Here is a 44,443-nt window from a genome sequence, read left to right on the forward strand (position 1 = left end):
TCCGCGGAGCGCCCGCCGAACGACGATCCGCCGAAACGTGTCGGTTTCTACATCGGCTCGCGGGATCCTGTAGGGCCCCGCCTGACCGGGTCCGATCGCCGCTGACCCGGGCCCGCGCGCTGGCGGTCCAGCTCCGCGTGTCGCTGACCAGACCCTGCGTGCCGCTGACCGCTCCCGCGTGTCGCCGCCCGGCCTCGCGTGCCGGTGGTCCGGCTCCGCACACCTTCGCAGTATACAAGAGGTGTCACGCTGAAAGACGGGCATGAACGTCGCAGACGCCATGACGCCGCGCTCGGAGCTCGTCGTCGTCGAGATACCCGGGAGCCGCAACGACGTGTTAGAGTACATCCAAGAGCACGGCTTCTCGTCCGTGCCCGTCGTGAAGGACGTCGACGGCGACGAGGTGTACCGCGGGCTCGTCACGCGCGACGACCTGATCGAACAGCCGGACGAGGACCAGCTCGCGCTGCTGATGCGCGAGGTCCCCACCGTCGGGGCCGCCGCCGACATCGTCGACGCCGCCCGGACGATGGCCGCCGAGGGCTCGCGCCGGCTCCCCGTGGTCGACGGCGACGAGCTCGTCGGTATCGTCACCGTCACCGACGTGGTGCGGGCGATCGCCCGCGGCGAGGTCGACGGCGAGACGCGCGTGGGCGAGCTCGCGACCCGGGCGGTCAACGCGACCCACACCGACACGCCGCTGCCGGTCGCCGAGCGCGAGATCGCGCTCTCGGGGGTACCGTACGCGGTCGTCCTCGACGACGACGCCGCGACCGCGGGGATGCTCACCGAGGTCGACATCCTGGAGGTCGCCCGCGTCGTCGAGGGCGAGGCGAGCACCGGCGACTCGATCGCCGACCAGGACTCCGACTGGTCGTGGGAGGGGATCAAGGCGACGGGCGCGCGCTACCTCCCGACCCGGAACGTCGAGATCCCCGCGGAGGCGGTCCGCCACTTCATGACCGAGGACCTCATCACCGTCAACGCCACGCGGACGGCCAAGGAGGTCGCTCAAGAGCTCATCAGCAACGACATCGAGCAGGTCCCGCTCGTCTCCGGCACCGATCTGGACGGGATCGTCCGAGACGTCGACCTGCTGGAGGGGTTATAATGGCCGCGGACGTGCTCGCCGAGCTCGCGAAGCGCCGGGGCTTCTTCTTCGGATCGAACGGCGCCTACGGCGGCACCGCCGGCTTCTACACGTTCGGCCCGCAGGGCGCGGCGCTCAAGCGGAACGTCGAGGACGCGTGGCGCGACCGGTTTACCATCCGCGAGGGGAACCGCGAAATCGAGGCGCCGACGGTGATGCCAGAGGCCGTGTTCGAGGCCTCCGGCCACCTGGAGGGGTTCGACGACATGCTCGTCGAGTGCCCCGAGTGCGGCGCGTCCCACCGCGCCGACCACCTCGTCGAGGACGTCACGGAGATCGAGGACGCCGAGGCGCTGCCCGGCGAAGAGGTCGCCGAGCTCATCGCCGACAACGACATCGCCTGTCCCGCCTGCGGCACCGAACTCGCCGGCCAGCCGGTCGAGGCGTTCAACCTCATGTTCGCGACCGACATCGGCCCCGGCGACGCCCAACCCGGCTACCTCCGGCCGGAGACGGCCCAGGGGATCTTCGTGGAGTTCCCGCGGCTGAAGGAGTACGCCCGCGGGAACCTCCCGTTCGGGATCACCCAGATCGGCCCGGCCTACCGCAACGAGATCTCGCCGCGCGGCGGGCTCCTCCGCCTCCGCGAGTTCACGCAGGCCGAGTTGGAGCAGTTCATCGACCCCGAGGCGGACGAGCCGCCGCTCGACCGCGTGCGCGACGTGGAGGTCCGCCTCTACCCCGCGACGGAGCAGGAGGCCGACGACGGCGACTACCTCGACACGACGGTCGGCGAGGCGGTCGACGAGGGCGTCATCGGCTCCCCGTGGGTCGGCTACTACCTCGGCGTCGCGCAGGAGTGGTACGAGCGCGTCGGCGTCGACCTCGACCGGTTCCGCTTCCGCCAGCACCTCGCCGGCGAGCGCGCCCACTACGCCGCCGACTGCTGGGACGCCGAGAGCGAGGTCGACGGCGACTGGATCGAGATCGCCGGCTTCGCGTACCGCGGCGACTACGACCTCTCGAAGCACGACGAGTACGGCGACGACTCGTTTACAGTGTTCAAACGGTACGACGAGCCGAAGACGGTCGAGCGCGCGACCGTCGACCCCGACATGTCCGTCCTCGGCCCGGAGTTCGGCGGCGACGCCGCCGCGGTCGCCGAGGCGCTCGAAGCCCTCGCGGAGCGCGACCCCGACGCGTTCGACGGCGAGACGGTCGAGGTGACGGTCGGCGAGGGCGACGACGCCGAGACGCACGCGGTCGACGTCGACGTCGCGGACTTCTCGGTCGAGGCGGTGACCGAGAGCGGCGAACACATCACGCCCCACGTCGTCGAGCCGTCGTTCGGCGTCGGCCGGACCGTCCAGACGCTGCTCGCGCACGCCTACAGCGAGGACGAGGTCGACGGCGAGGAGCGCACCTACCTCTCGCTCGAACCCGAGGTCGCGCCGCAGGACGCCGCCGTCTTCCCGCTCGTCACCAACGACGACCGCCTGACCGGGCTCGCCGACGAGGTGGCGGCCGACCTGCGGGCCGCCGGGCTCGCGGTCGCGTACGACGACTCCGGCTCGATCGGCCGCCGCTATCGCCGGCAGGACGAGGTCGGCACCCCGTTCTGCGTCACCGTCGACCGCGACGGGATCGAGGGCGACGGGCCCGACACCGTCACGCTCCGCGAGCGCGACTCCGCGGCGCAGGTCCGGATCCCGGTCGCGCACCTCGCCGACGAGCTGACGGCGCTCCGGGAGGGCGAGCCGTTCGCGTCCGTCGCCGACCGGTACGACGCGGTCGACACCGACGTCGAGACGGCGGGGAACTGAGGGCGTGCGTCTCCCGGCCGCCGCGTGGCGCGAGCGCGTGGAGTTCGAGCGGCGGCTGGTCCACGCCAGCGGCACCCTGTACCCGGTCCCGTTCTTACTTGGCTGGATCTCCTGGGAGACCACCGGGCGACTGCTGATCCTCAGCGTCGCGATCGCCGGGGCTCTCGAAGCGCTGCGGCTCGCCGACTCCGTCGGCCCGCTCGCCCCGCTGTACGACGCGCTCGTCCGCGACTACGAGGCCGACGGGATCGCTGGGTACGCGCTGTATCAGGCCGGGATGGCGGCGACCGCGCTCGTCTTCGCGCCCGTCTTCGCCGTACCCGCGATGTGGATGCTCTCCGTCGGCGACCCGATAAGCGGCGGGCTCGGCGAGAACGCGGCGACGGAGCCGAAGCGCCTCCCGGTGGTGGCGGCGATGGTGTTCGTCTGCTTCGGGATCGCCGTCCCGTACGCGATCCCCGAGTTCGGCCCCGATCCGGGCGTGATCGTCGCGCTCGCGGGGGCGATCCCCGCGGCGATCGCCGACGGGCTCCCGCCGCTCATCCGCGGCGTGGCGGTCGACGACAACCTCACCATCCCGCCGGCGGCCGCCGGCGGCATGTTCCTCGCGGCCGCGCTGATCGGGTAGGCGCATCGCCCGGAGCGCAACGGCGGCGCTGTCGCTCGCCGGGCGAAACTGAGAGAAGCGCCGAGGCGGAGATTTGAACTCCGGTGTCCGAATGGACAGTAGATTTCGAATCTACCGCCTTGGCCAGGCTAGGCTACCTCGGCTCGACTCGACGTTGGCCGGTTCCGCTGTTATGCGTTTCGATCGCGGTCGCGGCGCGGTCTCGGACCGCCGGTCCGTCACCCCACCGTTCCGCCGACAACGCTTTTCGGCCCGGCTCCCGTGCGGTGGATATGGACGTCCCCGAAGCGGCCGACGCCTGCGCCCGCGTCGTGAGCGAGGTCGGCGGCGCGGTCGTCGCCGACCGCGAGTTCCTCGACCGCGTCACCCTCGGCATCCTCGCCCGCGGCCACGTCCTCCTGGAGGACGTGCCGGGCACCGGAAAGACCCTCTCGGCGCGCTCGTTCGCGACCGCGCTCGGTCTGGAGTTCTCGCGGATCCAGTTCACCCCGGACCTCCTGCCGGCCGACGTCACCGGCACAAACGTGTTCGACGAGCGCGACGGCTCCTTCAGCTTCTCGCCGGGGCCGATCTTCGCGAACGTCGTGCTCGCCGACGAGATCAACCGCGCCCCGCCGAAGACGCAGGCCGCTCTCCTGGAAGCGATGGAGGAGGGGCAGGTGACCGTCGACGGCGAGACGCACGCCCTGCCGAGCCCCTTCTACGTGATCGCGACGCAGAACCCGGTCGAGAGCGAGGGCGCGTTCCCGCTGCCGGAGGCCCAGCTCGACCGGTTCACGATCAAGACCTCTATCGGCTACCCCGACGAGGACGGCGAGTTGGAGCTGCTCCGCCGCCGCGCCGGTCGCGTCGAGCAGTCGCCGACGGTCGAGCGCGTCCTCGATCCCGACTCCGTGGCGGCGCTGCGGGAGGTGCCGGAGTCCGTCCGCGTCGAGGACGATCTGCTCCGCTACGCGGCGGCGCTCGCGCGGGCGACCCGGGAGGACCGCCGCGTCGAGGCCGGCGTCTCCCCGCGGGGGACACAGCGCCTCTTCGAGACCGCCCGCGCGGCGGCGGTGATCGCCGGCCGTGAGTTCGTCACGCCCGACGACGTGAAGCGGGTCGCGCAGCCGACGCTCGCCCACCGGCTCGTGTTGACGCCGGACGCGGCCGTCAACGACGTCGACGAGCGCGACGTGATCGCCGACGTGCTCGACCGCGTCGCGGTGCCGACGGTGGACGCGGCCGAGGCGTAGCTCCCGCGACGACCGCCGCTATCGCCGCTACTCCGCGTTCTCGTCCCGCTCCGCCAGCAGTTCGGTCGCCGTGAGCAGCGACTCCAGCTCGATGTCGTGCTCGGCGAGCAGCGCTTCCGCGCCCTCCTCGCGGTCGACGACGACCAGCACGCGGTCCACCGTCGCGCCCGCCTCCCGCAGCGCCTCGACCGCGTCGACAGCGGACTGCCCCGTGGTGGCGATGTCCTCGATCACGACGACCTCCTCGCCGTCGCCGAGGCGCCCCTCTATCCGGTTGCCCGTGCCGTACTCCTTCGCCTGTTTGCGCGCGATGACGTACGGACGACCGAGCTCGGCGGCCGTCACCGCCACCAGCGGGACCGCGCCCAGCGCGACTCCCGCCAGCTTCGCGTCGGCGTCGGCCAGCCGGTCGGCGAACGCCTCGGCGACGAGCGTCAGCGCGTCCGGGTCGGTCTCGAAGAGGTACTTGTCGACGTAGTAGTCGCTCGTCCCGCCGTGGGACAGCTCGAACTCGCCGAACCGGACGGCGTCGGCGGCGGTGAGCGCCGCGATCAGCTCGCGTCGTCGGTCGTCGTCGGTCATACGCCGAGAAGGGCCGCGGCCGACAATAAACGGGTCGGAACGCGGAGGGGCTCGTCTCTCTCCCGCCCCGCTCACTCCGCCGCCGGCAGGACGAGCGTCACGGTCGTTCCCCCGCCGCCGAGGCCGTCGTCGAACCGGATCTCGCCGCCGTACGCCTCCACGACCCACGCGGCGATCCACAGCCCGACGCCGGTGTTGTGCTGTAGCTGGGTCACCTCGCGGACGCCGGTGATCACCTCCCGTACCGCGGTCGGCACCCCCGGCCCGTCGTCCGCGACGCTCACACGCACGACCCCGCCGTCCGGGTCGCGCTCGGCGCTCACCGCGACGCGCGGCGCGTCGCCGCCGTGTTCGACCGCGTTCTCGACGAGGTGATCGATCGCGACCGAGAGGCGGTCGTCGCCGCGCACCGCGATCCCCGCCGGCACGTCGGCGGTGATCCGCGTGTCCGGCCGATCGGCCGCGTGCCGCGCGGTGACCGCCTCGACGATCGGTCCCACGTCGACCGGCTCGGGGTCGGTCGCGTACCCCTCCTCGACGATCCCCCGGAGGGTCCCGGCCCCCTCGGCGACGTCGGTCAGCCGCTTGCCCGTGGTCTCGATCCGCCGGGCGTAGTCGCGGATCCGGTCGTCGTCGGTCCGATCGGCGATTTCGCCGGCGAAGCCGAACACGACGTTCAGCTCGTTCCGCAGGTTGTGCCTGAGGATCCGGTTGACGATCCGCACGTAGCGTTCGCGGCGCTTCCGGTCGGTGATGTCGGTGTAGATGCCGAAGGCGCGTCGGTCGCCCTCGGTCTCGTAGCTGAAGCCGCGGAAGAGGAACTCCCGCGGCCCCTCGACGGTCTGTCGTCTGATCTCCTCCGCGGCGAAGCCGTGTTCGCGGACCAGCGCGTCGAGGTCCGCCGCCTCGACGGCGCTCGCCTCGACGCTGTCTCCCAGCCGGTAGTCGTGGATGTCCAACGCCTCGATCGTCCGGCCGCGCAGCGCCGCCTCGTCCACGCCGAACTGCGCCTCGAACGCCGGGTTGGCGCCGTCGATCACCGTCTCGTCGTCTTCGAAGACGACCTCTATCACCGGGTCGGGAATCCGGTCGAACAGCCGCCGGAAGCGGTCGCGCTCGGCCGACAGCTCGGTCCGCGTCCGGAAGAGGTCGGTCGTGTCCGACAGCGATCCGACGACGCCGCCCCCGCGGTCGGACAGCGACGACAGCCGGAGTCGGCCGTGCCGCGGTCCGCGATCGCCGTCGCGCTCGACGCTCAGGTCGACCGTCCTCGTCGGCTCTCGACCGCCCGCGACCTCGGCCGGTGTGCCGGTGAGCGCGCCGACCGCGTCTACCACGCGCTCCGCGTCGTCCGGGGCGACGAGCGCGTCGAGCCGCCGACCGACGATGTCCCCGGTGCCGCCGGCGCCGACCCACTCGGCGAACGGCCCGGTGGCGTAGGTGACGGCGCCGTCGCCGTCGAGGACGCACACCATGTCGTCGACGTTCTTCAGCGCGTCCTCGTAGGTCCGGAGCCGCCGGCGCCGGTCGTTGGCGTCCATCGTGGCGACGGCGTTCGTCGCCAGCAGTTCGAGCACGCTGACGTCGCTCTCGCCGAAGGCGTCCGGCTCCCTGGACCCGACGATGAACACGCCGTGGTCCCCGAGCGGAACCGCGACGAACGACCGCATCCCGTGGTACTCGGTCCGGTCGCCGTTCGACGGGCCGCCGCCGATCGACGCGAGCCGCTCGTCGGTCGCGAGGTCGTCGCACACCCACGTCTCGCCGTCTCGGAACACCGCACCGGTGATCCCCTCGCTCGGCGGTCGCGGGTCCCGGCTGGCGGCGAACGCGTCGCCGATCCCCTCGCTCGTGGCGGCGAGGCGGAGCAGGTCCGCGTCCTCGTCGAAGAGCCGCACGCCGCTTATCTGGTAGCCGAGGATCTGGTCCGCGGCCTCGACCAGCCGCTCGGCGACCCCGTCCGCGTCGCTCTCCCGCTGGACGCGTTCGACGGTCCCGAGCAGCCGTTCGAGCGTCTGCTCGCGGCGCTTCCGCTCGGAGACGTCGGCGAAGAACACGGAGAGCCCGTTGGGCGAGGGGTAGGCGGTCACGTCGGTCCACAGGTCGAGCGGCTCGTACCGGTCCTCGAAGGAGACGACCTCCTGGGTCTCCATCGCCCGTCGGTAGTTCCGCTCGTACTTCCGCCCGAGCGCCGCCGGGAACTCCGCCCAGATGTCGGCGCCGATCAGCTCGTCGGCGTCGCGGTCGAGCAGCGTCGCGGCGGCCTCGTTCACGTAGGTGAACCGGAACTCGTCGTCGAGCGCGAAGAACCCGTCCTCGATCCGGTCGAGCGTCTCCTCGAACCGGTCGACGGCCGCCGCCCGCTCCTCGCGGACCACCTCGCGCTCGATCGCGCCGCCGAGCCACTCCGCGAGCAGTTCGACGAACAGCCGCTCCGACGCGTCGAACGGGCGGTCGCGGGGCTCGACGTCGAGGAAACAGAGCGTCCCGTACACCTCGCCGTCGACGACGACCCGACCGCCGACGTAGCTGCCGACGCCGGACCGCTCGTACGCCGGATCGCCGGCCAGCCCCGCCGCCTCCGGGTCGGTGATCGTGACCACGCCCGAGTCGCCCTCGGCCGCGCCGTCGCCTCCGGTCTCCGACCCGCCTTCGGTCGCTCCGTCGACTCCGCTCTCCTCGCCGCTTCCGGGCGCCCCGTCGCTTTCCGGTCCCGCGCCGGCACCGCCGCGAACCGTTCGCCGGCAGTAGGTCAGCTCTAGCGGGAGCGTCCCGTCGTCGTCGAGCTCGTCCGCCGCGATCGACTCCACGAGCCCGGTCGAGTCCCGGTACCGCTGGATCTCGATCCGGTCGCCCTCGACCCGCGACGAGTAGCCGATCGACAGGTCGAGGTAGTCTCGCCCGAGGTCGAGCAGGGCGTCGACCTGCTCGTCGAGGTCGGCGCACCGGTCCGAGACGATCCGCACGAACGGTTCGAGGAACTCCCGCCCGCCCGCGGTCGTCGGTTCCGGTTCGGGTCCGTCGTGTGCCGGCCCTGTCCCCGCTCCGTCGCGGTCGTCGCGTCCGCCATCGATCGCCTCCACGCGGTCGGCGAGCGTCTCGCCGTCGGCCGCGAGCCGTCGCCCGGACACGTACTCGATCCCGAGCCGGCTCGCGTCGATGGCCGCGTCCGCGTTGTCGCCCGCCGAGTAGGCGAGCACGGCCGCGTCCGGGTAGCGGTCGCGGACCGATTCGAGGCGGTCGAGCGCGGCCGCGTCGCGCTCGACCGAGATCCCCCGGCTCGCGGCCCCGTCGCCGTTCAGTTCCGGCGCGTCGCGGTCACCTCGGGTCTCGTCGTCGAACAGCCTGACGACGACCCTCGCCGGATCGACGCTCCGGTCCGGGTCCCGGTCCGCGTCGCTCGCGACCTCGCTCGCTCGGCGGACGCGCGTCTCCGCGGGGAGCTCTCCTCACGCCGTGTCCACCGGCTCGCCGAGGTGGAGCGTCGGCTCAGCAGACATCCGTTACGGGACGGCACCGCGGCGGTCGCCCGCGGCCGGCGGGTTCCTCAGCGGCCATCCACCCTGTTGGCCGCTCGTCTCGCGCGACCGAGCGGCGGCCGCTGGCGCGTCGTCGCACTGGCCCGGCCGGGGCCCGCGAAGGTCGTCGGTTCACTCATCGCGCAAGGTACGAGCGGCCTCCTGATAATCGTTCCCACCGGGTTTTCGGATCTGAGAGCGTCGTCGGGCGTTCGCCCCGGCGGCCGTTGTCCCGACACGATTTAGGCGACCCGCTCACAACGGGCGGGTAATGAGTACGCAGGCTGCGACGACGGACCGGACGGTCGTGATCGGGTTGGAGGTCCACGTCCAGCTCGAGACCGACACGAAGATCTTCTGCGGCTGTTCGACGGAGCCCGAGGACGACGAGGCGCCGAACACGCGCACCTGTCCGACCTGCCTCGGGCTACCGGGCGCGCTCCCCGTCCTCAACGAGGCCGCCGTCGAGGCCGCGGTGAAGGTCGGGAAGGCGATCGACGCCGACATCCCCGAGACGACCACGTTCCACCGGAAGAACTACTACTACCCCGATCTCCCGAAGAACTTCCAGCTCACCCAGTACGACGCGCCGATCTGCGCCGACGGCGAGCTGGAGGTCCGCGTCGACGGCGACCCGCGGACGATCGGGATCACCCGCGCGCACCTCGAAGAGGACCCCGGCAGCCTCCAGCACGCCGGCGGCTCCATCGAGTCGGCCACCCACACGCTGGTGAACTACAACCGCGCCGGCACGCCGCTGATGGAGATCGTCACGGAGCCGGACTTCCGCTCGCCGGCCGAGACGCGCGCGTTCCTCGCGAAGCTGGAGGAGGTCCTGGAGTACCTCGGCGTGTTCGACCCCGGCCGCGACGGGAGCCTGCGCGTCGACGCTAACGTCTCGCTCGTCCCCGCCGAGCACGTTGCCGACGACGGGTCGATCACGGGCGACGCGCTCGACGACGTGAACCGCGCCGAGGTGAAGAACATCTCCAGCCACAAGGGCGCGGAGCAGGCGCTCGCGTACGAGGTCACCAGACAGGAGAACGTCCTGCGTCGCGGCCGCGAGATCGAACAGGAGACGCGTCACTGGGACGAGGACCGCGGCGTCACCGTCGGCATGCGGTCGAAGGAGGCCGAGAAGGACTACCGCTACTTCCGCGAGGGCGACCTGCCCGCGCTTGAGGTGGCCGACTGGAAGGAACAGATCGCGATCCCGGAGCTCCCCGACGCCCGCCGCGAGCGCTTCCGCGAGGAGTACGGGTTAGACCGCGAGGCCGCCTCCAAGCTCACCTCCACGAAGGCGGTCGCGGACTTCTTCGAGGACGTGGCGAGCGAGTTCGACCCCGACCTCGCCGCGACGTGGGTCGCCGACAACCTGCTCGGCGAGCTCAACTACCGCGAGATGGCGATCACGGACGTGGAGGGGCGGCTCGACGAGTTCACCCGCCTGATCGAGCTCGTCGCCGCCGACGAGCTGACCGTGAAGAACGCCGAGGAGGTCGTGCTCCGTGAGATGCTCGACGAGGGCGACGACCCCGAGACGGTCATCGACCGCGAGGACCTCGGCAAGGCCGAGAGCGGCGAGGTCGAGGCCGCCGTCGCGGCCGCCGTCGACGAGAACCCCGACGCCGTGAGCGACTACCACGACGGCGACGAGGGCGCGATCAACTTCCTCGTCGGCCAGGTGATGCAGGCGACCGGCGGCAGCGCCGACCCCGGTCAGGTGAACGGGCTGCTCCGCGAAGAGTTGGACGGCTGAGCCGGCCGGACCGCTCGAATCGCTCCCGCCGGATCAACTCCCCCGCCACGCCGCAGCATTTCCCTCCGCCATGGCAATCGTCGAAACCGTCGTCGTCGGCCACGTCACCGGCTTCTGTCTCCTCCTCGCGTGGGCGATCTATCGCCGCGGCGCCGTGGACCTGATCGCCGGTTACGACGGCGACCTCCCGCCGGAGCGCGAGGCGGACCTCGCCCGCGACGCGGCCGCGGTCCTCATCGTCTCGGCGGCCGCGAGCGGCCTGATCGTCGTTAACGCGTGGACCGGCGCGGTCCCCCGCCCCGGCGCGCTGGCGACGGTCGCGATCGCCGCCGCAGTCGGGTGGTTCCTCTGGAAGTGGAGCGGCCGCGCCCCCGACGCCGGTTGAGGCGTTCGACGCGCCCCGCCGAAACCGTACGATTGACGCCCGCCCGCCCGCTACCGCGCTCATGGACGTGACCGTCGAGGTCGTCGGCGAGGGGGTCGACGAGTACAGCCTCGCCGCCGACGCGACGTACGACGACCTGATCCGCGCCGCGGGCTACCACCCGCAGGAGGCGTCGGCGCTCGTCGACGGCTCGCCGGTCCCGGGCGACCGCGTCGTCGACGCCGAGGAGGTCCGAGTGCTCCGGCTGATCAAGGGCGGCGCGACGGGCGACGCGTGACCGAAGACCGAGACCTTCCGACCGCGCCGGAGGACGTGACCGTGAAGCCGGCGACCGCGGCCGACCGGCTCGACGTCCTCCGGATCCTCGACGCCGCGATGCTGGAGACCGACGCCGCCACCGTCGACGACCGCATCGCGGCCGGAGACGTCATCGTCGCGCGCTCGACGCGCACCGGCGGAGTCGTCGGCGCGCTGGTCGCCGTGCGGCCCGATCCCGACCGGCTCCACGTCGACGCCGTCGCGGTCAGGCAGGTGCGCCGAGGAGAGGGGATCGGCTCCCGGCTCGTCGCGGCCGCGGTCGATCGGGCCGAGTCGGACCCCGCGGTCGAGACCGTCACCGCCCGGTTCGACGCCGACCTAGCCGAGTTCTACGCGGCGTTGGGGTTCGCGGTCGACGGTGCGGGCGCGGACGAGGGGCGGCGAGTCGGCCGGACCCGGGTCGACGGTGGCTGATCGGCGTTCAGTCGGCGACCCGGTACAGGTCGAACCGGACCCGCGTTCGGTCGTCGTCGTTGGCGAACTCGACCGTCCCGTGAGCCGACTCGACGATCCATCGAACGAGCCAGAGCCCCAGCCCGCTCCCGTGGGCCAGCGGCGTCTCACCCCTCTCGCGGAAACACCGGAGCTCGTGGTCGGGTATCGACCCGGGGTTCCGAACCTCGACGCGAACCCGCTCGCTCGCCGGGGTCGACACCGCGACGGAGACCGTCGGCGCCGGATCGTCCTGATGGACGATTCCGTTCCGGATCGCCTCTTCGAGGGCGATGTCGAGGTTCACGTCCGCGAGGACGACCTGATCCGAGGAGTCGGGGGTCCGGATCCGTGCGTTCGGGTGCTCCGACCGCACCTCTTCGACCGCCCGCTCGATCACCGGCCCGAGAGGGGTTGGCTCGACCTCCGAACTCCCGATGGTCTGCTGGATGTACCGGGCCTTCTCGGCCGTTTCGATGACGGCGTCCGCGTGTCTCGCGGCGGCGGCGACGAGGTCGGCCTCCGCGGCGGTCAGCGACTCGCTTCCCGTCAAGTCTTCGAGTGCCCCACGAACGACGTTGAGGTCGTTCTGGATGTTGTGGCGTAACACTCTGCTGAGCACACTGAGCCGCTGCTCGCGCCGACGAAGCTCTCGGTTGCTTTCCGCGATCCCGCGAGCCTGCTTCAGCATGATCCGGGCGTCGGCCCCCCCTTCCTCGGAGCGGTACTCCTCGGGGGAGACGTGGAACGGGTTCTCACACAGCGTGCGGTCGTAAACGATCTGCTGGTGGGTTCGAAGCGCCTTCGCGGCCGCCGCCTCGTCGAACCGACGGAGGTCGTACTGGCACAGCGCAGTCACCGCGAAGTCGGGACACGCGGCGTCGAACGCGACCTCGAAGTCGACGACCTCGTCGAACGATGTCTCGCCGTCGAACGCCCACGTGTTCTCGCCGGCGACCCACAACCCCTCGTACCCCTCGGCGGCGCTCCGCTCCGCCTCCGACCGCAGCTCGGCGACGGTTCCGTCGCGTTCGAAGCCCTCGTCGAGATACACCTCCGACGCGTCGCGGATCGCGAGGTCCCCGGCGTCGAGCTTCGCCGCCACGTCCACGCCCTCCGCGCGCAGCGCGTTCTCGATCCGCGATCGGGGGTTCGCGTCGACGAGGTACACGCACCGATGCCCGGTCTCGAGCCCGTACGAGAGGAACGCGGCCACGGTGTCGAGCTGCGTCGCCGTCGACTCGTAAAACAGCGCGAGGTGGCGGTCGAGGTCGCAGTCGGCGAACTCGGCGCGCAGGTCCGCCCGCGGCCGGGCCGTGGAGCCGGTCGACTCGCCTGCGGTGGTCATCTGAACAGCTATCGTAAAGGCCGGATGCTGAAAAACAATTGACGCCCGCAACCGATGTGTCTCCGCTCATCACGGCGAGATTCAGCGGGAGACGCCGCGGCGGATCTCGGTCAAGTCGCACTGTGCCGCCGTCGCCCGCATCCGACGTTCATTTCCCGGTCGCCCCCGTCGTTACGGGTATGAGCGCTACCTCCACCCCGATCTCGGTGGCCCCGCGTCCGCCTGCGGTGATGACGCCATGAGCGGGAAAGACGACTACTACAACCGATCCAAACAGCAGGGGTACCGCGCCCGGTCCGCCTACAAGCTGAAACAGCTCGACGAGGAGGCGGACCTGCTCGCCCCCGGCGACACCGTGGTCGACCTCGGGGCCGCGCCCGGCGGGTGGCTCCAGGTCGCCGCCGAGGAGGTCGGGGAGGGCGGCACCGTCGTCGGCGTCGACCTCCAGCGCATCGAGGACCTCGACGAGGGCGACGTCGAGACGATCCGCGGTGACATGACCGAGGAGCGCACCCGGCACTACCTGCGCGAGGCGGTCGGGGAGGCCGGCGCGGACGTCGTCGCGAGTGACATGGCGCCGAACATGACCGGCGAGTACTCCCTCGACCACGCCCGCTCGGTCCACCTCGCGCGGCAGGCGCTCGACACCGCCGACGAACTGCTCGCGACCGGCGGCGACTTCGTCGTGAAGGTGTTCCAGGGCGAGGACCTCGACGCCTTCCGCGACGACGTGAGCGAGTCGTTCCAGTACGTCCGGACCGTCTCGCCGCCCGCCTCGCGGGACGCCTCCTCGGAGGTGTACCTCGTCGCGAAGGGGTACACCACCTCGCCGGTCGCCGAGGGCGAGCGGATCGAGGTGACCGTCGAGGAGGAGGGCGACGAGGGGGACGGCATCGCCTACGTCGACGGCTACACCCTGTTCGTCGACGCCGACGTCGGCGAGACGCTCGCGGTCGAGGTCACCGACGTCAAGCCGCGGTTCGGCTTCGCGGAGCCCGTCGACGACGCGGAGCCGTCGGCCTGAGCAGGCATCGCCGGTCGCGCTCGCTCCCGCCCGCCCCTCCCGTCCGCGCGGTCGCTATCAGTCGGAATAATCTGACTCTCGATCTTATGTACCCCGGCCGGAGAGTGACGACAAATGAACAGTGACGACGCACGCACAGGCTCCGATCGCGGCACGTCCGATCGCGGTGCCGCCGACGGAGACCGCTCGACGACAGACCCCGACGCGACCACCGACGGCGGCGTCTCGTCGGAGGCGGCGCACCCGTCGGGAACGTCCGACGGCGACGTGCCGGCCGAGGCGTTCCGGGAGGTCGCGGAGCGTCTCGCCGACGGCGACCTCGGGGCCCGGTTCCCGGCCGCGGAGACCGACGGCGAGGCGGCGGCGCTCGCGGCGACGCTCAACGAGTTCGTCGAGGGGGTCGCGGAGACGGTGTCCGACGCCGACGGCTTCGGCGACGAGGTCGCTGGCGCGACCGAGCACGTCCGGTCGAACGTCGACCGGGCGAAAGACCAGAGCGAAGAGGTGTACGCCGCGGTCGACGAGATCGAGTCGGCCGCGACCCGCCAGCGCGACGACATCGCGGCCGCGACGAGCGAGCTCCAGACCGTCTCGGCCGCCACCGAGGAGGTCGCCGCCTCCGCGGACCAGGTGGCCGAGACCGCGGCCGACGTCGCCGAGCGGGCCGACGAGGGGACCGACGCCGCGACGGCCGCGATCGAGGACCTCCGCGTCGTCGACGAGCGGACCGAGGAGGCCCTCGAACGGGTCGAAACGCTGGAGTCGGAGGTCGCGGCGATCGAGGACGTCACCGACCTGATCCAGGACATCGCCGACGAGACGAACATCCTCGCGCTCAACGCCTCGATCGAGGCCGCCCGCGCCGGCGAGGCCGGGGCCGGCTTCGAGGTGGTCGCCGAGGAGGTCAAGGGCCTCGCGGAGGAGGCGCGAGAGGCGACCGGCGAGATCGAGTCGTCGATACGGTCGGTTCGCGCGGAGACGGACGCGACCGTCGACGAGATGGCCGAGATGCGCGAGCGCGCCGACGAGGGGATCCGCACGGCCGAGGCGGCGCTGGAGGCGTTCACCGACCTCGCCGACGACGTCTCGGAGACGACGAGCGGCGTCGCGGAGATCCGCGACGCGACCGACGACCAGGCGACCTCGATCGAGGCGGTGGTCGACGCCGTCGAGTCGGTCGGCGACCTCGCCGAGGAGACGGCCGCGGACGCGGGCGACGCCACCGCGGTCGCGCACGCGCAGAAGACGTCGCTGGCGGAGGTGGCCGCCGGCGCGTCGACGCTCGCCGACCGGACCGGGACCTTAGACGACGCGCTCGACGCGTACGACGCCGACGGGACCGCCGACGACGACGCGGTCGTCCTCGACTTCTGGCACGCGTTCGGCGGCCGCAAGGCGCGGCTCCTCGACGAGTTCGCCGCCGAGTTCGCCGCTCAGACCGACGGGGTCGCGGTCCGCCCCGCCTCGAAGGGAAGCTACCGCGGCGCGTTCCAGGCGACGCTCGCGGCGGCGGACCGGGGCGAGCCGCCGGCGATCGCCCACCTCTACGAGATCGGCACCCAGCGCGCGCTCGACAGCGGGGCGTTCACGCCCGTCGAGCGCCTCCTCGACGCCGAATCCGGGCGCGTCGCCCGAGGCGGGCCCGCCGCCGCGAGCGGTTCCGGCGTCGCCCTCGACGCCGACGACCTGCTCGACCCCGTCGCGAACTACTACCGGACGGACGGGGTGCTCCACTCGATGCCGTTCAACGCGTCGACGCCCGTGCTGTACTACGACCGGGCGGCGTTCGAGCGGGCCGGACTGGACCCCGACGACCCGCCCGAGACGTTCGACGAGGTCCGGCGCTGCGCCGAGCGGCTCGTCGAGCGCGGCGCGACCGAGACGGGGATCACGTTCGCGACGTACTCGTGGTTTATCGAGCAGTGGTTCGCCGAGGCCGGCGAACCCCTCGTCGACGCCGACAACGGTCGGGGCGGCACGCCGGCGGAGAGCCGGTTCGACGGACCCGTCGGCGAGCGGATCTACCGTTGGATCGCCGAGATGGCCGCCGACGGCCTGTACCACGACCCCGGCATCGAGGCCCGCGGGCAGGCCCGCGAGGCGTTCCAGGAGGGGCGCGCCGGGATGCTCATCGGCTCCACCTCCGCGATGGTCGACGTGCGGGAGGGCGCCTCCTTCCCGGTCGGCGTCGGCTACTTCCCGGTCGCCGACGAGCGGCACGGCGTCGTCGTCGGCGGGGGATCGCTGTGGGTCGCGGACGGCGCGTCGCCGGCGGAGCAGCGCGCCGCCGCGGCGTTCCTCGCCTGGCTCGCGGCCCCGGAACGGCAGGCGCGCTGGCACCGCGAGACCGGCTACTTCCCGGTCCACGAGGGCGCGATCGACCGGCTCGACCGCCAGGGGTGGTTCGACGAGAACCCCGGCTACCGCACCGCGATAGACCAGCTGCTCGACGCCGAGGACGCGGCGGCCACGACGGGCGCGCGGATCGGTCCGTTCGACACGGTCCGGACGCTCGCCGCCGAGGCGTCGGTCGACGCCCGCGAGCACGGGGTCGAGTCCGCGGTCGAGCGCCTCGCCGACAGCACCGCCGTCCAGCTCGAACGCTACGCGGCCGAGCGCGACGGCGGGGCGTAGTCGCTGTCGCGGGCGATCAAAAAGGCCGAGAGAAACCCGCTTAGCGCGCCCGACGGACCCACTCGCGCAGCGTGAACCGGTCGTACGCCGTCTCTTCGGCCACGTCCCACTCCGCCTCGTCCCACGCCGGGTAGTACGTGTCCCCGTCGAACGCGCCCTCGACGTGGCTGAGGGCCATCCCGTCGAGGTGCGGCTGGAACAGCTCGTAAATGCCGCCGCCGCCGAGGACGTAGACCGTCTCGTCCCCCTGGTCCGACGCCTCGACCGGCCCCGACGCCGGACTGGTCTCGGCGGGCACGCGCTCCCGCTCGGCGGGGGCGTCCCCGACGACGTCGCGGGCCGCCGCGAGCGCCTCCTCGACGCCGCTCGCGACGAGCGCCGTCGGCGCGTCGACCGCGTCGACGCTCCGGCTCACGACGATCTGGCGGCGTCCGGGCAGGTCGCCGCGCATCGAGTCGAACGTGCGTCGGCCGAGAATCACCGGTGACTCCGCGACGCGCTCGCGGTACTGCCGCACGTCCGCCTCGATGTGCGGCCACGGCACCTCGCCGTCTCTCCCGATCACCCGGTTCTCCGCGAGCGCCGCGACGCTGACGAGTCTCACGGCCGACGTACGCGGCGAGGAGACAAAAGCGGCCCGTCGTTCAGCCGTCGAGGCCCAGCAGGTCGAACGGGTACCCGTTGTCCAGCTCGTCGGCGCGCTCGTAGACGACGCGCGCGGCCGCCACGTCCTGAATCGCGAGCCCCGTCGAGTCGAAGACGCTGACGCCGCTCACGCCGTCGCCGTCGGCGGGCGTCCCCGGCGTCCCGGGACGGCCCGCCCGACGGCCGACGACTATCTCGCCGATCTCGCCGTAGATGTCGTCGTCGGTGAGCGTCCCCGCGGCGTAGGGGACGTTGATCTCGCCCGAGTGGGTGCACTGCTCGTGGTCGTCGATGACGACCGTGGCGTCGACGAGGAGGTCGTCCGCGAGCTCGTGTTTCCCCTCCGCGTCCGCGCCCATCGCGTTGACGTGCGTGTGGTCGCCCACGTCCTCGGGACCGACGATCGGACTCTCGACCGGCGTCACCGTCGAGAGGATATCGCAGTGGCCCGCCTCCGAGACCGAGCCCGCGCGCACGTCGAACCGGTCCCCGAAGGCGTCGAGGAAGTTGGCGACGCGTTCCTCGTCGAGGTCGCTCACGACGACCTCCTCGATGTCCCGCACCGTCGAGACCGCTTCGAGTTGGGTGTACGACTGGACGCCGGCGCCGACGATCCCGAGCGAACTCGCGTCGGGGACGGCGAGGTGGTCGGTCGCGACCGCGGCGGCCGCGCCGGTGCGTTTCATCGTCAGCGTCGTCCCGTCGAGGACCGCCAACGGGAACGCCGTCTCGGGGTCGGAGTAGATCATCGTCCCCATCACGGTCGGGAGGTCGTGGTCGGCGGGGTTGTCGGTGTGGACGTTCACCCACTTGATCCCGGCTGCGTCCCACCCGTCGCCGGTCGCCGTCTCCTCGGCGACGTCCTCCTCACGGACATCGAGGTAGGCGGGCATCGACCGGAAGTCGCCGTTGTACTCGGGCAGATCGATGTACGACTTCGCCGGCATCTTGGCGTCGCCGCGCTCGTAGGCGGTGAACGCGCCGCGGACCGCGTCGATTACCCGGTCCATCTCGGCGTTCTCGTCTACGTCGTCTGCGTTGAGGAGCAGCGTCTGCATGCCGCAAAATTCGCCGGCCGTCACTTAGTCCCTTCCGAACGCGATCCGCTCGCCTCAGACCCCGCAACGCGTCCGCCGACCACCACCGCGCGCAGGTCGTTGACGTTCGTCCCGGTCGGTCCCGTGCGGACCAGCGCGTCCGCCCCGTCGAGCAGCGGGTACGCGTCGTGCTCGTCGAGCGCGGCCGCGGCCGCATCGCGGCTCAGGGTGGCCTCGGGGCCGTCGCCGACGAGGCGGTCGTCGATCAGCGCGCCGGCCGCGTCCGTCGCGCCGTCGATACCGTCGGTGTCGACGCTCGCGACGGCGATCCCCTCGCTGTCGCGCCCCGACGCGTCGAGCTCGGCCGCCGCCGACAGCGCGAACTCCCCGTTCGGCCCGCCCTCGCCGGGGTCCGCCCCGAGCGTCACCGTCACCTCGCCGGCCGAGAGGAGGACCGCGGGCGGAGCGACCGGGTCGCCCGCCGCCCGGCACTCCTCGGCGACCGCCGCGTGGGTTTTCGCCGCCTCCCGCGCCTCGCCACGCACCCGCGAGGAGAGCACGAGCGGGTCGTACCCCCGTGCCGCGGCGACCTCCCGGGCCGCGTTCAGGGCCGTCCGCGCGCTCGCGACGATCCGGACCCCGACGCCGTCGAACGCTGGGTCGCCCGTCTCGGGGGTCTCCGCGACCTCGCCTGCGGCGCCGCGATCGAGCCGCGCGGTCACGGCGTCCGGGGTGTCGACCCCGTACCGGTCGAGGACCGCGTTCGCGTCCGCGTAGGTCGTCGGGTCGGGCGAGAGCGGGCCGCTCGCGATCACCGCCGGGTCGTCGCCGGTCACGTCGCTGATCGCGAGGCCGAGGACGTCGGCGGGGGCGGCCGCCCGGGCCAGCCGTCCCCCCTTCACCGCCGAGAGGTGTTTGCGGACCGCGTTGATCTCGTCGATAGTCGCGCCGCTGGCCAGCAGCGCCTCGGTCGTCTCGCGCAGGCCGTCAAGCCCGATCCCGTCGGCGGGCGCGGCCAGCAGCGCGCTCCCGCCGCCCGTGAGCAGGCCAATCACGAGGTCGTCGGCGCCGGCGTCGGCCGTGAGCGCCCGCACCCGACGGGCGCTCTCGACGCCCGTCTCGCTCGGCGTCGGGTGGTCGCCGGGGAGGACGGCGACCCGCTCGGTCTCGACGGGGTCGTCCGTGACTACCGCGCCCTCAGCTATCCGGCCGCCGAGGAGCCGCTCGACCGCGGCCGCGAAGTGGCCCGCCGCGTTGCCCGCCCCGACGACCAGCACGCGGTCGTACGCGGCGAGGTCGTAGGCGGCCGTCGCGTCGTCGTGGGCCGTGTTCGCGTCCTCGACGCCCGCGACCGTCAGCCGGTCGCCGTCCAGCGCGAGGGCGTCGTCGACCACTCCGGCCGGGTGCGCCGCCTCGATGCCGGCCACGACGCAGTCGAGCGCGAGTTCGCGGACCGGATCGCCCGCGTGTCCCTCGCGGTCCGCGACGGTCACGGAACGGTCGGCGTCGTCGGGTGCGTCAGACATGGGTCGGATCGCTCATTCCCGTCTGCGTTCCGACGCTTCAAGAGGACTCCGCCGAGGCGCCCGGAGGAGCCCCGCCCGGCCCCGCTCAGAGGATGAGATCGGCGGTCGAGAGGACGTAGTAGACCGCCAGCAGCGCGGCGATGGCGTACTGCCCGAGCGCGACCTCGTCGCCCTCGCCGACCGCGAGCTTGATGATCGGGTACGCGACGATACCGGCCGCCAGCCCGTCGGCGATGGAGTAGGCGAACGGCATCACGGTGACCGTGAGCCCGGCGGAGACGGCCCACGCGGGATCGTCCCAGTCGACCTCGACGAGCCCCTGAAGCATCATCACGCCGACGACGATCAGCGCGATGAAGGAGGCGTACTCGGGGATCGCGGCGACGACGGGGATCACGGCGAGCGACGCGAGGAACAGCGCGGCGACGACCAGGGCGGTGAGCCCGGTGCGACCGCCCTCCTCGACGCCCGCGGACGACTCGATGAACGTCGTCACCGTCGAGGTGCCGACCATCGCGCCGAAGGTGGTCCCGACGGCGTCGGCCATCAGCGGCTTGTCCATGTCGGGGAGGTCGCCGTCATCGTCGAGGAAGTCGCCGAACTGCGAGACGCCGATGAGCGTCCCCGCGGTGTCGAAGAAGTCCACGAAGAAGAACGTGAATACGACCAGCACGAACGTGAGCGGGTCGATGTTCGCCAGCCCGTCGACGAACGCGCCCGCGAGCGGCGTGATGTCGTACTGCGCCGACGGCAGCGTCTCCGGCGTGACCGTCCCGCGGGCGAAGACGCCGCCGAGAGTGAGCGCCCAGCCGGCAATCGATGTGGTCGCGATGCCGATGACGATGGCGCCCGTGACGTTCCGCGCCCACAGCACGAACGTCAGCACCAGCCCCAAGACCCCGAGGATCGCCCACGGGTTCGCGAAGACGCCGCCGAGCGTGACCAGCGTCGCCTCGTCCGGCACGACGATCTGGAGCTCCTGAAGCCCGATGAAAAGCAGGAACAGGCCGATGCCGGCCCCGACCGAGCGCTTCACCGGCTCCGGGAACAGCCGGATGACGTACTCGCGCGCGCCGACGAGGGTCAGGAGTATGAACAGGACCCCCTCGACGAAGACGGCGGCCAGCGCCGTCTGCCACGGCACGCCGAGCCCCAGCACGACGGTGTACGCGAAGAAGGCGTTGAGCCCGAGCCCGGGCGCGAGCCCGAACGGCCGGTTCGCGTACAGCGCCATCACGGCCGTCCCCACCGCCGCCGAGAGGACGGTCGCGATGGCGATCATCTGGACCACCTCGAAGAACTCGTACCCGGGGATCTGGATCGCGTCGGCCAGGATGAACGGGTTCACGACGATGATGTACGACATCGCGAGGAACGTCGTGAGCCCGGCGACCAGTTCGGTGCGGACGTCCGACCCGTGCGACTCCACGTCGAACCGCTCGGCGAGCGTGTCTGAAAGGCCCATTGAACGGGTAGATGTTCCCCGGGATCGAGTGATAAGCTTTGCTGAACGAAGCGCTCAGATATACACAAACGCGCATTAAAACGCGAAAAAGTCCTGTTTATTCTCGAAGAGTATGCGCGAACGTGGCTACTCGAACGTGGTCAGCGCGCCGACCGGCGCGTCGGTGATCGCTCGCGCGCGGTCCATCCCCTCGTCGCCAACGGCGATGAGCGCGAACACGCCGGTAACGTCAGCGTCGCCTTGGAGCGCGATGTCCAAGAGGAGCTCTTGCGTCTCGCCCGACCGGATCAGGTCGTCGACGACCAACACCGTGTCGCCGGCGTCGATGGCGCTCGCGGGGAGGTAGTAGGTGAGCTCGATGCCCGAGGCGAGCCGCTGGCGCGACTCGATGAACTCCTCGACGGCGGTCTCCTTCGACTTCTTCGCGTACGCCAGGCGCGCGTCGAAGAAGGAGGCCATCGCCGCGCCGAGCGTGATCCCGTCCGTCGCGGCCGTCAACACCACGTCCGGCGACTCGAACTCGAACGTCTCCGCCGCCACAGGCGCCACGAGGTCGAGGAACGACTGGTCGAAGACGACGCCGGAGTTGTCGACGTAGCCTTCGTCGTCGAACTCGACGCGCGCGACCAGCTCGTCGGCGAGCGCCTCGCGCCCGACCGACTCGACCACCTCGCTCGCGCGGTCGGTGCCGGGCAGGACGTGCCCGTTCACGTACCGGTTCAGGTCGCCAGCGGGCAGCCCGGTCACCGCGGACAGCTCCTCGTACGTTCGCGTCTCCTTCAGCATCCGCAACACGGCGACCGCCTGTAGCTGGAGGGCCGCCTTCTCTGCGCGGTTCATACTAATGATCGCGATCGCACAAGTATGAACATGTCGAAGTCACACGCGGGGAGAACACCCCACGAGTGTGGTTCTCACGACTCGGGCGCGTCGAAGAACACCGCGGGGTCGTCGATCGCGATCGCGACGTGGTCGCGGTCGTCGAGCGGGCGCAGCCGGACCGTGAGCGCGCCGTTCGCCGCCGCGGCCGCGCGCAGCGAGGCGAGGTCTTCGTCGCCGATGTACGTCGGAATACAGAGCGCCACCTCCGCCGCCTCGTCGGTCGCGACCACCAGCCGGTACGCGACGCCGTCCGCGGCGCCCGCGTACACGTCGACGCCGTCGATCGCGGCCTCGTCGACCGCCTCGAGCGCCGCCTCGAACTCCGACTCCGGTAACAACACGTCGACGCGGGCCGCGTCGGCGACCGGGTTCACCTGTCCGGGGTGTCCGGCGACGGCGGTCCAGCCGCGCTCTCGGTACGCCGCTGCCGTCGACTCCGCGTCCTCCTCGACCGCTCCCCACCGCGGTCCGGGATCGGGTACGTCCATGTCGCGCGGCTATCGCCCACGTCCGTACATAAGCGTCGGTTTCCGACTCGTATCGTGCCTGTCCCGCGTACCCGCGCTCGCCCCCGACCCGTCTGCGCTACCGTCGACGGACCGTTGGCAGTCGGGCCGAAAGGGGCCGGGTCTGCCGGTAGGTTCATAACTCTCTATCGTATGGGATCGCCTATGCCTACTGACAACGACGATCATGTCGACAGGCGGACGGTGCTCAAGTACGCCGGAACGGCCGGTGCTGTCGGTCTCGCAGGCTGTTCCGGAGGCGGCGACGGCGGCGACGGTGGCGGCGACGGCGGCGACGGTGGCGACGGCGGCGGCGACAGCTTCGAACTCGGCGTCACCATGGGCCAGATGGACTCCGGGCTCGACCCGCAGGACCACGCCGAGACGAACACCGAGATCATCGTCGGCCAGCTGTACGAGGGCCTCCTCGACCGCGACAAGGAGGGCGGCATCATCGCCGGCCTCGCCAACGAGTGGGAGCGCACCGAGGACGGCAGCGTCCAGTTCATGCTGCGCGACGGGATCACTTTCCACAACGGCGACGAGGTCACGCCGCAGGACGTCCGGTACAGCATCCGCCGGATCGTCTTCGAGGACGTCGGGATCGTCAGCCCGCAGTCCAACGACCTCGGCCTGGTCGACGAGGTGACGACCGGCGACGGGCAGGTGACGGTCTCCTTCGAGGGGTTCAACCCGATCGCCTTCCAGCTGTTCGCGACGAACGGCCCGATCATGCAGCAGTCGTGGGTCGAGGAGAACGGCGGCGACTACATCAACCGGAACGCCAACGGGACGGGGCCGTTCCGCCTCACGAACTACGAGTCGGGGAACCAAGTCGTCTACGAGCCCAACGAGGAGTACTGGGACGGCGCGCCCGAGGTTGACGAGCTCACCATGACCGCCTCCAGCGAGTCGAGCACGCGGGTCAACCAGCTGCTCGCGGAGGAGACGGACATCGTGACGAACGTACCGCCGAACGAGGTGTCGCGGGTGAACAGCTCCGACGTGGCGACGATCAACTCCGTTGCGAGCGCGCGGATCATCTTCCTCCAGATGCGCTACGACGTGGAGCCGTTCTCCAGCCAGCAGTTCCGGCAGGCGATGAACCACGCGGTCGATGTCGAGAGTATCATCGAGAACGTGCTCAACGGCTTCGGCAACATCACCTCCCAGCCGACCCTCGACGGCCACGTCGGCTACAACCCCGACATCGACCCGTATCCGTACGACCCCGACGAGGCCGAGCGGCTCGTCGAGGAGTCGGGGCACGCGGGCGTCGAAATCACGCTTGAGACGCCGATCGGCCGGTACCTCCGCGACGTCCAGATCGCGCAGGCGGCCGCCAGCCAGATCGACTCGCTGTCGAACGTCTCCTGTGAGGTCGAACAGCGTGAGTTCTCTTCGCTCGTTCAGGACGTCACTGCGCCGAACATCGAGGACCGCCCGCACTTCAACCTCCTCGGGTGGGGGAACGCGGAGTTCGACGGCAGCCAGACGCTGACACCGCTGCTCTCCTCCGAGGGCGCGCTGACGGTGCTGAAAAACGACGAGCTCGACGGGCTGCTCACGGACGCCGAGGCGACCGAGGACCCCGACGAGCGCGTCGACATCCTCCAGGAGGCGAACCAGCTCGCCCACGACCTCGCGCCGTGGGTGTTCATGCACCAGCAGTTCAGCGTCTACGGCGTCTCCAGCGACATCTCCTGGGAACCGCGGGCCGACGAGTTCATCGACCCGGACACGGCGACCCAGCAGTAACGCGACTCACCTCTCCATATCGTTAGTAATGTCACTCGGCAGATTCGCACTCAAAAGAAGCCTCCAGGGGATCGGCGTCGTCTGGGGCGTCATCACGGTCGTGTTCGCGCTCCGGTTCGTCACCCCCGGGAGCCCGATCAACGCGGTCGCGCCGCTCGACGCGTCACAGGAGACGCGGCAGGCGATCGCCGCCGAACTGGGGCTCGACCAGCCGCTGTACGTCCAGTACGGACGGTACGTCTTCGAGCTGCTCCAGGGCGACATGGGCCGGTCCTACATCCGCGGACAGGAGGTCACGACTCTCGTCTTCGAACGCCTCCCCGCCACCGTGGAACTCGCCGTCGCCGCGAGCGTCGTGGCGATCGTCTTGGCGATCCCGCTCGGCGTGATCAGCGCCACGAACCGGAACGACCCGGTCGACTACGGCGCGACACTGCTGTCGCTCGGCGGCATCTCGACGCCGAACTTCTGGCTCGGGATCATGCTCATCCTGATCTTCGCGGTGGAGTTCAACATCTTCAACACCAGCGGCCGCGGGGTCGACGTCGGCGACGTCGCCCTCTCGGTCGTCAACGCCGAGCCGTTCGTCGGGACGCTGCTGACGTGGCTCGCGTACATCACGCTGCCCGCGATCGCCTTGGGGACCTACTTCATGGCGCTCATCACCCGGCTGACGCGGTCCGGGATGCTGGACGAACTCAGCCAGGGCTACGTTCAGGCCGCGCGCGCCAAGGGGCTCCCGCGGACGCTGATCCGATACAAACACGCGCTCCGGAACACCCTCATCCCCGTGATCACCGTCCTCGGACTCCAGCTCGGGACGCTGATCGGCGGCGCCGTGATCACCGAGGCGGTGTTCTCCTGGCCCGGGCTCGGCACGCTGGTCATCGAGAGCATCAACCAGCGGGACTGGCCCGCGCTCCAGGGGAGCCTCATCGTCATCGGGACGAGTTTCGTCCTCGTCAACATCCTCGTCGACGTTGTGTACGCCTACCTCGACCCGGAGGTGGTGACCGACTAACATGGTCTCTTCACGTGTCATTCGCAATCTCAAGAAGGAGTTCAGACAGAGCGGGCTCGCGAAGCTCGGGCTGGCGCTGGTGGTGATCATCGTGTTGGCCGCCGTGTTCGCCCCGTTCATCGCGCCCCACAACCCGAACGACCAACAGCTCAACCAGAGCGAGCTGCCGCCGATCGGCTTCTCGCAGACGGAGGAGCGGACCTCCTCGCAGATGGTCGACGGCGAGATCCAGACCGTCACCGAGGAGGTCGAGATCACCGCGGACCCGGCCCACGTGTTCGGCACCGACGGGCTCGGTCGCGACATGTTCTCGCGAGTGGTGTACGGCGCCCGGACCTCGCTCGTCGTCGGCGTCCTCGGGACGCTCTTGGCGGCGTCGATCGGGGTGCCGGTCGGCCTGCTCGCTGGCTACCACCGCGGACGGGTCGACGACGCGCTGATGCGGATCGCGGACATCAGCCTCGCGTTCCCCTCGCTCGTGTTGGCGGTCGCGCTGATCGGGCTGTGGGGCCGCGCGGCGGTGAACGTCCCCGACCCGTTCGTCGTCGCTGGCCTCGCGCCGGAGATGCCGAGCAGCTTCGTATTGCCGATAACGGTGGTGATCGTCGTCGGCCTCGTCAACTGGGTGTGGTTCGCCCGCGTCGCCCGCGGGGAGGCGCTCTCCCTGCGCGGGCAGGAGTACGTGAAGGCGTCGCGCGCGCTCGGCGCCGGCGACAACACGATCATCCTCCGGCACGTTCTCCCGAACGCGATCACGCCGATCATCGTCCTCGGGACGGTGCAGGTGGCGGCGATCATCCTCTTGGAGAGCTCGCTGTCGTTCCTCGGCTTCTCCGGGACCACGCTGTCGTGGGGCTTCGACATCGCGCAGGGGCGCGACTACGTCTCCTCCGGCCAGTGGTGGATCGCCTCCATCCCCGGGCTCGCGATCATGCTGTCGGTGATCGGGATCAATCTGCTCGGCGACTGGCTGCGTGACGCCTTGGACCCCGGTATCGAGGGCGAAGGGGGTGCCGCATGAGCGACGCCGAGCGGCCGGACGACGACCCGGCGGGGAGCGAGCCGACCGCGGCGACCGACGGCGGGGCGAGCGACCCCGCCGCGACCGCCGACGCCGGACGCCTCGGCGCGGCGACGCCGAGCGGGGCGCCCGCGCCCGGCGACGTGCTGTCGGTCCGGGACCTCTCGACCCGCTTCTTCACCGAAGAGGGGCAGATCAACGCGGTGGAGTCGGCGTCGTTCGACCTCCGCGAGGACGAGATCCTCGGCGTGGTCGGCGAGTCCGGCTCCGGCAAGTCCGTGACGGCGCTGTCGCTCGTCGACCTCGTCGAGACCCCGGGCCGGATCACCGCCGGCGAGGTGTGGTACCGCGACCCCGACCTCGCCGAGGAGTTCCGCGGGACCGAGGGGGTCGGGGTCGACGGCGACCACGTCGACCTCCGGACCGTGCCGCCCAGCGTCCGGCGGTCGCTGCGCGGCCCCTCGTTTAGCGTCATCTTCCAGGACCCGATGAGCAGCTTCAACCCCTCGATCACCGTCGGCGAACAGATCGCCGAGGCGGTCGAGGTGCAGCGGCGGGCGCGGGCGAACCCCCGCTCGACGCGCTCGCGGACGCAGGGGTACGGGCTCGGGAAGTACCTCCTCGACGGGCTCGTCCCCGGTCGAGATTACACGAGCGAGGAGAGCATGGAACGCGCCGTCGAGCTGCTCGGGCAGGTCGGGATCCCCGACCCCGAGGAGCGCGTCGACGAGTACCCCGGCCAGTTCTCGGGCGGGATGCTCCAGCGCGCGATGATCGCGCAGGCGCTCGCCGGCGAGCCGGACGTGCTGATCGCCGACGAGCCGACGACCGCCCTCGACGTGACGATCCAGGCGCAGATCCTGAACCTGCTGAAAGAGATCCAAGCGGACCGCGGGATGAGCATCGTGCTCATCACCCACGACCTCGGTGTCATCGCCGAGATGTGCGACCGCGTCTGCGTGATGTACGCCGGCGAGATCGTCGAGCGCGGCACGCTCGACTCCGTCTTCGAGGACACCGTTCACCCGTACACGCGGGGGCTGCTCGGCTCCATCCCGGACGTGGACGACCCGCGGGCGCGGCTCGAACCGATCGCGGGCAACGTCCCGAGCCTGATCGACGCCGAGATGGGCGACCGGTGTTACTTCGCGGACCGGTGCCCGAAGGCGATGGAGGCGTGCCTCGACAAGCCGCCCGAGGCGACGGTCGACGCCGCCGCCGACCACGGCGCCAAGTGCGTCCTCGCGGACCGCGAGTACGACCCGGCCGACGCGCTCCCCGACGGCTACTTCGACGGGGGCGACGCCGCCGATCCCGACGACGGGGTCGCGGCCGACGGAGGTGACGGCGAGTGAGCGACTCGCTGCTCTCCGTCGACGGGCTGAAAAAGTACTACGCGGACGACCCGTCGCTCGTCGACCGCCTGCTCGGACAGGAGTCGGAGAGCGTGAAGGCGGTCGACGGCGTCTCCTTCGACGTGCGCGAGGGCGAGACGCTCGGGCTCGTCGGCGAGTCCGGCTGCGGGAAGTCGACGACCGGCGAGACGGTGTTGCGGCTCCGCGAGCCCACCGCCGGCGAGATCACCTTCGACGGCGAGGACGTGCGGGGCATGGGGTCGCGGGAGCTGACGGAGTTCCGCCGGCGCGCCCAGATCGTGTTCCAGGACCCGTTCTCCAGTCTCGACCCGCGGATGACCACCGGCGACATCGTCACTGAGGGGTTGCGGATCCACGACGTGGCCGACCGGGCTGAGCGGCGCGAGACGGCCCGCGACCTGCTCGAACGCGTCGGGCTGTCCGCCGACCAGATGGACCGGTACCCCCACGAATTCTCCGGCGGGCAGCGACAGCGGATCGGGATCGCCCGCGCGCTCGCTTTGGACCCCGACTTCGTCGTCCTCGACGAGCCGGTGTCCGCCCTCGACGTGAGCGTTCAGGCCCAGATCCTGAACCTGCTCGAAGACCTTCAGGACGACTTCGGGCTCACGTTCCTCTTCATCGCGCACAACCTCGGCGTGGTCCGCCACGTCTGCGACCGCGTCGCGGTGATGTACCTCGGCGAGATCGTCGAGATCGGGCCGGTCGAGGAGATCTTCGACGACCCCGCCCACCCGTACACGAAGGCGCTCCTGTCGAGCGTCCCGCGAGCGAGCACGGACGCGCGAGACGAGGAGTTCACCACGCTCCGCGGCGACGTGCCCTCGCCGCGGAACCCGCCGAGCGGGTGTCGGTTCCACACCCGATGTCCGGAGGCGCGGGCCGCCTGCCGGGAGTCGACCCCCCCGGGGTACGACCTCGGCGAGGAGCGCACGGCGACCTGCTTCCGGACGGACGACGACCACGCCTACTGGGACAGCGAGCCCATCGGCGAGAACGCGGCCGCCGAGGAGCCGGCGGACGACTGAGCGATCCGGTCGCCGCGGTCGCTGCCGCATTTATGTGCTCGCGGACGAACTGGTTCGCTCGTCGTGTCTCGAACCGGGAAGCCGCGTCCGGGTTATCTCCCCCCACCCCCTCGCTTGAGACATGTCGCAGAACGACTCCGTCTCCGACGGCGGCTTCGCGCGACGAACGATCCTTCAGGCCGCGGGGCTCTCGGGCGTCGCCGGGCTGGCGGGCTGTCTGAACGAGGTCACCACCACCGCGAGCGCCGGCGACGACGCGGACCCGCCGGCGACCGACAACGGGCCGACGCTCCCGGAGACGGGGTCGCCGGAGGTCGTCGACCTCGACGAGCGCGGCCGCGAGGTGACGCTGCGCTCGGTCCACGCCCGACACGCGGCCCACCCCGGGAGATCGCTGGGCGGGCCGGTCGAGATGCCGGTGACGTGGGCGTTCCAGGCCGACGACGGGACGCCGAGCGTCCCCGGCCCGGTGCTCCGGGCGACCGAGGGCGACGACCTCTCGATCACCCTCGACAACACCGGCGGGGAGATGCCGCACACGCTCCACTTCCACGGCGTCTCGAAGTCATGGAAGGACGACGGGGTCCCGTCCACGACGGGGATCACCGTGATGCCTGGCGAGGAGCACACCTACCAGATCGGCGCGGACGTGCCCGGCACCCACCTCTACCACTGCCACTTCAACACCCCGATGCACATGGACATGGGGATGTACGGGATCCTCCGGATCGACCCCGAGGGGTACGAGGAAGCCGACGTCGAGCAGTTCATGACGCTGAAAGACTGGGACACGCGGCTCTCACGGTCGTACGGCGGCGCGGACGTCAGCTACGACGTTCAGGACCGTCGCCCCGACGCGTTCACGATCAACGGCCGCGTCGCGCCGTACACGCTCAACCCCGACCACGGCTCGCCGGTCGTCGTCAGCGAGGGCGACACGGTGCGGCTCCACCTGGTCAACGCGGGGTTCATGTCGCACCCGATGCACACGCACAACCACCGGTTCCGCACGGTGGAGAAGGACGGCGCGCCGTACCCCGAGGTACTGCAATTACCTGAGGACGTGGTGAACGTCGCGCCCGCGGAGCGGTACACCGTCGAGTTCGCGGCGGACGCGGACCCCGGCATCTACCCGATGCACTGCCACAAGGTGGACCACGTCCAGAACGGCGGCGTCTACCCCGGCGGGATGCTCACTGCCATCGTCTACGAGGAGGCGATGGGGACCGAGGTGTTCGCGGACCTCATGGAGAAAGCGGAGTACGAGATCTGAGCGCCGGGATCTGACCGCACGAACGCTCTCTTCCGATCACCGTTCGCGGACGACGACGAACTCTGCGAGGTCGCGCAGGTACTCGATCGCCTCGGTCTCGGGCGGATCGGCGTCGTCGAGGGCGGCGAGCGCGCGCTCCGACTCGGCGCGGGCACGCTCGTTGATCTCCTCGGGCGACAGCGACGTGACCTGGAGGACGCTCGGGCGGTCCATCTCAGCGTCCTGTCCGGTCGGTTTGCCGAGGTCGTCGGCGTCGGCGGTGGCGTCCAACACGTCGTCGCGCATCTGGAATGCGACGCCGACGCGCTCCGCGTACTCGCCGAACGAGTCGATCGCGTGGGGGTCGGCGCCGCCCGCGACCGCGCCCAACTCGGCGGCGGCGCGGAACAGCGCGCCCGTCTTCCGGCGCGCCAGATCCATGTACTCGGCCTCGTTGGTCGGGCGCGCGGCGAGCTCGGTCGCCTCGCCCTCGCCGAGTTCGACCATCGCCTCGGCGACGGTGCGCATCGCGCGCGGCTCGGCGGAGAACAGCGCGAACGCCTCGCCGAGCAGGCCGTCACTCGCGATGATCGCCGGGCCGTAGCCGAACTCCGCCCACGCGGCGGGGGTGCCGCGGCGGACCTCGGAGCGGTCGATGATGTCGTCGATCACGAGCGAGGCGTTGTGGACGAACTCGATACCGGCCGCGAAGTCGACCGCCTCCTCGGGGTCGCCGTCGAACGCCTCGCAGGCGAGGACGGTCACCGCGGGGCGGACGCGCTTGCCGCCTGCGAGGACGACGTGCCCCACCTCACCGGACAGCTCCTCGGGCTCGACGTCGTCGATGACCGACTCGATCCGGTCTTCGACCAGCCCGACCCGACGCTGCAAGTACTCCATCTACCGACCGGAGGGCCCCGGCGCGCAAAGGCCTAACGGAACGCCGTGCCGGCGGAGATCCGGACGACTGCGCCGACGCTCGCCCGGGGATCTCTCCCGTGGTTCGCGGCCTCGGAACCTCACCGCCGAGCCGGGACTCCGGCGGCGTTCGCCGCCGATCCGCGGGCGGTCATCCGTTCGTCATAGCGCCCGGCGACGGTCCGCCTCCGGTCCTACTGGAACCGAACGCCTAGGTCGTTGAGCCCGTCGTTGTTCGAGGCGACGTTGATCAGAAGCGGCGTCAGCGCCTCGATCTCGGGTGCGTTGGCGATCCCGCCCGCGTCGAGCGCGCGGAGCCCCTCGATCCCCTCGGCGACGTCCGCGACCGTTCGCTTCGCGTCCTCGTCGTCGCCGATGACGAGCGTGTCGACGCCGAGGTCGGCGTCGAGGTTCGCCAGCCGCGCGGCGGCGAGGTTGTGGAACGCGCCGACGACGGCGACGCCCTCCGGCGCCGCGTCGGCGACGATCGCGGTCACTGAGCCCGCGCCGGGCTTGTGGTAGTGGAACCCCTCGTCGTCGCGTTTCATCCCCGTGGCGGGCGAGACGAGCACGTCGCCGTCGTCCAGCGACCCCGCCACCGCCTCCACGGTGTCGCCGACGTGATACGGCGGCACCGCGAGGACGACGACGCGGGCGTCGGCGGCGACAGCGGCGTTCTCCCCGCCGGTCACCGCGGCGTCGAGCCCGCGGCTCTCCAGTTCGGTCGTGTACTCCTCGGCCTTGGTCTCGGCCTTCTCGGCCTCCCGCGACCCGACCGCGATCCGGTGCGGGGTGTCCGCCGCCAGCCGGAGCGCGAGCCCCTCGCCGATGTCGCCGGTGCCGCCGAGTATCGCGATTCGCATACGAACACTGGGGTCGCTCGCGTCTTAGGGGTTGCGCGACCGGCCGTCCTCGCCACCACCGAAGCCCGCGGTCTCGGGGCGACCGAAGCGGGAGGATTCTTTACCGAGGCGAGGGAGGCCACGCGTATGGACGAGCAGGACCGCGTCGCCGCCTTCGTCGCCGAGCACGGGTTAGAGACCGACCTCGCGCACCGGGTCCTCGACCTCGAGAGCGAGGTCGGCGAGATCGCCAAGGAGGTGGCGACCTCGACCGACTACGGAAGCGAGCCGGACGCCGCCGCGATCGCGACCGACGAGATCGGCGACGCGCTGTTCGCGCTGCTCGCGCTCGCCGAGGCGGCGGACGCCGACGCCGCCGAGGCGCTCGACGAGTCGCTGGCGAAGTACGAGGCGCGGATCGCGTCCTCCGGCGACGCCGGGTCCGGGCAATAGTGACCCGACCGGCGATGCCGGGTCCGGGCGAGACCGACCCGCCCCGGGCGTCGGTTCAAGTGCGTCGGCCGCCTACCCCGCCCATGACCGACACCCCGTCGCTCGCGCTCCGCTACGTCGCCTGCGACGCCTGCGAGACGGTGTTCGCCCGGGCCGACGCCGCTGCGGAGCCGGACGCCTGCGACCGGTGCGGCGCCCCCGCGCTCCGCGAGCTCTCCGGCGTTCGAGGACCGGACGCGTACTTCGTCCCCTGAGTCCGACCGCTCGGGCCGCGGCTCCTGCGCCTCCGACGCGCCGGTCACGCCGACCGGCTCACCGGAGGTCGTCCATCTCTAGGTCGCCGGCCGCGATCGCCTGTAACTCCTCGTCGGAGAGGCGGTCGATCACGAACTCCGGCATCCCTTCCGGCAGCCCCGCCGGGATCGACCGGCCGCCGTCCGTCACCGACGCCGCTTGGAATCCGTCGTCGCCGCCGTCGGCGGACAGCCGGCGCACGCTGCGTTCGACCTCCTCGACCGCCGCGGACTGGCACTCGCTCTCCTCCGCGAGCTCTCCCATCCGCTCCGAGATCTGATTCGACTGCTCGACCACCCCGTCGATCGTCGCGGCGATCTCCTCGGCGGCCGCGGCCTGCTCGTCGGTCACGTCGGAGACCTCATCGATCCCGTCGGCCGTCTCGGTGACTGCCTCGGCGATGTCGGTGAGGCTCTCCGCCGCGTCGCCGACGCGCTCGCTCCCCTCGTCGACTCGCACCGTCGTCTCCGAGAGGCTCTCGACCGTCTCCTCGGTGTCGGCGCGGATGCCGTCGACCATCGACTCGATGTCGCTCGCGTGCCCCTGCGACTCCTCCGCGAGCGACTTGATCTCGTCGGCGACGACGCCGAACCCGGCACCCGCCTCGCCGGCCCGGGCCGCCTCGATCGAGGCGTTGAGCGCGAGCAGGTTCGTCTGGTCGGCGATCCCGTCGATCGCGTCGACGAACTCGTCGATCTCCTCGACCCGCTCTTGAAGCGCCTCCACGTCGGCCGCCACCTCGTCGACCGCGTCGCCGATGTCGTCCATGGCCGACGCGGCGTCGTCGGCCGCGTCACGGCCGTCCTCCGCGAGGGCCTCTGCCCGGCTGCTCGTCCGATCGACCTCGTCGGCCGTCGACGCCACCTCCTCGACGGTCGCCGAGAGGTTCGCGACCTCGGAGGAGACCTCGGCGACCCGCCGCGACTGTTCCTCGGCCGCGTCGCCCACCTCGGCGGCGCTCTCGGCGACGTCGCCCGCCGACTCGCGGAGGTCGCTGATCGGGTCTTCGACCTCCGCCTCCACCTCCGCCATCAGCTCCTCGTTCCGCTCGACGGCCGCCGAGAGCTTCTCGCTGTACGAGTGGATGTACGTGTCCGTGACGACCTGCATGTCGAGGTTGACGATCCGGAGGACGGAGAGCAGGTCCTCGATCGCGTCGTCGACCTCCGCCTCGACCGCCGCCGCGGTCTCGTCGTCGACCGTCCCGCCGTCGTCGGGGGCCAGCCGGTCGGTGAGCGAGTCGACGAGCCGGTCGCCGATAAGCGGGAGGATCAGGTCGTAGTAGACGCCGTACTGCCCGATGTAGTGTTTCATCGGCATTTCCAGCATGTCGTGGATCTTGCCGATCCGCGCCCGGTCCTCGAAGTACTCCGTCCCGTACTCGCCCCCCGCGAGCGTCACGAGGTACGCCGACTGGGTCCGCTTGAGCTGTTCGAGCCCCTTGTCGGACCGGCCGATCACCGCGGTCGTCTGCTCGTGCTCGGTGAGGTTCTCGTAGAAGTCGTCCGCGATCTGCTCCGCGTTCTCCGCGAACGCGTCCTCGTACCGGCTCAGTCGCCGCTCGTCTTCTGCGTCGAAGCCGACGAACTCCTTTCGCCACGCGATCTCGTCCCCGTCGAGACCGATCTCGTCGACCAGCTCACCCACGTCGAGCCCGTCGTTCAAGCCGCCCTGACCGAAGTCGTGCCGGCCGTACTCTCCCGATGTAGCCATGCTGAGACCTCTCCGCTTGGGTTATATAAACGGCCACCCCCAGGTCTCACGGCTGATACCGGCGATTCGTGCCGCCTATCCGCGACGGACGGCCGACCCCGCGTCGGCGCCCGTTCAGTCGGCGCCGGCCGCGTCGCCTTCCGCGGGCGCGTCCCCGTCGGCGACCGGCTCGACCGCGACCGCCGAGTGCTTGAACTCGGGGATCTTCGCCGCCGGGTCGAGCGCGTCGCCCGTCAGCGCGTTCGCGAGCGGGTCCGGGTAGTGGAACGTACAGAACACGACGCCCTCGCGGACCGCCGGCGTGACCTCGGCGACGACCTCGACGCTCCCGCGCTCGTTCGAGACGGTCACCCGGTCGCCGTCCTCGATCTCGCGATCGGCGGCGTCCGCCGGGTGGATCTGGAGCGCGTCCTCGCCCCGCATCGCCACGAGTCGGTCGGAGCGCCGGCTGAGCGCCCCGCTGTTGAAGTGCTGCATCACGCGACCGGTCGTCAGCGTCAGCTCGCCGGCGTCGAGTTCGTCCGCGGGCGGGACCGGGTCGACGACCGCGAGCGGGGCGGTGCGCTCGCCCGTCGCGAACGTCTCCGCGTGTAACACGTCGGTGCCGGCCCCGTCGCTCGCCGAGAACGGCCACCGCTGGTAGCCGCCGCCGATCTCCGCGTAGCTCATCCCCTCGTAGATCGGGGCGACGCGGGTCAGCTCCTCGAAGGCCGCTTCCGGGCCGTCGTGGTCGAACGCGTCCGGCCGGTCGGTCAGCCGTTGGCCGAGGTCGGTGAAGATCTCGAAGTCCCGTCGCGCGTTCCCCGGCAGGTCCGCGTTCGGCCGCATCCGCATCACGCGCCGGTCGGTGTTCGTCACGGTCCCGGCCTTCTCGGCCCACGCGCTCCCGGGGAGGACCACGTCCGCGTGCTTGGCCGTCGCCGTCTCGAACAGGTCGATGACGACGCAGAAGTCGAGGTCGTCGAACGCCGACGCGACCGCCGTCGCGTTCGGCTCGGTGACGGCCGGGTTCTCGCCGAAGACGACCGCCGCGCGCACCTCGTCGCCGAACCGGTGGGTCGCCTCCACCTCGGTGAGGCCGGGCTCCGCCGGCGGCTCGACCCCCCACACCTCGGCGACGCGCTCGCGGGCGGCCGCGTCCGTCACGGGCTCGTACCCGGGGAGCACGCCTGGCAGTCCTCCAACGTCACTCGTGCCCTGAACGTTGTTTTGGCCCCGCAGCGGGTTCACGCCCGTCCCGGGGCGGCCGACGTTGCCGGTCAGCAGCGCGAGGTTGAGCAGGGCGTGGACGTTGTCGGTGCCGCAGCGGTGCTGGCTCGTCCCCATCCCCGTCACGATCGCGGCGCGGTCGGCCTCGCCGTACGCCCGGGCGGCCTCCCGGATCGCCCCCGGGTCGACGCCGGCCGCCTCGGCGTTCGCGGCGACGTCCACGCCGGCGAGGTGGCCGCGAAGGCGGTCGAACCCGGTCGTGCGCTCGTCGAGGAACGACTCGTCGACGAGGTCCTCTTCGACGAGGACCGCCGCGACCGCGTTCGCCACCTCGATGTCGGTGCCGGGGCGCAGCGGCAGGTGGACGTCCGCCGCCTCGGTGGTGTCGTTCGCGCGCGGGTCGACGTGGACCAGCGTCGCGCCGTCGCGGATCGCCGGGAGGAGGTACGACCGGAACGCCACGGGGTGTTGCTCGGCCGGGTTGGCCCCGTTGACGAACAGGCAGTCCGTCTCCCGGAGGTCGTCGAGCGTGTTCGTCATCGCGCCGGCCCCGAACCGCTCGCTCATCGCCGCGACGGTCGAGGAGTGACAGAGCCGCGCGCAGTTGTCGACGTTGTTGGTCCCGAGGACGCGCGCGAGCTTCTGGAGGACGTAGTTCTCCTCGTTCGTACAGTTCGACGACGCGAAGAACTGGACGGCGTCGGGGCCGTGCTCGTCGACCACGCGCCCGATTCCGCTCGCGACGCGGTCGAGCGCCTCCCCCCACGGCGCGGTGACGAAGTGCCCGTCGTGTCGGACCAGCGGCTCCGTCAGGCGGTCCTCGTGGTCGACCACGTCGAACGCGGCCGCCCCCTTCGGGCAGATCTCTCCCTTGGCGTTCACCGCCCCCTCGACGCCGGTCGCGCCGCCGCGGTCGGCGTACTCGATCTGGCAGCCGACGCCGCAGAACGGACAGACGGTGGGGCTCGACTCGAAGCTCCGTTCGGTCGGATCGGGCATCGGTCCCACGTAGGAGCCCCAGCACCCTCCGAACACCCCCGGCGTAGCGTGGTGTTTTAATTACCCTCTCGTCTCGGTGCCGGCCCTCCCGTCTCGGTATCCGTCCCCTCGCCTCGATGTCCGCCCGCTTCTCGCGCCGGTCGACGGTGTTCGTCCGCCGTCTTCGCGCCCCCCGACGCGGCGGCGAGTCACCCGGTCACGGTGTCGCTCCCCGCCGGCGCGAGCAGGCGGCCGAGAGACAGGGCGCCCGCGGTCACGAGGCAGGCAGCGAACGCGATCGTGCCGAGCTTCCCGCCGAAGCCGACGAAGTACGGCGCCGCGCCGACGAACGCCACGCCGGCTGTCCCGCCGGCCAACAGCATCGCGCCGGGCCCTGGGATCCGCTCCGGGGTGGCCATCCCGGCGAACGACGCGCAGAAGGCGACCGCAGCGACCGCGTCGCCCGCGGCGAACAGCGGCGGACAGACGAGGCCGGCCGCGAGCCCGACGACGGCGGAGGCGACGACCGGGCCGTGGTCGAGCTGAACGCTCACGAGGTACGTGACGGGCGCGGCGACGGCCGCCGCGGCGACGAGCCCCGTCGCGACGGCCGGCTCCGGGACCGTCCCCGCGCCGGGAGTCAGCCCGCCGAGCGCCGCCACCGACAGGCAGCCGACGAACGCCGTCGTGCCGAGCTTCCCGCCGAACCCGTTGAACGCGCGCTTGGCGGCGACGAAGACGCCGGCGGCGACGAGGCCGGCGGCGGCCACCGACCCGAGTTCGGCGTCGGCCGCGGGGGTCGCCATCCCGACGAACGAACCGCAGTAGGCGGGGGCGCCGTACGTCTCGGTCAGGAGGTGCGCGCAGAGCCCAACGAGCGCGGACGCGACGACCGCGCCGACGCCCACCCGCACGGAGAGGGCGTACGTGATCGGCGCCGCGGCGGCGACGGCGGTCGCGTTGCCGAGGTCGGTCCGCGTGACGCCGAAGCCGTCCGTCCGCAGCGCGTCCCGGGTCTCCCTCGCGACGGTGGCGCCGAGGCTCACCGCGCCGACCGCGAGGACGACCGCGCCGGCCAGCAGGTTCGGTCCGCCTCCGGCGCCGCCGGCCAACCCCGCGGCCGCCGCGACGCTCATTCCGCCCCCGGCGCCGGCCAGGGCGATCGCTCCGAGTGCGTGGATCGCTCGTGTCACGGCTGCGACTCCGGGGCGCGGACCGATACCGACCGGCCCTCAGTATTGCGGGTGTTCTCTGCGAGACCCGGTCACGGGACCGGTGTATCGTGGATCAGGCATTTGTACCCGTCGTGCTAACCCCGATCTGATGGGAACCGGAGGGAAGCCGGCGGACGACGGTGTCGCGGCCGCGCACGGGGGCGTTCGCGCCGGCGTCGCGATCCACGGGACCGAGGGGTGTCCGGTCGTCGCCGCGTCGACCGTCCACGACGGACCGATAACCGGCGTCAACTGGACGCACGTGGGTGACACGCACACCGAGGAGTTCCGCGCCCGCGACCCGGACGCGGTCGACCGCGCGGAGGGGGTCCCGACGCCCACCTCGGTCGTCGACCTCGGCGACGAGCGGGTGTACCGGTACGACCGCCCGCGCGACGGGGCGTGCGCCTGCCGGATAATCGAGGAGCTCGACTGCCCGATCGCGGACGCCCGCGCCGAGGACGGCGTCCTCCTCCTGACGCTCCACCTCCCCGACCTCGAACGCCTGCGCGACATCGTCTCGGCGCTCGACGGGACGGCGGAGCGCGTCGAGGTCCGCTACCTCGTCGAGGGGTCGGCGCGCGGCGACGAGGTGTCGGACCGGACCCTCGTCGACCGCGGCCGCCTCACCGATCGCCAGTGCGAGGTGTTGCGGACCGCCTACCGCATGGGCTACTTCGAACGCCCCCGCGACGCCAACGCGAGCGCGGTCGCCGACGCGCTCGACATCTCTCCCTCGACGTTCGCCGAGCACCTCGCGACCGCACAGCGGAAGCTCTTGGAGGAGACGCTCGCGGAGAACTGACGGCTCTGCTCCGCCGCCGCGTCAGGCGGCGTGTTCGTTGATCGCGGATTCGAGCGTCGCCCGGTCCTGCGCGCCGACGAACCGGTCGACCGCCTCGCCGCCGGCAAACAGGACGAGCGTCGGGATGCTGCGCGCGCCCAGCTGCTGGGCGACCGCCTGGTTCGCGTCGACATCGACCTTGGCGATCGCGGCGTCGCTTTCGGCCGCGAGCGCCTCGATCGTCGGCTCCATCATCTGACAGGGGCCACACCAGTCGGCGTAACAGTCCACGAGGACGACGTCGTGCTCGTCGACCGTGCGCTGGAGTTCGTCCGGTCCGTTCACGTGGATCGGCTCGTCCGGGGTCGCCGCCCCGCCGTCGCCCGTCTCGGTTCCGGCGCCCTCGTCGAGCGCGTCGCCGTCGCCGAGGCGCGCTTCCAGCTCTCGGCGCTTCTGCTCGCGAATCCGCTCGCGCTCGGTCTTCGCGTCGTCTCCCGTCGATTCGTTCGCTTCGGCTGCGTCGCTCATGCGCCAGTATTGGGTGTTTAGGACAATATACTTTCCGCCTTCGGATCTCCCGTCGCCTCACTCCGCGGACCCGAGGAGCTCGTCGAGCCCGGCGGCGGCCAGGTCCACGTGGTCCGCAACGAGGTCGGCCGCGCGCTCGTACGGCGACCGGTCGGCGGTCGTCGCGTCCGGGCGCGTCCGGCCCGCGCTCGCGAAGACCGTCTCGACGAAGGCGTCGCGCACGGCCGCCGTCTCGAAGAGTCCGTGGAGGTACGTCCCGAGGACGCGGTCGGTGGCGACGCCCTCGGCACCGAGCGGCTCGGTCGCGAGCAGCGTCGGCGCGGCCTCCCGCTCCCCGTCGTCGAGGACCCGCGTCCGCCCGGCGCGGATCTCGTAGCCCGTCGCGCGCCCCTCGGCGCCGGCGATCGGGCCGACGCCGTCGACCGCCCGGGTGACGCGCTCGACGCGCTTCTCCGTCGAGAACCGCGTCTCGACTGGCAGGAGGCCGACCCCCGGAACCGCTTCGCGGTCGCCGACGCCCTCGACGGCCGCGTCGAGGAGCCGTTCGCCGAGCAGCTGGTACCCGCCGCAGACGCCGACCACGGGGGCGTCGAACGCGCGCAGCGCGCCGTCGAAGCCGGCCTCGCGGAGTGCGAGCAGGTCGTCGACGGTGTTCTTCGACCCCGGGAGGACCACCGCGTCGACCCCGTCGAGCGCGGCGTCGAGCGGGAGGTAGGCGACGCGGACTCCCGGCTCGCGCGCGAGCGGCTCCAGGTCGGTGAAGTTCGAGATGCGCGGCAGCCGCGGGACCCCGACCCGGACGGCCTCGTCGTCCGGAACGCCGTCGTCGGTGCCGAGGACGCCGCCGCTACCGGTCCCGCCGCCACCGCTTCCGTCCTCGGCGGTCGCCGCGTCGGGCAGCGAGAGGCTGTCCTCCGCCGGGAGCCCCGGGTCGTCGTGCGGGACGACGCCGACGACGGGCACGCCGGTTCGGGCCTCGATCTCGTCGATCCCGGGTTCGAGGAGGGCCGGGTCGCCGCGGAACTTCGTGATCACGGCGCCGCACACGCGTTCGCGGAGGTCGTCGGGGAGCAGTTCGAGGGTCCCGTAGAGGCTCGCGAACGCGCCGCCGCGCTCGATGTCGACCGCGATCAGGATCGCCGCGTCCGCGAACCGCGCGCACTCGACGTTCGCGAGGTCGCGGTCGTGGAGGTTGATCTCGGCGATGCTCCCCGCGCCTTCGGCGACGATCACGTCGTGGTCGGCCGCGAGGCGCTCGTGGGCGGCGACCGCGGCGTCGCGGGCGGTCGCCCAGTGGTCGTCGTAGTACGCCGACGCCGGAGCGTTCGCGACCGCCTCGCCGTCGACGATCACCTGGCTCTCGCCGCCGCCGCGCGGCTTGAGCAGGACGGGGTTCACGTCGGTCGTCGGCACGGTCTCGGCCGCCCGGGCCTGGACGTGTTGGGAGACGCCGACCTCGCCCCACTCGCCGTCCGGGGCGAGCGCGACCCGCGCGTTGTTGCTCATGTTCTGGGCCTTGTACGGTGCGACCGAGACGCCGCGCCGCGCGAGCAGTCGGCAGAGCCCGGCCGCCAGCGTGCTCTTGCCGACGTGGCTCGCGGTACCCGCGATCAGCACCGTGTCGGCGTCACTCTCCGGGTCCGCCTCGGCCCCGCCGCCCTCGTCCGCGCCGGCGTCGGTCACGGTCGCGCGGCCCTCATCGTCAGTACTCCGTCCCCCTGCGCGCCCGCTGACCGTCGTCGAACGGGTGGGCGACCTTGCGGACGTTCGAGATCAGATCGGCGACGCCGTCAAGATAGTCCGGTTCGGCGTGGCTTCCGGTGAGGACGAGTTCGAGGTCCTCGGGCTTCGACTCGGCGAGGCGGACGACCTCGTCGGGGGCGACGAGCCCGCGGTCGGCCGCGTACAGCAGCTCGTCGAGTATCAGCAGGTGGACACCCGCCTCGGGCGCCCCGTCGAGTGCGAGCGGCTCGGTCAGGTCTGCCTCCGCAGCGCCCATGACGAGCGCCTCCGCGCGGTCGAAGGCGGCCGCCGCCTTCGCCTCGTGCTCGTCGTCGGCCGACCCGTCGAGCAGGCCGTGCCAGCCGTAGTGACCGGCGTTCTCGTAGGTGAAGCCCGGAACGGCCGCGATCGCGTTGTATTCGCCCCTGACGCCCTCGACGCTGTCCGCGCCGCCCTTCATGAACTGGAGCATGTGGACGCGGTAGCCGTGGCCCGCGGCCCGGAAGCCCATCCCCATCGCCGCGGTGGTCTTCCCCTTGCCGTCGCCCCAGAACGCCTGGACCAGTCCGAACTCCTCGGGGGCGGCCGGCTCGATCGGCTCCGGCTCCGGGGCCGCGCCGCCGCCCGGGGTGCGGGCGCGGTCGCCTGCGGCTCCCTCGCCGGCGTCGGTCGGTGTTTCCTCGTGCGCGTCGGTCGGTTCCTCGTCGTCGGTGTCGTCGTGGTTCGTGGTCATGGGTCGAAAACCTCCGCCCGGTCGCCGGTGACGACGCCGTGTTCGGCGTCGACCGCCGGTCCGGGCACGTCGCCGTCCGGGTACCGCGACCGCAGGCTCGCGCGGACCGCGTCCCGGACGCAGGCGCGGGCCGCCCCGCCGACCGCCGTGGCGCTCCCGGAGAACTCCGCCGGCTCGCCCTCCGGATCGTCGGCGACGACGACGGCGTCGCTCGTCGTCCCCGGAACCCCCGCCGCCGCGAGCAGCGTCGCGGTCTTCGCCTCGGCCGCGACCGCGACGAGGTTCGCCGCGGCCCCGGGGGCGAGCCGCCGCGTCGCTCCGACGATCAGGTTCACCGTTCCGGGGGGGTCGACCGGCGAGCCGGCGGCGTCGGCGCCCGAATCGACCGGCTCGCCCTCGTCCGTCGGCTCCATCGGCAGCATCGCGGGGTTCGAGAGGCCGACCGTCGCGTACGCGACGACCGGCCCGAGCCGCGCGCCGCGGGCGTGCTCCATCGAGACGCCCGTGAACAGCGTCGGCGGCGCGTCGCGGTCGCCGTCGCTCCCCTCGGCGCTCCGCCCGTCCGCTTCGGCGGCGAACCCCGCTCGCGCCAGCCGCTCGTCGCGGTAGGTCCCGAGGTCGGTCCGGGCGAACCCCTTCGGGACGGTGACGTTGTACGCGGTCGCCGCCCGCGACCGCCCGCCGTCCCACCCGGTCGAGAGCCAGCGCGTCCCCGGCCGCCGGAGCCGGAGGACGCCCTCGCTGACGGTCGCCTCAAACATCGGCGTCCCCACCTCCGTCGCCGTCTCCCGTCTCGGCGTCCGCTTCGTCGTCGTCTTCCTCGCCGTCGACGCCGAGCGCCGCGAGGAGTCGGTCGTTCTCCGCCGGGCGGCGGACCGCGACCCTGACGTGCGAGTCGAGGCCCCGGAACGTCCGCGCGTCGCGGACGGCGACGCCCCGCTCCCGGGCGCGCGCGACGACGCGGTCCACGTCGCGGTCGCCGACGTCGACGAGCAGGAACGGGGCCGCGGAGGGCGCCACGTCGTACCGCTCGCCGAGGCCGGTCCGCAGCCGCCCGCGCTCGCGGCGGACGCGGTCGCGGGTCTCGCGGACGAACTCCGTCTGCCGGAGGCAGTACTCCCCGGTCGCGAGCGCCGGGGCGCTCACGTTCCACGCCCGGCGCGCGCCCCGCATCGCCGCGCCGAGGTCGCCCGTCGCGACCGCGAATCCGGCCCGGATCCCGGGAAGCCCGAACAGCTTGGTGAGCGCCCGCGCGACGACGACGCCGTCGGTGCCCGCGAGCGACTCGCGCTCGGTGAACCCGAGGAACGCCTCGTCGACGAGCAGCACGGTGTCGGCCGCGCGGCAACGCTCCGCGAACGCGAGCAGCGCCTCGCGGTCGTAGCCGCCCCCGGTCGGGTTGTTCGGCGTACAGACGACCGCCAGGGCGTGGCCGCGCGGGTCGGCGTCGAGGACGCGCTCGGCGTCGACGAACGAGGGATCGCCGCCCCGAAGTCGGACCTCGCGGGCGTACTCGCCGAAACTCGGCGCGGGGAGCAGGGCCGAGTCGCCCGGGTCGACCGCGAGCGCGATCGCCGTCCGGATCGCGGCCAGCCCGCCGGGCGTCGGGACCACATTTTCGGGCTCGCAGCCGACGTAGTCGGCCGCGGCCGCCCGGAACACTTCCGGGGGCTCCGGCGGGTACGTCCGCGCCGTCTCGAAGGCCGCGCGGTAGACGCGCTCGACGCCTGCCGGGACCGCCGGGTTCGTGTTCGCGCTGAAGTCCAGCAGGTCCGGGTCGTCGGTACTCCCGTGGGGTTCGCGTCCGAGCGCCGCCGCCCGCTCGCGGTTCACGGCCGGTCACCCCCCTCGGCGGGCTCCGGTTTGCCGAGCCAGTCGACTCCGCCGCTCGGGAGGGTAGGGGCATCCCGGTCGCCGGCGAGGATCCGCTTGGCGAGCCGACGGTCTCCGGGGCGGTTGACGTTGAGCGCGAGGCGCGCGTCGCGCGTCGCGCGGACGGCCTCGTCGCCTCCGCCGTCGAGTGCGCCGACGACGTTGACGCCGGCCGGGACGCGCTCGTCGGGCGGGTCCACGGCTTCGCCAGCCGCTTCGTCGCCGTCGCCGTCGTCGTACCGGGTCGCGGCGTCGGCGCTCGCGCCCAGCCCGCGCTTGCGCGCGGCGGGGACGCGGACCGACAGGGAGTCGCTCCCGGCCGCGGCGTGCGCGTCGAGGACGGTGTCGACCGCCGGCCCGTCAAGCAGCGGGAGGTCGACCGCGACCGTGAGGACCGGCGGTTCCGGACCCTCGGCCAGCGCCGCCTGAAGATCCGCGACGTACCCGTCGCCCGGCGTGTCGACGACGGTCACCTCGACCGATCCCGCCCCCCGTTCGGCGCCGTCGGCGACCCGTCCGCCCCCGCTCGCCCGCTCGCCCAGTCGCTCGCGGGTCCGCGGCGTGTGTGGCGAGACGGCCGCGTACGCGGTCTCGACCCGGCTCGCGGCGAGGGTGTCGAGCGTCCGGTCGACCATCGACCGCCCGGCCACCGGCGCGAGCGGCTTCTCGCCCTCGCGGTCGAGTCGCGTGCCGCGGCCGCCGCACATCACGAGAGCGTCCACGCGATCACCCCCGCGTGTAGCCCGACGACGCGGGCGAGCTCGTTCGTCGCGCCGAGCACGTCGCCGCTGACCCCGCCGAGCCGCGAGCGCGCCCACGCGAACGCGAGCGCGGCGACGACGACCGCGGCGGTGATCGCGGCCGCGGCGACCCCGGTCGTGGGCACGAGG

At 72.0% G+C, this 44,443-nt stretch carries 40 protein-coding genes and 1 tRNA gene; 19 read left to right on the forward strand and 22 right to left on the reverse strand.

What is annotated here, in order from left to right; genetic code table 11:
• Positions 1-262: 262 nt before the first annotated feature.
• Genes EXE51_RS10005 through EXE51_RS10015 form a run of 3 tightly spaced genes read left to right on the forward strand, consistent with a single transcriptional unit; the run spans position 263 to position 3,541 of the window.
• Positions 263-1,111: a CBS domain-containing protein gene (locus EXE51_RS10005; RefSeq protein ID WP_049931381.1), complete on the forward strand. Its 849-nt coding sequence runs from the start codon at positions 263-265 to the stop codon at positions 1,109-1,111.
• Positions 1,111-2,913: a glycine--tRNA ligase gene (gene glyS / locus EXE51_RS10010; RefSeq protein WP_094553017.1), complete on the forward strand. Its 1,803-nt coding sequence runs from the start codon at positions 1,111-1,113 to the stop codon at positions 2,911-2,913. The genes EXE51_RS10005 and glyS overlap by 1 nt, the downstream gene beginning before the upstream one ends.
• A gap of 4 nt (positions 2,914-2,917) precedes the next feature.
• On the forward strand, positions 2,918-3,541 hold the full coding sequence (locus tag EXE51_RS10015; RefSeq protein ID WP_049931383.1) for a hypothetical protein: 624 nt from the start codon (positions 2,918-2,920) through the stop codon (positions 3,539-3,541).
• Positions 3,542-3,599: 58 nt separating this feature from the next.
• Here the strand turns inward: EXE51_RS10015 and EXE51_RS10020 are convergent.
• Positions 3,600-3,684, reverse strand: a tRNA-Ser gene (locus EXE51_RS10020).
• 129 nt (positions 3,685-3,813) lie between these two features.
• Here EXE51_RS10020 and EXE51_RS10025 point away from each other — a divergent pair.
• A complete protein-coding gene (locus EXE51_RS10025) occupies positions 3,814-4,776 on the forward strand; it encodes a MoxR family ATPase (protein ID WP_049931384.1) in 963 nt (320 codons plus the stop codon).
• Between the two features lie 27 nt (positions 4,777-4,803).
• Here the strand turns inward: EXE51_RS10025 and pyrE are convergent, their stop codons facing one another.
• Positions 4,804-5,358: an orotate phosphoribosyltransferase gene (gene pyrE / locus EXE51_RS10030; protein ID WP_049931385.1), complete on the reverse strand. Its 555-nt coding sequence runs from the start codon at positions 5,356-5,358 to the stop codon at positions 4,804-4,806.
• 71 nt (positions 5,359-5,429) lie between these two features.
• Positions 5,430-8,702: a PAS domain-containing protein gene (locus EXE51_RS10035; protein WP_241990623.1), complete on the reverse strand. Its 3,273-nt coding sequence runs from the start codon at positions 8,700-8,702 to the stop codon at positions 5,430-5,432.
• A 445-nt stretch (positions 8,703-9,147) separates the two neighbouring features.
• On the opposite strand from EXE51_RS10035, the gene gatB reads away from it, so the two are divergent.
• The 4 genes from gatB to EXE51_RS10055 all read left to right on the forward strand — a co-directional run bounded on the left by gatB (position 9,148) and on the right by EXE51_RS10055 (position 11,752).
• The gene (gene gatB, locus EXE51_RS10040; protein ID WP_137692623.1) at positions 9,148-10,635 is read left to right on the forward strand and encodes an Asp-tRNA(Asn)/Glu-tRNA(Gln) amidotransferase subunit GatB; all 1,488 of its coding nucleotides are present in this window, start codon (positions 9,148-9,150) and stop codon (positions 10,633-10,635) included.
• A 70-nt stretch (positions 10,636-10,705) separates the two neighbouring features.
• A complete protein-coding gene (locus tag EXE51_RS10045; protein ID WP_137692624.1) occupies positions 10,706-11,020 on the forward strand; it encodes a hypothetical protein in 315 nt (104 codons plus the stop codon).
• 61 nt (positions 11,021-11,081) lie between these two features.
• Positions 11,082-11,297, forward strand: a complete 216-nt coding sequence (locus tag EXE51_RS10050; RefSeq protein WP_049931388.1) for a ubiquitin-like small modifier protein 2 — start codon at positions 11,082-11,084, stop codon at positions 11,295-11,297.
• The gene (locus tag EXE51_RS10055; RefSeq protein WP_100050351.1) at positions 11,294-11,752 is read left to right on the forward strand and encodes a GNAT family N-acetyltransferase; all 459 of its coding nucleotides are present in this window, start codon (positions 11,294-11,296) and stop codon (positions 11,750-11,752) included. Before EXE51_RS10050 ends, EXE51_RS10055 begins: the two co-directional genes overlap by 4 nt.
• Positions 11,753-11,759: 7 nt before the next feature.
• Here EXE51_RS10055 and EXE51_RS10060 read toward each other — a convergent pair whose 3' ends face one another.
• Positions 11,760-13,118: an MEDS domain-containing protein gene (locus tag EXE51_RS10060; protein ID WP_137692625.1), complete on the reverse strand. Its 1,359-nt coding sequence runs from the start codon at positions 13,116-13,118 to the stop codon at positions 11,760-11,762.
• A 238-nt stretch (positions 13,119-13,356) separates the two neighbouring features.
• Between EXE51_RS10060 and EXE51_RS10065 the strand changes: the two genes are divergently transcribed.
• Positions 13,357-14,142 (forward strand): 23S rRNA (uridine(2552)-2'-O)-methyltransferase, encoded by a 786-nt coding sequence (locus EXE51_RS10065; protein ID WP_094494414.1) that lies wholly within the window; start codon positions 13,357-13,359, stop codon positions 14,140-14,142.
• 114 nt (positions 14,143-14,256) lie between these two features.
• A complete protein-coding gene (locus EXE51_RS10070) occupies positions 14,257-16,776 on the forward strand; it encodes an extracellular solute-binding protein (protein WP_049931393.1) in 2,520 nt (839 codons plus the stop codon).
• 40 nt (positions 16,777-16,816) lie between these two features.
• On the opposite strand, the gene EXE51_RS10075 is transcribed toward EXE51_RS10070, so the two are convergent.
• The 6 genes from EXE51_RS10075 to EXE51_RS10100 form a co-directional block, all read right to left on the reverse strand.
• Positions 16,817-17,380, reverse strand: a complete 564-nt coding sequence (locus EXE51_RS10075) for a dihydrofolate reductase (protein ID WP_094553670.1) — start codon at positions 17,378-17,380, stop codon at positions 16,817-16,819.
• 40 nt (positions 17,381-17,420) lie between these two features.
• Positions 17,421-18,479 carry an ornithine cyclodeaminase family protein gene (locus EXE51_RS10080; protein ID WP_137692626.1) on the reverse strand — a complete coding sequence of 353 codons (1,059 nt, stop codon included), beginning with the start codon at positions 18,477-18,479 and terminating at the stop codon, positions 17,421-17,423.
• Positions 18,480-18,499: 20 nt separating this feature from the next.
• Positions 18,500-19,984 (reverse strand): glycerate kinase, encoded by a 1,485-nt coding sequence (locus EXE51_RS10085; protein WP_089308049.1) that lies wholly within the window; start codon positions 19,982-19,984, stop codon positions 18,500-18,502.
• An 85-nt stretch (positions 19,985-20,069) separates the two neighbouring features.
• Positions 20,070-21,449 (reverse strand): NCS2 family permease, encoded by a 1,380-nt coding sequence (locus EXE51_RS10090; protein ID WP_049931397.1) that lies wholly within the window; start codon positions 21,447-21,449, stop codon positions 20,070-20,072.
• 126 nt (positions 21,450-21,575) lie between these two features.
• Positions 21,576-22,289: a phosphoribosyltransferase family protein gene (locus tag EXE51_RS10095; RefSeq protein WP_004598137.1), complete on the reverse strand. Its 714-nt coding sequence runs from the start codon at positions 22,287-22,289 to the stop codon at positions 21,576-21,578.
• Between the two features lie 74 nt (positions 22,290-22,363).
• Positions 22,364-22,819 (reverse strand): hypothetical protein, encoded by a 456-nt coding sequence (locus tag EXE51_RS10100; RefSeq protein WP_049931398.1) that lies wholly within the window; start codon positions 22,817-22,819, stop codon positions 22,364-22,366.
• 183 nt (positions 22,820-23,002) lie between these two features.
• Between EXE51_RS10100 and EXE51_RS10105 the strand changes: the two genes are divergently transcribed.
• The 6 genes from EXE51_RS10105 (at position 23,003) to EXE51_RS10130 (ending at position 30,314) form a co-directional block, all read left to right on the forward strand.
• Positions 23,003-24,595, forward strand: coding sequence for an ABC transporter substrate-binding protein (locus tag EXE51_RS10105; protein WP_137692627.1), 1,593 nt, complete (start codon positions 23,003-23,005; stop codon positions 24,593-24,595).
• A 28-nt stretch (positions 24,596-24,623) separates the two neighbouring features.
• Positions 24,624-25,616, forward strand: coding sequence for an ABC transporter permease (locus EXE51_RS10110; RefSeq protein WP_049931400.1), 993 nt, complete (start codon positions 24,624-24,626; stop codon positions 25,614-25,616).
• 1 nt (position 25,617) lies between these two features.
• On the forward strand, positions 25,618-26,637 hold the full coding sequence (locus EXE51_RS10115; RefSeq protein ID WP_049931401.1) for an ABC transporter permease: 1,020 nt from the start codon (positions 25,618-25,620) through the stop codon (positions 26,635-26,637).
• Complete coding sequence (locus EXE51_RS10120) at positions 26,634-27,992, forward strand: ABC transporter ATP-binding protein (RefSeq protein WP_241990619.1); 1,359 nt, start codon at positions 26,634-26,636, stop codon at positions 27,990-27,992. The genes EXE51_RS10115 and EXE51_RS10120 overlap by 4 nt, the downstream gene beginning before the upstream one ends.
• Complete coding sequence (locus EXE51_RS10125) at positions 27,989-29,041, forward strand: ABC transporter ATP-binding protein (RefSeq protein WP_049931402.1); 1,053 nt, start codon at positions 27,989-27,991, stop codon at positions 29,039-29,041. The genes EXE51_RS10120 and EXE51_RS10125 overlap by 4 nt, the downstream gene beginning before the upstream one ends.
• A gap of 121 nt (positions 29,042-29,162) precedes the next feature.
• Positions 29,163-30,314, forward strand: a complete 1,152-nt coding sequence (locus EXE51_RS10130) for a multicopper oxidase domain-containing protein (protein ID WP_137692628.1) — start codon at positions 29,163-29,165, stop codon at positions 30,312-30,314.
• Between the two features lie 36 nt (positions 30,315-30,350).
• On the opposite strand, the gene EXE51_RS10135 is transcribed toward EXE51_RS10130, so the two are convergent.
• Entirely contained in the window at positions 30,351-31,193 is an 843-nt protein-coding gene (locus EXE51_RS10135) for a polyprenyl synthetase family protein (protein WP_049931403.1), read from the reverse strand.
• Between the two features lie 212 nt (positions 31,194-31,405).
• Positions 31,406-32,074 (reverse strand): NADPH-dependent F420 reductase, encoded by a 669-nt coding sequence (npdG, locus tag EXE51_RS10140; protein WP_049931404.1) that lies wholly within the window; start codon positions 32,072-32,074, stop codon positions 31,406-31,408.
• Between the two features lie 126 nt (positions 32,075-32,200).
• Here npdG and EXE51_RS10145 point away from each other — a divergent pair, with 126 nt between their 5' ends.
• Together EXE51_RS10145 and EXE51_RS17535 are read left to right on the forward strand one after the other, a co-directional pair.
• The gene (locus EXE51_RS10145) at positions 32,201-32,506 is read left to right on the forward strand and encodes a MazG-like family protein (RefSeq protein ID WP_049931405.1); all 306 of its coding nucleotides are present in this window, start codon (positions 32,201-32,203) and stop codon (positions 32,504-32,506) included.
• A gap of 83 nt (positions 32,507-32,589) precedes the next feature.
• Positions 32,590-32,760 (forward strand): hypothetical protein, encoded by a 171-nt coding sequence (locus EXE51_RS17535; RefSeq protein WP_155120035.1) that lies wholly within the window; start codon positions 32,590-32,592, stop codon positions 32,758-32,760.
• Positions 32,761-32,818: 58 nt separating this feature from the next.
• Here EXE51_RS17535 and EXE51_RS10150 read toward each other — a convergent pair whose 3' ends face one another.
• The 3 genes from EXE51_RS10150 to EXE51_RS10160 form a co-directional block, all read right to left on the reverse strand.
• Positions 32,819-34,513 carry a globin-coupled sensor protein gene (locus tag EXE51_RS10150; protein ID WP_241988218.1) on the reverse strand — a complete coding sequence of 565 codons (1,695 nt, stop codon included), beginning with the start codon at positions 34,511-34,513 and terminating at the stop codon, positions 32,819-32,821.
• Positions 34,514-34,627: 114 nt separating this feature from the next.
• Positions 34,628-36,721 (reverse strand): formate dehydrogenase subunit alpha, encoded by a 2,094-nt coding sequence (gene fdhF / locus EXE51_RS10155; protein WP_137692629.1) that lies wholly within the window; start codon positions 36,719-36,721, stop codon positions 34,628-34,630.
• A 188-nt stretch (positions 36,722-36,909) separates the two neighbouring features.
• Positions 36,910-37,836: a hypothetical protein gene (locus EXE51_RS10160; RefSeq protein WP_137692653.1), complete on the reverse strand. Its 927-nt coding sequence runs from the start codon at positions 37,834-37,836 to the stop codon at positions 36,910-36,912.
• 187 nt (positions 37,837-38,023) lie between these two features.
• On the opposite strand from EXE51_RS10160, the gene EXE51_RS10165 reads away from it, so the two are divergent.
• Positions 38,024-38,719, forward strand: a complete 696-nt coding sequence (locus tag EXE51_RS10165) for a helix-turn-helix domain-containing protein (RefSeq protein WP_086216790.1) — start codon at positions 38,024-38,026, stop codon at positions 38,717-38,719.
• 21 nt (positions 38,720-38,740) lie between these two features.
• Here the strand turns inward: EXE51_RS10165 and trxA are convergent, their stop codons facing one another.
• The 7 genes from trxA to EXE51_RS17955 form a co-directional block, all read right to left on the reverse strand.
• The gene (gene trxA / locus EXE51_RS10170) at positions 38,741-39,226 is read right to left on the reverse strand and encodes a thioredoxin (RefSeq protein ID WP_049931408.1); all 486 of its coding nucleotides are present in this window, start codon (positions 39,224-39,226) and stop codon (positions 38,741-38,743) included.
• Between the two features lie 57 nt (positions 39,227-39,283).
• Positions 39,284-40,909 (reverse strand): cobyric acid synthase, encoded by a 1,626-nt coding sequence (locus EXE51_RS10175; RefSeq protein WP_137692630.1) that lies wholly within the window; start codon positions 40,907-40,909, stop codon positions 39,284-39,286.
• A 19-nt stretch (positions 40,910-40,928) separates the two neighbouring features.
• Entirely contained in the window at positions 40,929-41,681 is a 753-nt protein-coding gene (locus EXE51_RS10180) for a cob(I)yrinic acid a,c-diamide adenosyltransferase (RefSeq protein WP_094520120.1), read from the reverse strand.
• Positions 41,678-42,442: an adenosylcobinamide amidohydrolase gene (locus tag EXE51_RS10185; protein ID WP_137692631.1), complete on the reverse strand. Its 765-nt coding sequence runs from the start codon at positions 42,440-42,442 to the stop codon at positions 41,678-41,680. The genes EXE51_RS10180 and EXE51_RS10185 overlap by 4 nt, the downstream gene beginning before the upstream one ends.
• Positions 42,435-43,514: an aminotransferase class I/II-fold pyridoxal phosphate-dependent enzyme gene (locus EXE51_RS10190; protein WP_137692632.1), complete on the reverse strand. Its 1,080-nt coding sequence runs from the start codon at positions 43,512-43,514 to the stop codon at positions 42,435-42,437. The genes EXE51_RS10185 and EXE51_RS10190 overlap by 8 nt, the downstream gene beginning before the upstream one ends.
• On the reverse strand, positions 43,511-44,260 hold the full coding sequence (locus tag EXE51_RS10195; protein ID WP_137692654.1) for an NTP transferase domain-containing protein: 750 nt from the start codon (positions 44,258-44,260) through the stop codon (positions 43,511-43,513). Before EXE51_RS10195 ends, EXE51_RS10190 begins: the two co-directional genes overlap by 4 nt.
• Positions 44,260-44,443, reverse strand: a 184-nt coding sequence (locus EXE51_RS17955; protein ID WP_241990620.1) for an adenosylcobinamide-GDP ribazoletransferase, incomplete at its 5' end; no start/stop codon positions are given. The genes EXE51_RS17955 and EXE51_RS10195, both read right to left, overlap by 1 nt.

It is taken from the genome of Halorubrum sp. CGM5_25_10-8B, from assembly GCF_005435095.1.
Lineage (GTDB): Archaea > Halobacteriota > Halobacteria > Halobacteriales > Haloferacaceae > Halorubrum > Halorubrum ezzemoulense.

Bases quoted from the DNA above. Each gene is read 5' to 3' on its own strand.
- EXE51_RS10080 (WP_137692626.1), bottom strand. From the start codon at position 18,479: ATGCAGACGCTGCTCCTCAACGCAGACGACGTAGACGAGAACGCCGAG.
- EXE51_RS10130 (WP_137692628.1), top strand. From the start codon at position 29,163: ATGTCGCAGAACGACTCCGTCTCCGACGGCGGCTTCGCGCGACGAACG.
- EXE51_RS10160 (WP_137692653.1), bottom strand. From the start codon at position 37,836: ATGAGCGTCGCGGCGGCCGCGGGGTTGGCCGGCGGCGCCGGAGGCGGA.
- EXE51_RS10095 (WP_004598137.1), bottom strand. From the start codon at position 22,289: ATGAACCGCGCAGAGAAGGCGGCCCTCCAGCTACAGGCGGTCGCCGTG.
- EXE51_RS17535 (WP_155120035.1), top strand. From the start codon at position 32,590: ATGACCGACACCCCGTCGCTCGCGCTCCGCTACGTCGCCTGCGACGCC.
- EXE51_RS10115 (WP_049931401.1), top strand. From the start codon at position 25,618: ATGGTCTCTTCACGTGTCATTCGCAATCTCAAGAAGGAGTTCAGACAG.
- EXE51_RS10165 (WP_086216790.1), top strand. From the start codon at position 38,024: ATGGGAACCGGAGGGAAGCCGGCGGACGACGGTGTCGCGGCCGCGCAC.
- EXE51_RS10145 (WP_049931405.1), top strand. From the start codon at position 32,201: ATGGACGAGCAGGACCGCGTCGCCGCCTTCGTCGCCGAGCACGGGTTA.
- npdG (WP_049931404.1), bottom strand. From the start codon at position 32,074: ATGCGAATCGCGATACTCGGCGGCACCGGCGACATCGGCGAGGGGCTC.
- EXE51_RS10110 (WP_049931400.1), top strand. From the start codon at position 24,624: ATGTCACTCGGCAGATTCGCACTCAAAAGAAGCCTCCAGGGGATCGGC.
- fdhF (WP_137692629.1), bottom strand. From the start codon at position 36,721: ATGCCCGATCCGACCGAACGGAGCTTCGAGTCGAGCCCCACCGTCTGT.
- EXE51_RS10090 (WP_049931397.1), bottom strand. From the start codon at position 21,449: ATGGGCCTTTCAGACACGCTCGCCGAGCGGTTCGACGTGGAGTCGCAC.
- trxA (WP_049931408.1), bottom strand. From the start codon at position 39,226: ATGAGCGACGCAGCCGAAGCGAACGAATCGACGGGAGACGACGCGAAG.
- pyrE (WP_049931385.1), bottom strand. From the start codon at position 5,358: ATGACCGACGACGACCGACGACGCGAGCTGATCGCGGCGCTCACCGCC.
- EXE51_RS10005 (WP_049931381.1), top strand. From the start codon at position 263: ATGAACGTCGCAGACGCCATGACGCCGCGCTCGGAGCTCGTCGTCGTC.
- EXE51_RS10085 (WP_089308049.1), bottom strand. From the start codon at position 19,984: ATGTCTGACGCACCCGACGACGCCGACCGTTCCGTGACCGTCGCGGAC.
- EXE51_RS10185 (WP_137692631.1), bottom strand. From the start codon at position 42,442: ATGTTTGAGGCGACCGTCAGCGAGGGCGTCCTCCGGCTCCGGCGGCCG.
- glyS (WP_094553017.1), top strand. From the start codon at position 1,111: ATGGCCGCGGACGTGCTCGCCGAGCTCGCGAAGCGCCGGGGCTTCTTC.
- EXE51_RS10070 (WP_049931393.1), top strand. From the start codon at position 14,257: ATGAACAGTGACGACGCACGCACAGGCTCCGATCGCGGCACGTCCGAT.
- EXE51_RS10180 (WP_094520120.1), bottom strand. From the start codon at position 41,681: ATGACCACGAACCACGACGACACCGACGACGAGGAACCGACCGACGCG.
- EXE51_RS10135 (WP_049931403.1), bottom strand. From the start codon at position 31,193: ATGGAGTACTTGCAGCGTCGGGTCGGGCTGGTCGAAGACCGGATCGAG.
- EXE51_RS10060 (WP_137692625.1), bottom strand. From the start codon at position 13,118: ATGACCACCGCAGGCGAGTCGACCGGCTCCACGGCCCGGCCGCGGGCG.
- EXE51_RS10120 (WP_241990619.1), top strand. From the start codon at position 26,634: ATGAGCGACGCCGAGCGGCCGGACGACGACCCGGCGGGGAGCGAGCCG.
- EXE51_RS10025 (WP_049931384.1), top strand. From the start codon at position 3,814: ATGGACGTCCCCGAAGCGGCCGACGCCTGCGCCCGCGTCGTGAGCGAG.
- EXE51_RS10050 (WP_049931388.1), top strand. From the start codon at position 11,082: ATGGACGTGACCGTCGAGGTCGTCGGCGAGGGGGTCGACGAGTACAGC.
- gatB (WP_137692623.1), top strand. From the start codon at position 9,148: ATGAGTACGCAGGCTGCGACGACGGACCGGACGGTCGTGATCGGGTTG.
- EXE51_RS10105 (WP_137692627.1), top strand. From the start codon at position 23,003: ATGCCTACTGACAACGACGATCATGTCGACAGGCGGACGGTGCTCAAG.
- EXE51_RS10045 (WP_137692624.1), top strand. From the start codon at position 10,706: ATGGCAATCGTCGAAACCGTCGTCGTCGGCCACGTCACCGGCTTCTGT.
- EXE51_RS10065 (WP_094494414.1), top strand. From the start codon at position 13,357: ATGAGCGGGAAAGACGACTACTACAACCGATCCAAACAGCAGGGGTAC.
- EXE51_RS10100 (WP_049931398.1), bottom strand. From the start codon at position 22,819: ATGGACGTACCCGATCCCGGACCGCGGTGGGGAGCGGTCGAGGAGGAC.
- EXE51_RS10150 (WP_241988218.1), bottom strand. From the start codon at position 34,513: ATGGCTACATCGGGAGAGTACGGCCGGCACGACTTCGGTCAGGGCGGC.
- EXE51_RS10195 (WP_137692654.1), bottom strand. From the start codon at position 44,260: ATGTGCGGCGGCCGCGGCACGCGACTCGACCGCGAGGGCGAGAAGCCG.